Source organism: Furfurilactobacillus curtus (genome assembly GCF_045862785.1).
In the GTDB taxonomy this organism is placed as follows: domain Bacteria; phylum Bacillota; class Bacilli; order Lactobacillales; family Lactobacillaceae; genus Furfurilactobacillus; species Furfurilactobacillus curtus.
This window is the reverse complement of record NZ_BQXO01000003.1, coordinates 1-57,671: the sequence shown is the minus strand read 5'-3', so window position 1 is coordinate 57,671 and position 57,671 is coordinate 1. Positions and strand designations below refer to the sequence as shown.

The 57,671-nt window shown below is 42.1% G+C and carries 57 protein-coding genes and 1 rRNA gene (1 of these 58 running past the window's edge); 49 read left to right on the top strand and 9 right to left on the bottom strand.

Translation table 11 applies throughout. From position 1 onward, the window contains the following. The 6 genes from trxA to dltD form a co-directional block, all read left to right on the top strand. Positions 1-198: the 3' portion of a thioredoxin gene (gene trxA / locus ACKTR2_RS06100; protein ID WP_407883576.1), read on the top strand. It extends 120 nt beyond the left edge of the window; the window shows 198 of its 318 coding nt (coding positions 121-318); the start codon falls outside the window, past its left edge; it ends in the stop codon at positions 196-198. A gap of 191 nt (positions 199-389) precedes the next feature. Then, positions 390-536: a teichoic acid D-Ala incorporation-associated protein DltX gene (locus ACKTR2_RS06095; RefSeq protein ID WP_407883574.1), complete on the top strand. Its 147-nt coding sequence runs from the start codon at positions 390-392 to the stop codon at positions 534-536. A gap of 24 nt (positions 537-560) precedes the next feature. Further along, positions 561-2,090 (top strand): D-alanine--poly(phosphoribitol) ligase subunit DltA, encoded by a 1,530-nt coding sequence (dltA, locus tag ACKTR2_RS06090; protein WP_407883572.1) that lies wholly within the window; start codon positions 561-563, stop codon positions 2,088-2,090. Beyond that, positions 2,087-3,289 carry a D-alanyl-lipoteichoic acid biosynthesis protein DltB gene (dltB, locus tag ACKTR2_RS06085; protein ID WP_407883570.1) on the top strand — a complete coding sequence of 401 codons (1,203 nt, stop codon included), beginning with the start codon at positions 2,087-2,089 and terminating at the stop codon, positions 3,287-3,289. The genes dltA and dltB overlap by 4 nt, the downstream gene beginning before the upstream one ends. Before the next feature lie 34 nt (positions 3,290-3,323). After that, positions 3,324-3,560 carry a D-alanine--poly(phosphoribitol) ligase subunit DltC gene (gene dltC / locus ACKTR2_RS06080; RefSeq protein ID WP_407883568.1) on the top strand — a complete coding sequence of 79 codons (237 nt, stop codon included), beginning with the start codon at positions 3,324-3,326 and terminating at the stop codon, positions 3,558-3,560. Between the two features lie 2 nt (positions 3,561-3,562). After that, positions 3,563-4,837, top strand: coding sequence for a D-alanyl-lipoteichoic acid biosynthesis protein DltD (gene dltD, locus ACKTR2_RS06075; RefSeq protein WP_407883566.1), 1,275 nt, complete (start codon positions 3,563-3,565; stop codon positions 4,835-4,837). A gap of 62 nt (positions 4,838-4,899) precedes the next feature. Here the strand turns inward: dltD and ACKTR2_RS06070 are convergent, their stop codons facing one another. Then, positions 4,900-5,412, bottom strand: coding sequence for a DUF2507 domain-containing protein (locus ACKTR2_RS06070; protein ID WP_407883564.1), 513 nt, complete (start codon positions 5,410-5,412; stop codon positions 4,900-4,902). 215 nt (positions 5,413-5,627) lie between these two features. Here ACKTR2_RS06070 and racE point away from each other — a divergent pair, with 215 nt between their 5' ends. The 6 genes from racE (at position 5,628) to ACKTR2_RS06040 (ending at position 9,635) form a co-directional block, all read left to right on the top strand. Beyond that, positions 5,628-6,452 carry a glutamate racemase gene (gene racE / locus ACKTR2_RS06065; RefSeq protein ID WP_407883562.1) on the top strand — a complete coding sequence of 275 codons (825 nt, stop codon included), beginning with the start codon at positions 5,628-5,630 and terminating at the stop codon, positions 6,450-6,452. 93 nt (positions 6,453-6,545) lie between these two features. Then, positions 6,546-7,148 carry an XTP/dITP diphosphatase gene (locus ACKTR2_RS06060; RefSeq protein WP_407883560.1) on the top strand — a complete coding sequence of 201 codons (603 nt, stop codon included), beginning with the start codon at positions 6,546-6,548 and terminating at the stop codon, positions 7,146-7,148. After that, the gene (locus ACKTR2_RS06055) at positions 7,148-7,678 is read left to right on the top strand and encodes a metallophosphoesterase (RefSeq protein ID WP_407883558.1); all 531 of its coding nucleotides are present in this window, start codon (positions 7,148-7,150) and stop codon (positions 7,676-7,678) included. The genes ACKTR2_RS06060 and ACKTR2_RS06055 overlap by 1 nt, the downstream gene beginning before the upstream one ends. After that, the gene (locus ACKTR2_RS06050; protein WP_407883556.1) at positions 7,675-8,526 is read left to right on the top strand and encodes an aldo/keto reductase; all 852 of its coding nucleotides are present in this window, start codon (positions 7,675-7,677) and stop codon (positions 8,524-8,526) included. Before ACKTR2_RS06055 ends, ACKTR2_RS06050 begins: the two co-directional genes overlap by 4 nt. 103 nt (positions 8,527-8,629) lie before the next feature. Continuing rightward, a complete protein-coding gene (locus tag ACKTR2_RS06045) occupies positions 8,630-9,052 on the top strand; it encodes a DUF948 domain-containing protein (protein WP_407883555.1) in 423 nt (140 codons plus the stop codon). A 61-nt stretch (positions 9,053-9,113) separates the two neighbouring features. Then, positions 9,114-9,635, top strand: coding sequence for a hypothetical protein (locus ACKTR2_RS06040; RefSeq protein ID WP_407883553.1), 522 nt, complete (start codon positions 9,114-9,116; stop codon positions 9,633-9,635). 122 nt (positions 9,636-9,757) lie between these two features. On the opposite strand, the gene ACKTR2_RS06035 is transcribed toward ACKTR2_RS06040, so the two are convergent. Beyond that, positions 9,758-10,864 (bottom strand): M24 family metallopeptidase, encoded by a 1,107-nt coding sequence (locus ACKTR2_RS06035; protein WP_407883551.1) that lies wholly within the window; start codon positions 10,862-10,864, stop codon positions 9,758-9,760. 201 nt (positions 10,865-11,065) lie between these two features. Between ACKTR2_RS06035 and ccpA the strand changes: the two genes are divergently transcribed. Further along, entirely contained in the window at positions 11,066-12,067 is a 1,002-nt protein-coding gene (gene ccpA / locus ACKTR2_RS06030; protein WP_407883549.1) for a catabolite control protein A, read from the top strand. An 85-nt stretch (positions 12,068-12,152) separates the two neighbouring features. On the opposite strand, the gene ACKTR2_RS06025 is transcribed toward ccpA, so the two are convergent. Next, complete coding sequence (locus tag ACKTR2_RS06025) at positions 12,153-13,061, bottom strand: LysR family transcriptional regulator (protein WP_407883547.1); 909 nt, start codon at positions 13,059-13,061, stop codon at positions 12,153-12,155. Between the two features lie 216 nt (positions 13,062-13,277). Between ACKTR2_RS06025 and ACKTR2_RS06020 the strand changes: the two genes are divergently transcribed. Then, positions 13,278-13,868, top strand: a complete 591-nt coding sequence (locus ACKTR2_RS06020) for a hypothetical protein (protein ID WP_407883545.1) — start codon at positions 13,278-13,280, stop codon at positions 13,866-13,868. A 163-nt stretch (positions 13,869-14,031) separates the two neighbouring features. After that, positions 14,032-16,611 carry a KxYKxGKxW signal peptide domain-containing protein gene (locus tag ACKTR2_RS06015; RefSeq protein WP_407883543.1) on the top strand — a complete coding sequence of 860 codons (2,580 nt, stop codon included), beginning with the start codon at positions 14,032-14,034 and terminating at the stop codon, positions 16,609-16,611. A 1,100-nt stretch (positions 16,612-17,711) separates the two neighbouring features. Here ACKTR2_RS06015 and ACKTR2_RS06010 read toward each other — a convergent pair. Further along, the gene (locus ACKTR2_RS06010) at positions 17,712-18,479 is read right to left on the bottom strand and encodes a CPBP family glutamic-type intramembrane protease (protein WP_407883541.1); all 768 of its coding nucleotides are present in this window, start codon (positions 18,477-18,479) and stop codon (positions 17,712-17,714) included. Positions 18,480-18,733: 254 nt separating this feature from the next. After that, positions 18,734-21,007, bottom strand: coding sequence for an ATP-binding cassette domain-containing protein (locus ACKTR2_RS06005; RefSeq protein WP_407883539.1), 2,274 nt, complete (start codon positions 21,005-21,007; stop codon positions 18,734-18,736). An 865-nt stretch (positions 21,008-21,872) separates the two neighbouring features. Here ACKTR2_RS06005 and ACKTR2_RS06000 point away from each other — a divergent pair. The 12 genes from ACKTR2_RS06000 (at position 21,873) to ACKTR2_RS05945 (ending at position 36,234) form a co-directional block, all read left to right on the top strand. Next, entirely contained in the window at positions 21,873-23,375 is a 1,503-nt protein-coding gene (locus tag ACKTR2_RS06000; RefSeq protein ID WP_407883537.1) for a nicotinate phosphoribosyltransferase, read from the top strand. 2,315 nt (positions 23,376-25,690) lie between these two features. Beyond that, positions 25,691-25,897, top strand: a complete 207-nt coding sequence (locus ACKTR2_RS05995) for a hypothetical protein (RefSeq protein WP_407883535.1) — start codon at positions 25,691-25,693, stop codon at positions 25,895-25,897. 2 nt (positions 25,898-25,899) lie between these two features. Continuing rightward, positions 25,900-26,238: an acetyl-CoA carboxylase gene (locus tag ACKTR2_RS05990; protein WP_407883533.1), complete on the top strand. Its 339-nt coding sequence runs from the start codon at positions 25,900-25,902 to the stop codon at positions 26,236-26,238. A gap of 1,749 nt (positions 26,239-27,987) precedes the next feature. Then, positions 27,988-28,584: a recombinase family protein gene (locus tag ACKTR2_RS05985; protein WP_407883531.1), complete on the top strand. Its 597-nt coding sequence runs from the start codon at positions 27,988-27,990 to the stop codon at positions 28,582-28,584. Positions 28,585-28,789: 205 nt separating this feature from the next. Next, complete coding sequence (locus ACKTR2_RS05980) at positions 28,790-31,576, top strand: MucBP domain-containing protein (protein ID WP_407883529.1); 2,787 nt, start codon at positions 28,790-28,792, stop codon at positions 31,574-31,576. Between the two features lie 159 nt (positions 31,577-31,735). Further along, positions 31,736-32,437 carry a hypothetical protein gene (locus ACKTR2_RS05975; RefSeq protein WP_407883527.1) on the top strand — a complete coding sequence of 234 codons (702 nt, stop codon included), beginning with the start codon at positions 31,736-31,738 and terminating at the stop codon, positions 32,435-32,437. Positions 32,438-32,440: 3 nt separating this feature from the next. Next, positions 32,441-33,478, top strand: coding sequence for a hypothetical protein (locus tag ACKTR2_RS05970; protein ID WP_407883525.1), 1,038 nt, complete (start codon positions 32,441-32,443; stop codon positions 33,476-33,478). A 278-nt stretch (positions 33,479-33,756) separates the two neighbouring features. Then, positions 33,757-33,930, top strand: a complete 174-nt coding sequence (locus ACKTR2_RS05965) for a hypothetical protein (RefSeq protein WP_407883523.1) — start codon at positions 33,757-33,759, stop codon at positions 33,928-33,930. A gap of 122 nt (positions 33,931-34,052) precedes the next feature. Beyond that, the gene (locus tag ACKTR2_RS05960; RefSeq protein ID WP_407883521.1) at positions 34,053-34,559 is read left to right on the top strand and encodes a hypothetical protein; all 507 of its coding nucleotides are present in this window, start codon (positions 34,053-34,055) and stop codon (positions 34,557-34,559) included. Positions 34,560-34,570: 11 nt separating this feature from the next. Continuing rightward, positions 34,571-35,068 carry a hypothetical protein gene (locus ACKTR2_RS05955; protein ID WP_407883519.1) on the top strand — a complete coding sequence of 166 codons (498 nt, stop codon included), beginning with the start codon at positions 34,571-34,573 and terminating at the stop codon, positions 35,066-35,068. Positions 35,069-35,077: 9 nt separating this feature from the next. Then, complete coding sequence (locus ACKTR2_RS05950; RefSeq protein ID WP_407883517.1) at positions 35,078-35,554, top strand: hypothetical protein; 477 nt, start codon at positions 35,078-35,080, stop codon at positions 35,552-35,554. 125 nt (positions 35,555-35,679) lie between these two features. Next, positions 35,680-36,234, top strand: coding sequence for a tyrosine-type recombinase/integrase (locus ACKTR2_RS05945; protein WP_407883515.1), 555 nt, complete (start codon positions 35,680-35,682; stop codon positions 36,232-36,234). 41 nt (positions 36,235-36,275) lie between these two features. Here the strand turns inward: ACKTR2_RS05945 and ACKTR2_RS05940 are convergent, their stop codons facing one another. Further along, positions 36,276-36,788 (bottom strand): hypothetical protein, encoded by a 513-nt coding sequence (locus tag ACKTR2_RS05940; RefSeq protein ID WP_407883513.1) that lies wholly within the window; start codon positions 36,786-36,788, stop codon positions 36,276-36,278. Positions 36,789-36,832: 44 nt separating this feature from the next. Continuing rightward, the gene (locus tag ACKTR2_RS05935; protein WP_407883511.1) at positions 36,833-37,282 is read right to left on the bottom strand and encodes a hypothetical protein; all 450 of its coding nucleotides are present in this window, start codon (positions 37,280-37,282) and stop codon (positions 36,833-36,835) included. A 317-nt stretch (positions 37,283-37,599) separates the two neighbouring features. On the opposite strand from ACKTR2_RS05935, the gene ACKTR2_RS05930 reads away from it, so the two are divergent. After that, positions 37,600-38,022, top strand: a complete 423-nt coding sequence (locus ACKTR2_RS05930; protein WP_407883509.1) for a helix-turn-helix domain-containing protein — start codon at positions 37,600-37,602, stop codon at positions 38,020-38,022. 45 nt (positions 38,023-38,067) lie between these two features. Here the strand turns inward: ACKTR2_RS05930 and ACKTR2_RS05925 are convergent, their stop codons facing one another. Next, entirely contained in the window at positions 38,068-38,952 is an 885-nt protein-coding gene (locus ACKTR2_RS05925) for a DNA-methyltransferase (RefSeq protein ID WP_407883507.1), read from the bottom strand. 57 nt (positions 38,953-39,009) lie between these two features. Between ACKTR2_RS05925 and ACKTR2_RS05920 the strand changes: the two genes are divergently transcribed. The 17 genes from ACKTR2_RS05920 (at position 39,010) to ACKTR2_RS05840 (ending at position 54,482) form a co-directional block, all read left to right on the top strand. Then, positions 39,010-40,725: a hypothetical protein gene (locus ACKTR2_RS05920; protein ID WP_407883505.1), complete on the top strand. Its 1,716-nt coding sequence runs from the start codon at positions 39,010-39,012 to the stop codon at positions 40,723-40,725. Between the two features lie 132 nt (positions 40,726-40,857). Beyond that, positions 40,858-41,283, top strand: a complete 426-nt coding sequence (locus ACKTR2_RS05915) for a hypothetical protein (RefSeq protein WP_407883503.1) — start codon at positions 40,858-40,860, stop codon at positions 41,281-41,283. Between the two features lie 362 nt (positions 41,284-41,645). Continuing rightward, positions 41,646-42,932, top strand: coding sequence for a tyrosine-type recombinase/integrase (locus ACKTR2_RS05910; RefSeq protein ID WP_407883501.1), 1,287 nt, complete (start codon positions 41,646-41,648; stop codon positions 42,930-42,932). Positions 42,933-43,201: 269 nt separating this feature from the next. Continuing rightward, a complete protein-coding gene (locus ACKTR2_RS05905) occupies positions 43,202-43,939 on the top strand; it encodes a YebC/PmpR family DNA-binding transcriptional regulator (RefSeq protein ID WP_407883499.1) in 738 nt (245 codons plus the stop codon). A 112-nt stretch (positions 43,940-44,051) separates the two neighbouring features. Further along, positions 44,052-45,041 carry a competence type IV pilus ATPase ComGA gene (comGA, locus tag ACKTR2_RS05900; protein ID WP_407883497.1) on the top strand — a complete coding sequence of 330 codons (990 nt, stop codon included), beginning with the start codon at positions 44,052-44,054 and terminating at the stop codon, positions 45,039-45,041. After that, positions 44,968-46,038 (top strand): type II secretion system F family protein, encoded by a 1,071-nt coding sequence (locus ACKTR2_RS05895; RefSeq protein ID WP_407883495.1) that lies wholly within the window; start codon positions 44,968-44,970, stop codon positions 46,036-46,038. The genes comGA and ACKTR2_RS05895 overlap by 74 nt, the downstream gene beginning before the upstream one ends. Further along, a complete protein-coding gene (gene comGC / locus ACKTR2_RS05890; RefSeq protein ID WP_407883493.1) occupies positions 46,038-46,376 on the top strand; it encodes a competence type IV pilus major pilin ComGC in 339 nt (112 codons plus the stop codon). Before ACKTR2_RS05895 ends, comGC begins: the two co-directional genes overlap by 1 nt. 13 nt (positions 46,377-46,389) lie before the next feature. Next, a complete protein-coding gene (locus tag ACKTR2_RS05885) occupies positions 46,390-46,794 on the top strand; it encodes a hypothetical protein (RefSeq protein WP_407883491.1) in 405 nt (134 codons plus the stop codon). 179 nt (positions 46,795-46,973) lie between these two features. Further along, positions 46,974-47,447, top strand: a complete 474-nt coding sequence (locus ACKTR2_RS05880) for a hypothetical protein (protein ID WP_407883489.1) — start codon at positions 46,974-46,976, stop codon at positions 47,445-47,447. Continuing rightward, positions 47,437-47,751 carry a hypothetical protein gene (locus tag ACKTR2_RS05875; RefSeq protein WP_407883487.1) on the top strand — a complete coding sequence of 105 codons (315 nt, stop codon included), beginning with the start codon at positions 47,437-47,439 and terminating at the stop codon, positions 47,749-47,751. Before ACKTR2_RS05880 ends, ACKTR2_RS05875 begins: the two co-directional genes overlap by 11 nt. Positions 47,752-47,821: 70 nt before the next feature. Beyond that, positions 47,822-48,832, top strand: coding sequence for a class I SAM-dependent methyltransferase (locus ACKTR2_RS05870; RefSeq protein ID WP_407884019.1), 1,011 nt, complete (start codon positions 47,822-47,824; stop codon positions 48,830-48,832). 37 nt (positions 48,833-48,869) lie between these two features. Further along, positions 48,870-50,054: an acetate/propionate family kinase gene (locus ACKTR2_RS05865; protein WP_407883485.1), complete on the top strand. Its 1,185-nt coding sequence runs from the start codon at positions 48,870-48,872 to the stop codon at positions 50,052-50,054. Positions 50,055-50,208: 154 nt separating this feature from the next. Next, positions 50,209-51,603, top strand: a complete 1,395-nt coding sequence (locus tag ACKTR2_RS05860) for an amino acid permease (protein WP_407883483.1) — start codon at positions 50,209-50,211, stop codon at positions 51,601-51,603. A gap of 117 nt (positions 51,604-51,720) precedes the next feature. Further along, entirely contained in the window at positions 51,721-52,332 is a 612-nt protein-coding gene (locus tag ACKTR2_RS05855) for a metallophosphatase (protein WP_407883482.1), read from the top strand. 91 nt (positions 52,333-52,423) lie between these two features. Then, the gene (locus ACKTR2_RS05850; RefSeq protein ID WP_407883480.1) at positions 52,424-53,065 is read left to right on the top strand and encodes a YutD family protein; all 642 of its coding nucleotides are present in this window, start codon (positions 52,424-52,426) and stop codon (positions 53,063-53,065) included. Next, positions 53,062-53,850 (top strand): TIGR01457 family HAD-type hydrolase, encoded by a 789-nt coding sequence (locus ACKTR2_RS05845; protein WP_407883478.1) that lies wholly within the window; start codon positions 53,062-53,064, stop codon positions 53,848-53,850. Before ACKTR2_RS05850 ends, ACKTR2_RS05845 begins: the two co-directional genes overlap by 4 nt. Further along, complete coding sequence (locus tag ACKTR2_RS05840; protein ID WP_407883476.1) at positions 53,832-54,482, top strand: TIGR01906 family membrane protein; 651 nt, start codon at positions 53,832-53,834, stop codon at positions 54,480-54,482. The genes ACKTR2_RS05845 and ACKTR2_RS05840 overlap by 19 nt, the downstream gene beginning before the upstream one ends. Positions 54,483-54,549: 67 nt before the next feature. Here ACKTR2_RS05840 and ACKTR2_RS05835 read toward each other — a convergent pair whose 3' ends face one another. Continuing rightward, the gene (locus tag ACKTR2_RS05835; protein WP_407883474.1) at positions 54,550-55,194 is read right to left on the bottom strand and encodes a VTT domain-containing protein; all 645 of its coding nucleotides are present in this window, start codon (positions 55,192-55,194) and stop codon (positions 54,550-54,552) included. Positions 55,195-55,496: 302 nt separating this feature from the next. Here ACKTR2_RS05835 and ACKTR2_RS05830 point away from each other — a divergent pair, with 302 nt between their 5' ends. The 4 genes from ACKTR2_RS05830 to ACKTR2_RS05815 form a co-directional block, all read left to right on the top strand. Then, positions 55,497-56,078, top strand: a complete 582-nt coding sequence (locus tag ACKTR2_RS05830; protein WP_407883472.1) for a peptidylprolyl isomerase — start codon at positions 55,497-55,499, stop codon at positions 56,076-56,078. 18 nt (positions 56,079-56,096) lie between these two features. Next, a complete protein-coding gene (locus ACKTR2_RS05825) occupies positions 56,097-56,465 on the top strand; it encodes a CvfD/Ygs/GSP13 family RNA-binding post-transcriptional regulator (protein WP_407883470.1) in 369 nt (122 codons plus the stop codon). A 53-nt stretch (positions 56,466-56,518) separates the two neighbouring features. After that, complete coding sequence (locus ACKTR2_RS05820; protein ID WP_407883468.1) at positions 56,519-56,890, top strand: hypothetical protein; 372 nt, start codon at positions 56,519-56,521, stop codon at positions 56,888-56,890. 325 nt (positions 56,891-57,215) lie between these two features. Beyond that, positions 57,216-57,671, top strand: a 16S ribosomal RNA gene (locus ACKTR2_RS05815); the annotation flags it as partial.

Sequence of the window (57,671 nt, the reverse complement as noted above, 5' to 3'; positions counted from 1 at the left end):
CAATTAGCTGATGAAATGGGTGAGAAGGTCTCGTTTAGTAAGATGGATGTGGATGAGAATCAAGACACTCCGGCTAAATTTGGTATCATGGGCATTCCGACCTTGATTGTGAAAAAAGACGGCGCTGTGGTAGATACCTTAGTGGGTTATCACAGTAAAGAACAAATTGAAAAAACTTTGGCGCAGTATACGGCCTAGCCAGCTGTTACCCCGCGGCCGGGTACTCCTAATCCTTCTCAGTAAGGGTTAGGGGTTTTTTTGTGGACTTTCTGGTATGCTATTAGAGAGCCTTTGATTGATATCAATCAACTCTTAAGGTTTTTTTTACCAATCCTTTCGGAAAAAGCTTCTATACTGACTGTATTGGCATAAGTGGAGGCGTATATTGCATGGCAAAGATTAAACTGTGGTTAGCACAACCATGGGTGACGTTTATCTTACGAACCGCATTTTACTTTGTAGTCTTTTTTCTGCTGTTATATCTGTACAGTTATTCGGGAGTTAATCAAAGTAAATTTATCTACAACGAATTTTAGTGTTTGATAAACGGAGGATTTCTTATGATCGATAATATGATTACCACCATCGACAACTGGGCCGCCACCAGTCCAGATGCAGTGGTTTATAACGAGTTGGGGACGACTCATACTTATTTGGAATTAAAACAGGCTTCAGACACGATTGCCCAAACATTGGATGACATGCAACTGCCTGATGGCGCGCCCATCATTGTTTTTGGTGGACAACAGTTTGCCATGATCGCCAGTTTCTTAGGCGCGGTTAAGGCAGGACACGCTTATATTCCAGTTGATACGCATTCACCTAATGATCGACTGACCATGATTAATGAGATTGCTAAGCCAGCAGCGGTTATCGCCGTTGATGCTTTACCCGTTGAATTAGATAATGTGCCGATTTTAACTGGAGCACGTTTAGATCAACTGTTGGCGACGACCGATGTTGCCTATGAATTAACGCATGCGGTGAGTGGTGACGACAACTATTACATTATTTTTACGTCCGGCACGACAGGCATGCCAAAAGGGGTTCAAGTCAGCCATAATAATTTATTGAGTTTTGTCAATTGGATGATCGACGATGACTTCAGACTGCCGGTTAACCCAGTCACAATGGCCCAACCGCCTTTTTCGTTTGATTTATCAGTGATGGATTGGGCTCCCACGTTAGCATTAGGTGGCACACTGGCTGCATTACCAAAACGAATTACTGATGATTTTCGTCAGTTATTTGCGACATTACCTAAATTGGCGATGAATGTATTTGTTGCCACCCCATCGTTTGCTGATATTTGTTTATTAGAACCAACCTTTGATGAGGCGCATCTACCGGATTTAACGCACTTCCTGTTTTGTGGTGAAGAATTAACGACTTCAACAGCTACAAATTTGCGGCAACGGTTCCCACATGCGCATATTTTTAACACGTATGGCCCGACAGAAACGACGGTTGCGGTCACCGGTGTAGAGATTACCGATGCTTTGATTCAAAAAGGGCGGCTCCCAATTGGGACGGTTAAAGGTGATACTCAGATTCGCATTATTGACGAAGATGGGCAACAACTTCCAGATGGGCAACAAGGTGAGATTGTCATCAGCGGGCCGAGTGTCTCCAAAGGTTATTTAAATAATCCAGCTAAAACGCAACGGGCGTTCTTCAAAGAAGATGGGCGGCCAGCCTATCATTCTGGTGATCTGGGTTTTCTGGATGAAGCTGGGATGTTGCATTATCTAGGCCGTATCGATTTTCAAATTAAGTTGCACGGTTATCGAATTGAACTCGAAGAGGTTAACCATTACTTGGACGCGAACCGTTGGATTAAACAAGCGGTAGCAGTGCCAAAGTACGATGCTAATCATAAGGTTAATCAACTGTGGGCTTACGTGGTTCCAGAACCATCCGACGAATTTGCTAGCGATTTGCAACGAACAACTGCCATCAAACGGGAACTTAAGGACGTCATGATGGAATATATGATTCCAAACCGCTTTATTTATCAGGAGAGTTTGCCATTAACAGCTAACGGCAAAGTTGATATTAAGTCCATTATTGCTGAGGTGAACCCAGCATGATTAATTTAGAACCATATGGGAATCCCCAATACTTTGTTTACTTGATTATTGGATTAATCCCGCTCATGATCGGCTTGTATCATGGGCATCGCTGGCGTTGGTATCAAAGTCTCGTGTCCTTGGTCTTCATCTTTTTGATGTTTGACGGGGCTAAATGGCAGCAAGGTATCGCACTGATTGGCTTCGTGCTTTGGGAATGGTTGATGGTTGGCGGTTACATGGCCTATCGAAAACGATTTAACCAAGGTTGGGTCTTTTATTTGGCAGTTGTGTTAAGCATCATCCCGTTATCTTTTGTCAAGATTACGCCGGCCGTAGCAGCTGGTCAGTCATCGTTGTTTGGGTTTTTAGGTATTAGCTATCTAACCTTTAAAACCGTCGGCATGATTATGGAGATGCGCGATGGATTGATTAAGGATTTCCATCCACTGCTATTTATTGAATTTCTGCTTTTTATGCCAACAATTTCATCTGGGCCGATTGATCGTTATCGGCGGTGGTTAGATGATTATCAGGTTGTCCCAGATCGTCAGAAATATCTAGGCATGATCGAAAAAGCTGTGCATTACCTATTCTTAGGTTTCTTATACAAGTTCTTACTAGCCTATCTGTTTGGCAGTGTTCTGTTGCCGCGAATGGATTTAATGACCATGCGTTATGGGGGTCATGGCTTCTCTTGGCCACTGGTCGGGTATATGTATACGTACTCGATGGATCTGTTCTTTGACTTTGCCGGTTATTCGCTCTTCGCCGTTGGGATATCCTACCTGATGGGGATTGAAACGCCAATGAACTTTAACCAGCCGTTCCGGTCTAAGAACTTGAAGGATTTCTGGAATCGTTGGCATATGACGTTATCTTTTTGGTTCCGAGATTTTATCTTTATGCGACTAGTCTTCATGATGATGAAGAAAAAAATCTTTAAGAGCCGTGTCACAACCAGTAATGTGGCCTATGTTTTAAACATGTTGATCATGGGATTTTGGCATGGGGTCACTTGGTATTATATTGCTTATGGGATCTACCAAGGATCAGGTTTAGTGATCAATGACTGGTGGTTAAGATTTAAGAAGAAACATCAAGCGGCGATTCCACACAATAAACTGACGGAAGCCTTCGCAATTTTTCTAACGTTTAATACAGTTTGTGTCAGTTTCTTATTATTCTCAGGTTTTCTCAACAAACTTTGGTTTAAATAAAATTGCATAAGAGCAAATAAAGGAGCGCTTTATCATGGATGTAAAAGCAACAGTGATTGATATTTTAAACGATTTAACAGGGAGTGATGTGTCTGACGCAATGGACACCAACTTATTCGATGAAGGGCTTTTAGACTCAATGGGTTCAGTTCAATTACTGCTAGAATTGCAAAACCAACTAGGGATCAACGTTCCGGTCTCCGAATTTGAACGGACAGAATGGGATACCCCAGCTAAAATTGTGACCAAGGTGGAAGGACTTGTCGGATAATTATGAATTCGTCTAAACGACTGTGGCTGATTATTGGGCCGGTGATTGTTGCATTTGTCATCCTCGTGGCGCTACTGTTATCGCCACTTAACTCTAGTAAGCCTTCGTCAGCAATTCAGCGACGGGCAGCAGTTTCACTGTCCCCTCAGGTTTTTAAGGGACGACAGATTAAAAAAACTGCCTTGTCTGGTCATTACGTGCCGTTTTTTGGTTCAAGTGAATTAGCACGAATGGATCCATTACATCCATCTGTGTTAGCGGAAAAGTATCATCGGAATTATCGTCCGTTTTTACTAGGTGCGGCGGGGACGCAATCCTTAACGCAGTACTATATGATGCAAACCATTAGTACCCAAATGCAGCATAAAAAAGCTGTCTTTATTATCTCGCCACAGTGGTTCGTTAAAAAGGGTGCTCGTCCGGATGCGTTTGCCTTTTACTACTCAAAATTGCAAACCGTCGATTGGTTGCAACAAGAGCAGAATAATTCGATGGATCGTTATGCGGCTAAACGACTGTTAGCGATGCCTTCTGGGCGTTCCGATCGGGCAATCACGCGCATGTTGAAAAAGGTCGGCAGTGGGCATGCATTGTCTAATTATGACCGGCTGCAATTATCCATTCAAGCACTCATGTTGACCCATGAAGACCAGTTGTTCTCTGACATTGGATTGGATAATAATATTGCTAAAATTGATCGGGGAATGAAGCAATTGCCCGATTCTCAAAGCACTAGCGCCTTGGAACAAACAGCCGATCGCTTAGGCCAAGCTGGCACAACTAATAATGATTTGGGGATCAGTAATCATTTTTATTCGACGCGATTGCGAGGACACATCAAGCAATTAAAGGGTGCCCAGCGTCACTTGAATTATCGACAATCACCAGAATATAGCGACTTTGAGTTGGTCTTGAATCAATTTGCTAAAACCCATACTGAAGTGTTGTTTGTTTTACCACCTATTAATCAAAAGTGGGCTGACTACACAGGACTTAACATGAATATGATTGATCAAACTAATGCAAAAATTAAACATCAGTTGGCGACTCAAGGCTTTAATCATGTGTTGGATCTGAGTCATGATGGTGGCGAACCATACTTTATGGAGGATACGATTCACTTAGGTTGGCGCGGTTGGTTGGCCGTCGATCAGGGTGTTCGACCATTCTTAGCAAATCAACGTGCCACGACAAAGTACCATATCAATTCACGGTATTATTCGACGGACTGGCAACAGTTAGACCCGACTACCACTAATATTGAACAATTCAAATAATGGCAAGCGGATACTTTATAACGAAAAAAATCGTCGGATTTTCCGACGATTTTTTTATATTTTTAAATATTATTTTCGGCCGTGGGGGGAGTTGATTTGGGTTTAATTGATAGGGTCGGAACATTGGCGGCCCTATCACCAATTAAGTCTTTCGGATCTGTTTGAATCATCAATGAGACCCCATCATGTTGAATTTCGTTGACGGTTCCTTCAGTTGCTGCGCCAGTGATGAGCTCAAACTGTTGCGCCAAAAAGCCGGCTTCTAAATCAAAATCAGCATCAGGATTGGCAGCTAAACGGCCCGTAACAGTAGCGCCGGTTAAGGTGAACTGCTGTTGTCGCCGGTTTTGTTTGGTACGCGTTAGAGTACCAAAGCCGACCTGGTCAAAAAAATTTATGATGGCTACTTCGTCGGCCAATGGATTTTGACGGGCAACTTGGCGCCCAATCCAGTAGAGAATATTCATTTGGTCGGTGCCGAGAATGGTTGGCAGCACTTCATCTCGCATAAAAGCAGCCCCTAGCGCGGAAACGTCAGGTTGCTGGCGCAATTTTTCATAGGTTGATTGATCCATCTTAATCTTCACCTCAGCGAATGTCTTACTCTCAGTATAGCGTTCTAATCTGGAACTTTCATCTGCTTTGCTTGGTAAATTAATTAATTTAAAAGTTGTTTGTCTTCATACAAAATCAGGAAGCTTGTTAAGAGGTTCAAACTTGAAATTGATCCGTAAAAGGCTCATGATTTAGTTTCAAGAATTTTAGTGTAACGTAAGAAGGAGTAAGCACAATGGTAGAAATTGATCGCTCACGGTTAGACCCGCAGTTGCCAATCGGGTTGATGGATTCAGGTGTCGGTGGCTTGACAGTCGTTAAACAAGCGTTAAGACAATTACCCAACGAGACGATTCGTTTTATCGGTGATCAGGCGCGGCTCCCTTATGGACCGCGACCAGCCAGTCAAGTGCGAGCCTTTACGTGGCAGATGGTCCATTTCTTGGAAGCTCAACCAATCAAGTTGTTAGTCATTGCCTGTAATACGGCGACGGCCGCGGCCTTACCAGATTTACAGGCGGCCTTAACGATTCCAGTAATTGGGGTGATTAAGCCAGGGGCTAAAGCAGCTATTCAGGCGACCAAGACCGGCCATATTGGCGTGATTGCCACAGAAGGTACCGTTCGAGCAGATAGTTATGCCAAGACGATTCACGCACAAAATAAGCATCTCAAGGTAACCAGCCTGGCTTGTCCTAAGTTTGTGCCACTGGTCGAAAGTAATGAGTATCAGGCTCCAATTGCTAAGAAGATCGTTGCTGAAACGCTCCAACCACTGTTAAATCAGCGGATCGACACGTTGGTTTTGGGTTGTACCCATTACCCCTTGTTGGCTCCATTTATTCAAAATGTAATGGGAGATCAGGTTACGCTAATTAATTCTGGTGCGGAGACGATTAATGGGGTGGCCCAACTTCTCGATGTTTATCAGATGGCCGCGCCACAAAAAGTGGGCGAAGATCGGTATTTTACGACCGGGTCACCGGTAATGTTTAAGACCATCGCGCAATCATGGCTGGAATTAGCTGGAATGGATGTATCAAAAGTCGTGATTGATTGAATTTTACGGGTAAAATAGTCATTATTAATGTAACGAACATCACCTTGAGAGATGTTATAAATCACTATCACTGGTCAATTTTGGAGGTTAATCATGGCGGACACAATTGTAATTGCGACAGAAAATGCGGGTAAGGCAGCAGAGTATAAAGCTCGTTTAGAACCATTAGGGATTCAGGTTTTAACATTGGCCGACTTTCCTGGTGTCACTGTACCTCCTGAGGATGGGAGTTCATTTGCCGAAAACGCGCAAATTAAAGCAGATGCTTTATCTAAGAGCGTGGAGATGGCTATTATTGCTGATGATTCTGGCTTACAAGTTGACACCTTAAATGGGGCGCCTGGGATTCACTCCGCTCGTTATGCGGGCAACCATGATGATGCGGCTAATAATGAAAAGCTACTAAAGGCGTTAGCTAATGTTCCTGATGATGAACGGACCGCCAATTTTCACACCACGATTGTGGCCGTCAAACCGAATGGAAAGCGTTTGGTTGTCAGTGGCGATGTCCGCGGTCAGATTCTGCGGGAAGCTCATGGCAGTGATGGCTTTGGCTATGATCCACTGTTTTACGTACCGTCCATGAAGAAGACATTCGCTGAAATGTCGACGGCCGAAAAAAACGAGGTTAGTCATCGTGGTCAAGCAATGGCAGCTCTTTTAGAACAATTTCCAACATGGTGGGCGGAAGATTAATGAAACTACTCATTGTTAGTGATAGCCACGGTGATCGAGCCATTCTTGAGCAACTAGTTGCTCAGTTTTCCGGTCAGATTGATGGCTGGTTTCATTGTGGCGATTCAGAGTTGCCCGCCGATGACCCACTATGGCAAACTTTTCATGTGGTTGGTGGAAATATGGATTTTGATCCGCAGTATCCTAAAAAATTGTTGATACCGATGGGAAATCAGCGGATCTTCTTGACACACGGACATCGCTATCAGATCAAATTAGATCTCACAGCCTTAGCACTAGCTGCCAAGCAAGAAAAGGCGACCATGGTCTTTTTCGGTCACTCGCATGAGTTAGGATTAGCACAAAATGATGGCACGCTTTTTTTGAACCCAGGAAGTGTCAGTCAGCCACGTGGTGAATTTGCTAAACTAGGTGGCACATTCGCAATTGTTTCCGTCAGTGGGCAACAGTGTCAAGTAGACTTTCATACGCGCGATGGTCAAATTGTATCTGAGTTAACAACAACCTTTACAATGGGGGACATAAAATGACGAAGAAAGTATTTGAATTTGATGATGACTTAGTGGTTAACCGATTGGGTTATGGGACGATGCAGCTTCCCGGTAAGGGGGTCTGGGGTCCAAATTCAGATCCAAAAAATGCCGTTGCTGTCGTGGATGCGGTATTAAATAGTGATGTGAATTTCATCGACACAGCGGATGCTTACGGTCCTTGGTTTGCTAACTTGTATTTAAAACAAGCGTTGCAGAATTACCAAGGTGCGCACAAGATGATTGCCACTAAAGTTGGTTTTACTAGACAAGGACCCAATCAGTGGACAGTTCTAGGTAATCCGGCTTATCTTCGACAACAAGTGGAATTGAACCTGTTTTCTCTTGGGTTAGAACAGTTAGATCTGGTGCAGTTACATCGCATTGACCCTGATTATCCATTAGCTGACCAATTAGGTGTTCTAGCAGATTTGCAACATGAAGGGAAAATTAAGCATATTGGCCTCAGTCAAGTCAGTGTAGCTCAATTAGAGGCCGCCAGACAGATTGTCCCGATCGTATCCGTTCAGAATCGATATAATTTGATTGACCGCAGTGATGAGGACGTGTTAGCTTATGCCCAAGAAAATCATTTAGCGTTCATTCCTTGGTTCCCATTAGCTACTGGTGAATTAGCTGAGGCTGGTGGGGTGTTGGCCAACATTGCAGCGATCCATCATGCAACGCCAGCTCAGATTTCATTAGCTTGGTTATTGCAACGTGCTGATGTCATTTTGCCAATCCCTGGTACTGCAAATGCGGCTCATTTCTTTAGCAACGCTGCCGCAGCTAACATTACGCTTAGTGAGGCAGAAATGACGGCATTGACCGACCTTTCTGACGAGTAATCACTTATTGAAAACGGTTTTTCCGGCAGCCACTTTTATGGTATGCTGGTGAAAAGTAACAAGTGACAGGCTTCATTAAATTAAACGTAGGTGGAGGCAAAATATGACAGGTGGACAAGTAGCTGGTTTAATTGCGGCGATCGCCTTTTTACTGTTGGTTTGTTTTATCGGTATCTTTCTCATGCGATTGACCAAAACATTTGGTGAAATTAACCGAAGTATGGTTGTGATTACCAGTGATGTGGATGTTTTATCGAAACAAGTTGAAGATATTATGGGTAATGCCAATGAATTATTGGACGATGTGAATCATAAAGTTGCCACGATTGATCCGGTTTTCAAGGCCGCAGGTGATCTTGGTGAGAGTGTTTCAGATTTAAACCAAGCGACACGTGACTTAACGCAACGGGTGACTAACTCTGGTCAGCGGGCGGGACGATTTGGTTCGCTAGCAAGAACAGCAACCTCGGTTTACCACATGGTCTCTAAACATAATGCTAAACGGACGGATACCAACGAAAGTTAGTTTTAAAAATTAGTTTTGGTGTAAAGTCGGCAGTTTGATTCGATGAAAGTGGGGAAATCTTATGGCAAAAGGATTTTGGTTAGGTTTAGTATTAGGCGGTGCTGCGGCATATGCCGGTTATCGATCATTGACGAGTGAACAGCGGGAACATTTGCGTGAAGAAGGGTTAGAACGTTATCAAGCATTACGGGATCGGGCAGTTGACTATGCCTTTTACGCAGCCGATGCTGTGGATGACATGAAGGATTCGCTGCGAGATTATTCTGATTCGGCTACGGCATCCGCCCGTGATTTTGCGGACAATCTTGGTGATCACCGGGCTTCATTGCGGGATCGATTTGCTGCGGATCATGATGACTTTGACGCGGAAACTGAATCTTTGCGCGCACAGTTAAATGCTGATGACGATGATGAGGATGATATCGTACTGACAGCCAGTGATTCAGTTGACTCAGCCGCGGGAAGTATGGCTGATGAAGACACAAGTAGTGCAGCTGCCTCAGCGAATGATGATAGTGCCACTTCAGACGCTGGCGATAACGATTCTTCAACAACGGAAAGCAATTCAAATACGCAGGCTTAATGAGGCCGTTGGTGAGCTGGTTAATTGATAGAAGAATAGGGGCTTGTTACTAAAATGACCCCACGCAAAAAGGAACTCACTGGAAAGGTGAGTTCCTTTTTGCGTGGGGCGACTACTGAAGATTAACCGACATAAGTCAATTCTTTACTGGTATGGGTAAAAGGCTCACAACCATCTGCCGTGATGTGAACACAATCTTCGATCCGAACACCAGCGACGTCAGGGATATAAATGCCAGGTTCAATCGAGAAGCACATTCCTTCAGTTAAGACAAGGTCGTTGCCTTCCATAATGCTTGGGTATTCATGTTCTGACTGACCCATCCCGTGTCCAAGACGGTGAATAAAGTACTCGCCATAACCAGCGTGATCAATAATATCGCGAGCGACTTTGTCGAGCTCAGCAGCGGTGATGCCTGGTTTAGCAGCGTCCATCGCAGCTAACTGAGCTTCTAAACAAACTTTATAAATGTCAGCTTGCTTTTCATTTAACGTGCCCAGTGCAACCGTCCGCGAGGCATCAGAAATGTAGCCGTCGTGAACGGTACCTAAGTCGAATAAGACGAGCTCGTTATTTTCAATTTTGTGGTCGCTGGTTGCACCATGTGGCTCTGCTGCATGGGCGCCAGCCTGAATCAGCGTTTCAAAGCTCATGTTCATGACACCACGCTTCATCAGTGCATACTGCAATTCAGCGGCCACTCGTTGTTCAGGAACACCGGCTGCGACAGCTTTGAAGCCAATTTCGAAAGCATAGTCCGCTTCTGCACCGGCTGCGTTAAGTAACTCAATTTCGTGCGGTGTTTTGATGACTCGTAACGAGGCGATAAAGTCGGTGGCATCTGTATCAAACATGGATGTCGGAAATTGTTCATGTAATTGATTGAAGCGCTCAATGGTCAAATTGCCCATTTCGATTGCCCATTTGGTCGTTTTATCGGTTCGATGTTTGATTTGGTCAGCGATCATGGCATAAGCGTTTTCGTGATCCAAGTAGCCGTACACTCCAAATGGCCAACCGGTGTCTTTCACGGCTTCAACTTCTAATGCCGGACAAAATAAGAAAGGATCTTGGTCAGGGAAGACCACTAAAGCCAATACTCGTTCAATGGGGTCTGACCCAAAACCAGTTAAGTACTGAATCGTCTGAAAGTTGCTAAAGTACGCGACGTTAACGCCTTGATCATTGGTCCATTGGCGTACGCGGTTAAGCTGTGTATAATCTGCCATCATGCGCTCCTTAATAATAAAATTTACGATAAACAAATTTAGTATAGCACAACAGGCGTGGCTTCTTGCAGAAGAACAAGGTTTGCATTATATTTAAAGAAAGCGGTTACAGAATTGCTTTCATATGTATATTTTGTTATATTTGAGTGGCTGTGAAAACGAATGAAAACAAATAAAATCAATGATGAAAGGGTATAACATATGGATAAACAAACCGTTACAATTTATGATGTCGCTCGTGAAGCGGCAGTTTCTATGGCGACCGTTTCACGAGTCGTTAATGGAAACCCAAACGTTAAACCTGCTACCCGGCAAAAGGTGCTCGATGTGATCGACCAGCTGGACTACCGACCAAATGCAGTGGCTCGCGGATTAGCCTCAAAGAAAACAACAACCATCGGTGTTGTGATTCCAGATTTAACCAACTCCTATTTTTCTGAATTAGCGCGGGGCATTGACGATGTGGCGTTGATGTACAAGTACAACATTATTTTGGCCTCCTCAGATGAAAATCATGACAAAGAATTGCAGGTGGTTGATAACCTAACCGCTAAGCAAGTTGACGGCATCATTTTTATGGGCAATCAGATTAGTGATGAATTGCGTGAAAGCTTGGATCGGGCTCATGCACCGATTGTATTAGCCGGATCTGTCGATGAGCAACGGCAATTACCATCGGTGAATATTGATTACGTTGCTGCGGTGACAGATGCGATGAATCGCTTAATTCAACGAGGAAATAAACGAATTGCGTTTGTGACTGGATCAATGGATGAAAGTATCAACCATGACTATCGCTTGAAGGGATATCAACAGGCTTTGAGCAGCGCTCGATTAAATTATGATGCGGGACTCGTCTTCCAAACCGACTATTCGTATCGTGCCGGTTATGCACTCGCGCAAGCGTTACAGGATGTGAAAGCGACCGCAGCCTATGTCGGTGATGACGAATTGGCTGCTGGCGTATTGAATGGTTTAACCGATGCAGGGGTTGATGTACCTGCTGATTTTGAGGTCATCACTAGTAATGACACTCGGTTTACGGAAATTACCCGTCCGCGGATGAGCTCCATTACTCAACCACTGTATGACATTGGTGCTGTATCCATGCGGTTGCTGACGAAACTTATGAACAATGAAGAGATTGGTGAACGGACCGTTGTCTTACCATACGGGCTCAAAAAACGTCAATCGACCAAATAGATACGACACGGCAAATAAGCATGTAAAGAAACGATGTCCTTAATGTTGATTAGGGGACATCGTTTTTTGCTCTAATAAAAATAGATTAAATATCGAATAGTTCCTTCGCTGAGGATTGGGTGGCAGGTAGGAGTGGTTTGGTTCGCTCCATCGCCCTAGGTAAGCAAGAAATCCCAACTTGGAATGAAAGCTCTTTGAGAGGAATGGGTAGTGTGATGGCATTGATATGCTTGAACTGACGTTTGATGAGGATGTCTGGCGCAACCGTTACGCCAACTCCGTTAACTGCTAAGTTAATCGCGCTTTCAAAAGTTGGTAATTTAATTGCATCTGACATGTGGGTGCCATGTTTGGTTAACCAAGCCATAATTAAACCATTGCTGAATGATTGGTCTGCAGTTGAAATGAGCCGCAGTCCATCTAAGTGACCAAACTCTAATTGGGACAAGTCTGATGGTTGATCAGAAGCATGAATTGGTTCAGGCATGATAAGTGTCGCTGGTTGATTGGTAATTAAGGTAAATTGTGTTTCACTATTCGTCAACGGTGAACCAAGTAGGGCATCGATGTTACCGTTGAGCAAACTATTTTCTGCCGCCTTACCGGCTAAAGCAGTCACACTAATGTGCAAGTCTGGATTTTGTCTAATTAAGTCTTGAACGATCAAGCTGAGCCAATGATGTGCGATCGACGGATCAACTGCGAGCTTTAATTGTTGGCCTTGTGCCTGCTGGTGAGCAAAATGGCTCATTTCAGAATCCATTTCTTGGGCCAATTGTTGTGATCTTTGTAGGTAGTTTAACAAGCGAGTACCTGCCAAAGTAAGGGTGATTGGTCGATTTTTATGATTAATTAATTGAACATGGAAGCGATCTTCGGCTTGTCGGATAATGCGACTCACGTAAGGCTGTGTAACAAATAGTTTTCTAGCCGCGCTTGAGATGCTGCCGGCTTCTTCAATTGCTTGAAGAAATGTTAATAAAGTATTATCCATGGCACTTGCTCCTTGCTGGAAAGAGTTAGTTGTATGCCATAAGTTTAGAACACTCTCAAAGCAGAAAGTACAAAACTCTTATGCTATAATAATTATTCTCGTATAACTAAACAGTTATAAAAGGAGTATTGTTTGATTCTACAAGCAAGCTGTAAGATGTAAACTAATCAAAATCATGATTAAAAATTTATTGATATTGTCATGTGGGGGAGCTATATGTCACAAGCAGAAGAGACTTTTTTTAAGACCATGTCACCGGTTGACAAACGATTATTTGCCGATGGTGCTAGCCTAGAGGAGGCCGTTACTAGTCGGCTTGATCGCCATCTTCAGCAAGTTCTGCAAGAGCCCAAAATGCTGAAAGCCTTTCGCGCTGATTTAGTGATGGGATTAACGATTTTTGATGAACATCATCAAATTGACCAAGCAATTGGGTGTGCGGCCAGGATTCAGTTTATTGATAGCTGTGGAGTTGTTTTAGAAGCACTTGAACGAGGGGAACATGCTTTTTATATACCGAACCATTACGTGATCTTGGATTTAGGCTTTGAGTATATCCAGAAACATCAAGATCTGGATCAAGAGATGTTGACTTATCTTTTGATGCAAAGTTATGTTGCAATTCGGCCAGTTTTGTCTTACGTGTATGAAGATCTAGATGGTTTTTTAAGCATGTTAAAGGTATATTCAAGGAATCTTGAACGAAAAGAACCGCATTCTAAACTACATGTTCTGACAGATTACTTTCCGATGCGTAAAAATTGGGACCTAGACTTTCTACAACAGCAGGGGTACATGCTGATATAATTATAACGTCAGTATTATATTATTATGGAAACCTTTGCAAATACCATTGGTTATGAAATAGAAATATCGTAAACTTACGGTAGTTGTTATTAAGATATTCTTACGATTCAATAATCGCGAGTCTGTCTTAAATTTCTTTTTTTACTTTTGGAGGTAGGAAAATATGTCACGAGACACAAAGAAACGTTTCAAGATGGTCAAGGCCGGTAAACAATGGTTGATCGTGCCGATCACTTTCTTGTCGTTAGGTGCATTTGCCGGTGGTGTTCATGCCGATAGTAGTAATGAACAAGGCGCTGCTGGTCAAACAAGCACTGAAGTTGTTAATCAGATGAAGAATAACCAGCCTGGTACAGCGACTCAGCCAGCACCTGGCGTTCAAGCCGGACAATCCGCTCAGGATCAAAATGCGACTAACATTGCTAATGGTCAAGGTAATGCTGGTACACCTTCAGCATCTACGATTGCTGATCAATCAGCTAAGGACCAAAGCAATACGAACATGGCTAAGGGCCAAGGGTCTGCAGGTCAAGGTAACGTCGCTGAAAACGACAGTAACCAAACTGTTAATCAGGCTGTAATTGCAGCTAAAGCCGCATTAGCACAAGCTCAACAGGGAGCCACTACTCTAAAAGCTAACGCTTTGGCAAGCTATAAAGCATCTATGGCGCCATACTTAGCAGCTGTCAACACTGCCATGCAACAATTGATGACAGACACACCAGCTAATGATGCGCAAACTATTGCTAAGGATAAGGCAGCGCTTGCGACAGCTACTCAAACTGCAAACACGCAATCAGCTAGTTTCCAAAAATTACTTAACAGTAATAACGCCACAGCTGATAAGGGTGTGGCTGATGCGCAAACAACCTTGACGAACGCTTCCAACGACGTCCAAGGTGCTGCAGATGGTCAGGCGGCCGGAATTGACGCTGTTTTAAACGGCAACCAATTAGGCAGCAACGTATTGACTGGTAAATCAGACAAGTTTGTCTTGGCTTACAATGAAGCCGTTGCTGGCGCCAATGCTGGTGTACAGGCTGCTAAGACAAATACTGCTGCTTCAGATGCAACAATTATGGCTGGCGGTCCTGCATTCAAGCCTGCTTATCAAGCAGCCTTAGAAAAGACTTACGCTGATATGGGTAAGGCTGACGGTACTTTGGCCGCTGAAAAGGGCGTTTCACCATTAACTACTCAGGAGTTGGCAACTAAAGCACCATCTTATCGGACTGCTTACCAAGATGCTTTCCGTCAAACGAGTACAGCCATTTTGGCGCAAACTGCTGAAGGGATTCAACAGGCCTCTAGCGATATCACTGCTGGAATCGCACCAATGACCGATGCCCAGTTAGCTGCTAAGACACCTGGTTTCCGTGATGGGTACAATAAGATCATGAAGCCACACTTGGCTGAAGTAGCTCAGGCTGATCAACTTGCATCAAAGGGCCAAGGCCAAGCAACACAAAGTAGTCAAGCTACGATTGATCGCGACGCAGCAACTGATGAAGCTACTAGTGATGCGTTAAATAACACTCATCTTGGTGGAGATGTCCTTTCAGGTAAGAGTGAAGCCTTTGTTAGTGCTTACAACGATGCTTACAAAGGTGCTCAAGATGGCATTGCTGCCGCTGAAGCAAACAAAGTTCTGTCAGAAGCAGAATTAGCTGCTAAAACGCCTGCATACCGGACAGCTTACAAGACTGCTTTTGCTAAAACTAGTTCAAATATCTTAGCATCTAGTGCTAAGGGTATTGATCAAGCTACGAAAGATTTCGCTGCTGGTAAACAAGCAAGCGAACAAGAGTTAGCTACTCAAGACCCAGCTTATCGCGCTGCTTACAACAAGCAGTATGGTAAGTTGACTGCTGAAAAGTTAGCAAATGCTGGCCAAGGCCAAGCAACGCAAAACAGTCAAGCTACGATTGATCGCGATGCAGCAACTGACGAAGCTACGTCTGATGCATTGAACCACACACATCTTGGCAGTGATGTTCTTTCAGGCAAGAGTGAAGCGTTCGTCAATGCATACAATGATGCTTATAAAGGCGCTACTGATGGGATTCTTGCTGCTGAAAAGAACCAAGTTTTATCTGAACAAGAGCTGGCAAGTAAGAGTCCTGCATACCGCACCGCTTACAAGAATGCTTTCACTAAGACTAGTCAAAACATCTTGAAGTCAACTGCTGCAGGTATCGATCAAGCTACTAAAGACTTCGCGGCTGGTAAACAAATGAGCGAACAAGAATTAGCTGCTCAAGACCCAGCCTTCCGTGATGCTTACAACAAGCAATACGGTCATTTGACTGCTGAAAAGTTGGCTGAAGCTGGTCAGGGTAAGGCAACTGAACCTGATCAATCACAACTTGATGCTGACCGTCAAAAAGCTAAAGATGATGCTGCCGCTAAGGGTAATGGCGGGGATACCAACACCAACAAGCCTAGTGACAACAATGAAAGCAAGGGCGAAGACAACGGCTCGACGACTGATGCCAAGAGTGGTGAAACAGCTGGTAACAAGACCACAAATGGGGCTGAAGTCACTGGTCAAAACGGTGCCAAGGTAATGCCAACTGCTGTTTCTGGTCACAAAGCTGCGACTAAGTCGGCTACTACTAACAACAAAGCTGCATTACCAGCAACTGCTGCTAATGAAAATGCTAGTGCTGTTCTTGGTTTAACTTTGATTGCTACTTTGGGTGCAGGTTTACTGAGCTTCGGTCTTAAGCGCAAACATGCTTAATCCAGCAATGTAGCTGTGATGATTAACTTCCAAAAGTAAATGATTACCATTTGCTCAGGTAGATGAAGCATTTCAAAGTATGCACGAAGGTTTTAAAAAGATCGTGTCTCTTTTAGAGGCACGATATTTTTGTAACCAAATTTATCGGAAAGTTTTAATGAGTGATCGTCCCGTAAAAATTTACCATCATTTCCTCATGGTATGTATCTAAAAGGGGCGACTAACCTTAGCAAAGGGGTTTGTGTTGATCTTTAAAGTCATCTGAACTTTGAAGATTAAGCGGTAGCTATACCGTATTTATGGTGGAATTTTTATTTCAAAGCTGAATATTGTTACTCGTTTTAGCGATATACCAGATAATTCCAAAGTATCCAGTACTAGAGGCTGCCAAGTCTTTAATTGTGTCTACGAAAATGAAGTTGAATGGTACTTTGGTATGTTCTCAGTGTTAGGCAAACAACTTAATTAATAGGTACCATATCTTGCTTGTCAATTAAGATAAACCTGAAGAAGAAATTCGCTAATTATATAATGGTTGAACACAAAGTGGCGAGGTTAAGATACTATTGGTGTCACAATTCTGGGTTGAGATTTATGTTCACTGTAACTGATAGATTTGGAATTGAACAGCAAACTTATTATGACCAGTGGGGAGGCTAAACCAACTAAAACGCTTCAAAAAGCGAATGAGAAATCGTCGGTTTTTTATGACAATCAATTGATAACTTTTACCCTAATAAGTGATCAAGTAATGTTTAATGACAGGCTTCTCGATGAGGATTCGACCGTGGCATAGCACTGCGGTTGGAGCTTATTAAATATTTATGTTCAAGTTTTTGTATGCGCGTTAATAGCGGCCTTGCGTGTTCTTATGAGTGCAGAGTGATCAGTTTTTGGTTCAATAAAGGGGGGCCTGCACACTTATATTTGAAAAAATGAGTCTAGCGTATTTAAAAACGTTGGGAATTTACGCGACGGGGCAAGCTAAATCATATTATGGGATTGAATTTATAGTTTGCTTTGTTAAATGTGTTTTGTCATCCTGACTGACGAACCAGGCTGGAAAATGCGCTTTTAGTCTTTTAGCATATTATGGAAATCTAATGTAAGTGAGGTATAAACGAGCTAAACATCGTTACTATTAGGTACCCAGAGGTATCAAATAAATAGTGCATAACAAAAGCAGTCCAAATACTCTTTGAATGTAAATAGGAGCCAGTCATAAAGATTCGGGCAACCCCGATCACAAGTAACATTTGTGGTAGGTTCCAATTATAAACTGCAAAATGGGCCAAGCCAAAAGCGATCATTGAGATAAATAATGACCCCCAAATTGCTGTGTTTCTAGAGAGATGGAATTGTTGGATTAAAATTGCCGTCATTGCTAAAAAGATAAAAATCCCCAGAAACTCTTCATCCATTAATTGAAAAAGATTATTAAAAGCTTGGATAAAAAAAATTGGCCACTTATGGGAGCCTAAAAGTGCTGTGGCATTTGGATTACCTACAGTTTTATCCCCAAACACCAATAGTATTTTTGGCGTAATAATTGAATAAATGATTTGAGCAATGAACAATAGGCCAGTATATCCCCACTCTTTCAATGAAACATGCTGAAAAAGTTTCCATGGTGATTGGCCACTGATTAGCCAATACCCACCAAGAAACAAGCAGGTAGGAATCAATGATAGTATAAAAAAGATTAACCAATCGTGTCCGGCTGATAATCGTTCTGAAATGAGGACCACACTTATTATTAGAACGATTGGATAAATGAATAGCAGCCAGAGGCGACCATTGTTAATGTGATCATCCACTATTGGTAAAGGGCGAGAATCATCGCGACGTTCAAAAAAACTATTTCTCATCTTCACATCCTCCTATGCGATTTACTTTAGTCAACTTTATCGGTAAATACCAAATAAATTAATTGTGGATTTTGGAATTTTATAGCCTCTAACAATATGTATTGATGGATATTACTATATGAGTAAATGATCGGGCCGAGACAAAAATAAAAATTTTGCCTCGGCCCGATTTGTTATCTAGCGATTACTACCATAGAGGCTAAGTCAAAAGCCTCACATTTCCGATTGTCCGGTTAAAAAGTCCAGCTGATGCATCAATGTTGTCGTGAATTCAATAATTCTCTTAGAGCCATGCCGGTTCTTGAATCGTTGTGGCTTACGGCATCTTTTGGTCGACCGCTAAACATCAATCGGCCTCCATAGCGGCCAGCGTCGGGGCCAATATCAATGAGCCAATCGGCCTGGCTGATAACAGCCAGGTTATGTTCAATGAGAATTAATGAATTACCTTGATCGACTAATTTGTTGAACAACATCATCAGCCGATCGGTGTCTTTCAAATGAAGACCGGCCGTGGGCTCATCTAGTAAATAGATCTCACCAGAGTGACTGAGTTCTAACGCCAATTTGAGTCTTTGTCGTTCACCGCCTGATAAGGTGGTGAGGGGCTGGTCCAATGTGAGGTAACCAAGACCCACTTGATCTAAATGGCCTAACTTTTCTGCAATCTTGGGTTGATCAGAAAAAAAAGCCAGTGCATCTATCACTGTCATCGCTAGAACATCAGCGATGGTTTGCCTGTGATACTGGTAGTTTAATGCTTCTTTATTATAGCGTTTGCCGCCACACAGTTCACAGACTTGAATTACCGGATCCATGAATGCCATGTTGGTGATCGTCACGCCTTTGCCATGACAACGTGGGCAGCCGCCTTTACCGTTATAACTGAATAGTTGTGTTGACACGTTATTTGTTTTGCCAAATAATTTTCTGACCGAATCCAGAATTTCTAAGTACGTGATCGGTGTCGACCGAATTGTAATGCCAACCGGGTCTTGGCTTAAATCGACATAGTCATCTGTCAGTTGTTGTTTGAGTGCTGATACCAAGGAGCTCTTTCCAGATCCTGCAACTCCGGAGATCACCGTGAGGACGCCCAATGGGATGTCGACTGAAACCTGTTTTAAGTTATGGCTCGAAATGTCACGTAACGCTAAGAAACCCGTCATTGTCCGATTTTTGCCAAACGAAACAGGACGTCGTAGCCAGTCAGCGGTCATCGCTTTTGATTTTAGAAGTTCAGGGTAGCTACCGGTAAAAGTTACTTTTCCACCAGCTTGACCCGCTTGCGGCCCAATTTCAACTACGTAGTCAGCGAAGTCGATCATACTAGGATTATGCTCCACGATCAAAATGGTATTGCCTTTTTCTTTAAGCTTTGTCAGCGCCCGTTTGATTAATTGAATATCATGGGGATGCAGACCTACGCTAGGTTCATCCAGGATATAAACCATATCGGATAACGCGCTGGTCAAGAATTTAGCGATCTTAATTCGTTGGGCCTCACCACCTGAAAGTGTATTTGTACTCCGATTTAAGGTGAGATAGCCTAACCCGATATCGATCAAGGATTGGATCTTTGTCTTTAATTCTCGAATGACATCAGTGGCAAGGGGCACCTCGATTGCGTTCAGAAAACGGATCACATGGATTAAATCAAGTTCGCTGACCTCTGCAATATTCATATCGTTAATATGATTAGTCAGGACTTTTGGGTTTAACCGCGCGCCATGACAAACAGGGCAAGGTTGTCGGGTGACAATGGCAGCAATCGCGGCTTGATGATGTTTGGCTTCAGCCTTACCCAAGATTGAGCGGCGAATCCGTGGAACTAAACCTTCATAAAGGGCAGATTTGTACCAATTAGCCGGTGGGTTCTGTAATTTTTGTTGTGGTGCGTGCATGAGTAGCTCGAATTCCTTAGGTGTGTAGTCTTTCAATGGTTTGTCGTTGTCGAATAATCCTGTATTGACATATCGTTTCCAGCGCCACGTATTGACGCCAAAGCTTACAAATGTCAGCGCACCTTGATTCAATGATTTCTCTGGATCAATCAGCTTTGATTCGTCGATATCGTCCACATACCCTAATCCCTGACAGTGTGGACACATCCCTTGGGGGAGGTTGAATGAAAATGAGTCCGAATAACCAACAAAGGGTTTTCCAATTCGTGAAAAAAGCAGTCGGAGCAATGAATAAATGCCTGTATAGGTTGCCAGTGTCGATCGGGCATTTTTTCCAATTCGTTGTTGTTCAATTACAATGGCAACCGGTAGATGGTCAATGCTACCGACGTGAGGTTGACCGAACTTGGGTAAATATTGTTGTGTAAAACTTGGAAATGTTTCATTGAGCTCTCGTCTTGAGGCGGCTGCAATGGTATCAAAAACCAACGAAGATTTACCAGATCCAGATAAACCGACGAATACGGTGGTTTGATATTTTGGAATCTTCAAACTTACGTGCTTTAAATTATTTTGCGTGGCGTCGGTCACGTCAATCGATCCCCGGGCAAATAAATCTTTCATTTGTCGATCCCTCCTTTACATCTTTTTCAGCATAGCACGAAGAAAATTTTTCCGGAAGTTTTTGGGTTAAATCAAAGTAATGAGAAAGGGGCTTATTGTTGTTGGCAGCCTTCTTTTACTTTAAAACTTAAATAAATGACCATAAATTCAGATTTGTGAATGTCGAAAAATAAAAGGGCTGGGATTAGACTTCTTATAAACATTGGCATTCTATTTAGCATGTTTATTTTTAGATTTGAACATAGTTAGTTTAACTAAGATAAATTAAAAGTACCCGTGGCGGGAGAGTAACTAATAAAAGTCAGATGTATCAGAAAGATAATGTGTGGAAAAAAGTTTAATTATTCTTTAAATGGAGATAGATATCCAACATAATAATTCGCTCTGCAGCGATTACGCACAAGATTTTGAATGTATTCTGAGATTAGAGCAATGCTTACCATCTGGATGATTGGGTAAATTAAACAATAGCTATTGATAATAGATGAGAATCCTTAGTAATGCAGCCATTTCGAATACAGAGTTAATTAATGATAAGGTGGCGTATTGTTGTAGTAAGCATTTAGAAAATAGAGCTAGTTTAAAAATCAATAATTTAGGAAGACCTAGGAGATTAACCTGGATTTTACTTGCCATAGTATTTGTATACACTCTGAGATTGTTGAAAAAAGTGATTTGTTAGGCGATTTTGACAGCCCATCATCGTTATTTGTGATATGAATTTCATCTGTTTATTTAATAAATTTATGATGATAATCATGCGAAAAAAATTATAAATATTTCTGGAACAAATCACTCAAATAAGTGGGGCTATGATAGAATGTTGGCGCCAAATAAAATTCAATCGGGAAGGATCGTGATTCTGATGGCAACACGTTACCTTGATGATAGTTTGACGCTTCACACTGATACTTATGAGATTAGTATGTTACAGACCTATTTTGAGGAAGGGGTGGCTGATCGGCACGCTGTCTTTGAGCTGTACTTTCGTGATTTACCTTTTCACAATGGCTACGCGGTGTTTGCAGGTGTAGAACGTTTGATCGGTTACATTAACCAACTTCGTTTTAGTGAAGCAGATCTTGAGTATCTAGCGAGTTTAAATCAGTATTCAGTCGGGTTTTTAGAATATTTACGTAACTTCCGGTTTACTGGAACCATACGTGCTGCCCGCGAAGGCGACCTGGTTTTTAATAATGAACCTGTTGTTCAGGTTGAAGGTATGCTTGCGGACTGTCAACTAGTTGAAACCGCGTTGCTCAACATCGTTAACTATCAAACACTGGTTGCTACGAAAGCGGCTCGCATTCGTTCCGCCGTTGGTAGTGATGGCATAATGGAATCCGGTAGCAGACGTGCGCAAGAAATGGACGCAGCTATTTGGGGAACGCGCGCTGCATACATCGGTGGTTTTGATTCAACGAGTAATATGCGAGCTGGAAAAATTTTCGGTATTCCTGTGAGTGGCACGCATGCTCATAGTTTGGTACAAACGTATCGGAATGATTACGATGCCTTTATGGCCTATGCGCGTTCCCATAAAGATTGCATTTTTCTAGTTGATACGTATGATACGCTCCAATCTGGAGTTCCAAGCGCAATTCGCGTTGCTCGTGAAATGGGCGACCAAATTAACTTTTTTGGTGTGCGGATTGATTCAGGAGATATGGCGTATATCTCTAAGCAAGTCCGGAAACAATTAGATGAGGCTGGTTTCTCAAATGCGAAGATTTACGCCTCTAATGACCTTGATGAACAGACAATTACTAACTTAAAGATGCAACACGCAAAAATCGATGTCTGGGGCGTGGGGACAAAATTGATCACGGCATATGATCAACCCGCTTTAGGTGTTGTATACAAATTAGTTTCGATCGAAGATGAACAAGGTAAGATGGTAGACACCATTAAATTGTCAAGCAACGCCGAAAAAGTAACCACCCCTGGGAAAAAGCAAATTTGGCGGATTACTAAGCGGGTTGATGGAAAATCGGAAGGTGATTACGTGGCTTTAGCGGATGAACGACCTGACCAAGTCGATAAGTTGCACATGTTTCATCCAACCTATACCTACATTAATAAAAATGTATCCGATTTTAATGCTCGCCCTGTCTTGATTGATATATTTAATCAGGGACAGCAGGTTTATGAAATACCTACGTTGATGGAAATAAAAAAATTTGCAGCTGAGCAATTAGCATCGTTATGGAGCGAATATAAACGAGTTTTAAATCCGCAAATTTATCCAGTGGATTTATCACAGAAGTTATGGGATCACAAACAACATGTCATTGATGAAGTGCATGCTTATGTAAGCTCCTTAAAGTTTAACGTCGAATACACTCCATCTAACAAAAGCGTGAAATAACTGTGTTAATTACAGTGATGACATTGGTTTTAGAGAGTGTCAAAGTGGGATTGACTGATCTAGGAACGGTTAACTTAGTAAAGGTCGCTTTATGAATCAAAGTAGCTTTTTTAAATGCTTGAATATAATAGTTTAACTAATGTAGATACAGTATAAATGTGCTCGTGAATGTCACCAGTAAAAGGCCCAATTTATCCAACAGTTAATACATGGCGAAAGAAGCCCGAATGCTCTTTGAGTGAAGATGGGCGCCAGTCACAAGAATTCTTTTGACACCAGTTATGAATAACATTTGTGGCAGATCTCAATTGTAGTCAGCAAAATGAACCAAACCAAACAAAACAAGCCTATTAAGTTAAACAAGCACGTATACGAGGAACTAATTGATGATTTTTCTGACAAACTGACGCTAACAGTTATCGAAGAACACAATTAAGTTGTGGACTGCTGGGGCTATTTTGGATGGGCAGTGTTAACCGAAATATTTAATCAAGCGGATATGCAGCTAGTTTTTAAAACCTAAGTGAAACAATTGAAGCACGGGGCTGCTGGTGGTATAGTTGTAAAGGTTATTTTGACCAAAATAATAATTACCTCAAAGGAGTTGCTGAATATGTCAGGACATTCCAAGAGTGGCTCCGGGGTAAATTGACTCCATTAAAAATCGTGAAAAGTGCTGCTACCATTAAGTTGGTGGCAGTTTTTGTTTTTGGACTAAAAATTAGAATTCTCGGGATTTTTGTACTGTGGTTAGCGAAGAGAGACCAAATTGAGCACACAGGAAAAGTTTGGTACTTTTTGAGACAGTAGGCGAGTTGATTGACCGAAACTTCAAACTGGTAAAAGTGAGAGACCCAAAAGAGACCACGTGCTTAAGAATCCAGTAACTGTGCTGGCTTAGAAATCTTTACAGATAAGCCATTGCTTTAAAGATAATTGAGTAATGCTAAGCTATCTCATAAGGTTAAGTCATCCGAGACCAAATCGAGCTATTCAAAATGAACCAAGTAATCGACCAAGCGTGTTCTAGTGTGTTTCAAAAACTATGTGAAACAATTGAAGCACGGGGCTGCTGGTGGTATAGTTGGTAAGGTTATTTTGACCAATAAAAAACTAATTAATCAAAGGAGCATGCCAATATGTCAGGACACAGTAAATGGATTCCTGAGGCAAATTTGCTCCATTAAAAATCGCGAAAAGTACTGCTACCATTGACTTGGTGGCAGTTTTTTTATTTTTACCCAAAAAAGTGAAATGTAAGGACTTTTCCCTGTTTTTGGCAAAAGAGAGAGCAAAATGAGCACACAGTTTTGTAGGGCAAGGTTTTTGGGACACTAAGACAGTTGATTGTGTGAAACATCGTTACGAGTTAAAACAGAGACCAAAACGAGACCAACAGCCTGAGCTAGCCGGTTATGAACGTTCCGAAAGATAATTGGATATTCTATGCCAAGGTAAGCCATTTTTAGGCCACTGATTAACCGGTGGTATAGCTACTTCATAAGGATTAAGAAGAAAAAAGTAGGCATGTTTTGAAGCAAAGTGCCTGTGGCTGTTGGACTAAGGCGCCATCGCCAAATCGGGTTTTCACGGGCGCACACAGGGCGTCTATATGAATAATATGTATTTATACCAATCGTCGAATCAAATTGGACACACGGCCTCACGTTTCCCAAGGAACTCGAAATAGGGGTGAGGAGGAGGTGTAATCTGACAGCTAGATCGGAAATTAGGAGGCTTATTCGGTGCGTTGATTAATCGAAAAGAAGTGATTTTTAGATTTCTGAGAAGATAAATTAGAGAAAAAATCTTAAAAACGTCTGTATTCCTGAACTGAAATTTTGCGGCTAAATTCTTAAAAACGTCTGTATTGCTGACCTAAAATTCATGTGGATTATGGTCAAACTTTAGAACGGATTACTGATTAACCACTAGCCAACGAGAAGCATAATATAGAGTGGATTAACGGTTCTACTAGGCGGTCAGAATACCTGACCTGCCAGCACTTTTAAAAAGTTGCACGAAGAGATAACCTCCACCAACAACTGGCTTGAACAGATCGTACACTAATTTCTGTTAAGCAATGCTTGAAAGCTAAAACTAATGTTGTTGTTTAAAGCCAAAGCAAAAAAATCTGTATTGATTCAATTAAAACAAGTGTGAACTACTCATCACTTACAGTAAGCATATTAATACTCAGGAAGCATTGAATCGAAATAATCATGATTACAATTTTTAACAAGGAGAGTTGAAAAAGGGACTTGTTATTATGCGAACGTATGTTCTATAATCTACCTTGTTAGGGAGGCAATATTATGAGCATTACAGATCAAAGATGGCAAGTTCAATTAATGAATATTCCCCATGGCGCTAGGTTTCATCTGTCTGATTTACCAATCTATCCGGTGTTTAAGGATGACCCACGAAAGTTAGTTGAATTTCAACGTGAATTCGAGGATTGGATTAAATCAACTGATGAACGGTATGTTAGCCGTGGCGCTAGTGATTACTTAAAGGTTTAGCCGTGAAATCAGATGCTGCAATCATCACCGAACGTATAGAGAAACTTTTTAAACGGGCGCCAAAGACGATTTACAAAATTGAATGTGTGAATGACCGTTTCGATCGAACGTATAATTTCTTTTTTGAGGAACACCCCAAGGGGAAGAGACCGCATTCCACGCCACTACATACAGTTGAAAGGTATGAGATTGCTTATTTAGAACAGCTGATTAAACAAATCAGACAGAAGACTCAATTAACAATTTACTTCGCTGGCTTTACTGGTCAGCATTGGCCTTATGCCCAGACCATGATCCAAAAGAAACCAATACCCAATGAGTACAAATTGGACGAGGATTAATCACACAAAGACCGGCGGCTAGCCGGTTTTTACATCATCTATATGTATTTACTCTGATGAAGAGTGGAGAATGGGTAAGTGGATTACTTTGATTAACGATCCCAAGCTTCGGCGAAATTGCCTTAATCACTATCGCCAAAACTGCTGAAACGTCTGCATTAGTGATCCAAAACTTGCATTAATTTGATTAAGTTAAGCGCGAATCGCCAAAGAGGATTAAGCTTCACAAAGTAGATTAAAGCATACTGATTATGGCATGATCATGAAGACCACTATAGGCCATATTGCTTGTTAGGTCGGCATTTTAAAACGATCTGAATGAAGAGATAACGTTGGTCAGATTAATCACTTTACAAAAGTTACAATGATTTTGTTGAAAAGATGCTTAACCATGCAAAGCAAAAACAGCCGCCGAACTTTTTCTTTTAATCCAACTATGAACATAATCATGAAGATGACTCATCAAGTGATCAACCATGGAAGAAGATATTAATACAGCAACAGTGAAGACCATGTTAAGTTGATTCAAATCAGCAGAATTAAGTGATTATTCTAAATTGAATTAGCATTTTGTTAAGGCAAATTAGAACAAGACGACCTCAATAGTTGATGGCCACTGATCAAGTTAAAAGCTATGAATCAAAGAATGAGCCTTGGTGCCAAATTGATCTAACAGCCAAGTATTTAATCGCCAGCGAGGCAATCTTATCGCACAAATCGCCACACAGCCATCCAAGGTTGAAGACCAATATTCATACCAAACAGCAATCAAGATGGTACACAAGCTCACACGTTGGCACACAAGGGTTGATTATAGGAGATGAAGACTCCTGATGACGATCTAAAACTGGTTAAGTTGATTCGAAATGGCAAGTTGGTTAACTTGATTAACTTGATTCAATCGATAAGATCAGTTGATTCGGTGCGATGGGTATCTTTTTTAAAAGGGTTTCTTCATATTATTGTGTAAGTATTGATGATCGGCTCAGCCGGTCTTTTCTTTTGCCCAAATTATAAACTTGATCCAAATGGCAATCTTTAATTTGAGGCGATTTACCAAAGAGTATTTCACGACGGAATTTTATCCATTGGGTTAAGTTAGCAACCTGCCAGAGACGACCAATCCTGTGCTGAGAGACGATCCGTTCAAGAATACTTCATTGCTGCGTTCCAGCTCAAAACTAAGATTTAAGCACACTTCAGAGACGATCCACCACAGGTCGGTGAGCCGATTGCTGAAACAATACTTCAATTCTATGTTTTGTAATCAGGCACCAATTATCAGCATGAGAAAGTGCGAGAGAACTTTGCGACGAATGGCTCAAGAATACAGTATGACCATTCTTTGGCTAATCACTCTGAGCTTTTTTAATTTACTGACAATCAACTCAACAATACTTCATGACCGTATTTCAGCCAATGAAGGCAGCAGTTTCGAACAAGCGAATGCTATTTCATCACTGAGACGATTGGTTAAGGAATACCACTGCTGTGAATTTTATCGATTTTGCAAAGAGGACTATGGCACAGAGACGACAATCTCATATTTTGAGACGATCGTGGCAAGAATACCTTATGACTGTTTTCTAGCCAATTTATTAACTTGGAGTTGATATTTGAGACGACTGACCTAATCTTGGTTCGAAAATGGGACGAATGTTGATTTACTACCAAGAAGTAACCACTGAAATAAAACCGTACGTGAAACTTACATAAACTCTTATACATCAAGCATAGGAGTGATTGAAGATGACAAAAACGGTGGCATATATAAGGACTAGTACTAATCGACAAGATTTAGGGTTAGAGTTCCAGCTTGGCGAAGTTAGGAAATATGAACCAGATAGAATCTATAAGGAACAGATATCAGGTAGAAAGGAAGATCGGCCGGAGTTGTCAAAAGCACTTAAGAGTTTGAAAGCTGGCGATACTTTATTAGTTTACAAACTAGATCGATTAGGGCGTTCGGTTAAACAATTGGTTAATATAATCGCTGAACTCGACGCGATGGGAGCTCATTTCAAATCCATTCATGATCAGATCGACACATCAACGACGAATGGTAAGTTCATGTTCACAATCTTATCAGCGGTTGCAGAACTGGAGGCTAATATGATCTCGGAACGAACCAAGGATGCCTTAAAGGCAACTAATAAAAGGTTAGGACGGCCAAAAACGGTAAGTGAATTAACTAAGAAAAAAATTTTAACTGCATACCAATCGCATGATTTAACTGTTCAAGAACTCGCCAAACGTTATCACGTTAGTACTACTTACGTTTACAAACTAGCCAAAAAAGCCGGTCTATCAAGGTCTAGCAATAAAATGAACGTTGCACATACGTAACGCTTTTGGTACGATAAGCCTGTTAATAAGAGTAGCCCTCTTATTAATTAATCGAACGTTTAGTTTAGTTTCCAAAATTCCAAATACTACATATCTTGAAGTGTTGATATCACTGACATTGATCAGTTATATCAGCGCTTTTTTTAGTTCTTCAATAAACGTTCGTTTTGTTGAGTCTATTTACGTAGGAAAGTAGGGGTTATTTATGATGAGCAGAGCTCAGTACAGATCATTACATACAGACGAGAAACGCCACGTTAAGTTATATAAATCAGGCAAATTATGGTTAGCAGCCGGTATCAGTTTGCTTGCGCTGACCGGAGTTGCCACATCGGCGAATGCATCAGTAGCACCACAATGGCATGCAAATAGTGTTGCTACGGTTAAGGCAGAATTAGCTAAGTTAGGCACCGATCCATATACCATTCAAAATGGTGATACCCTTTGGGCAATCAGCCAAGCAACCGGCGTTAGCGTTAACGATTTGGCGAACCAAAACAAGATCGCTAATGTTGATTTAATTTATGTCGGCAACCACCTGTTTGTGCATACAAACGTTGATGGCTCAAAGCAGGTTACGGTAACTGACGCCAACGGTGCGACGATCGGTCGGTTTAATACACCGACTCAAGCGCCAGCTGCCAACGTTCAAACACCATCAACTATGCCAAGTGCCTCAACTCAGCCAAGTGTTGGTACTACTCAACAACCAGAAGCAATCACGGACGCCAACCATTCCGGCGAGATGGGCGCATCTTACTTCAAGCCAGGAACTCCAGACAATTCACAAGCCGCTTCTGACGCCGGCAGCGTAACAAGCCAAGCACCGAGTGACGCTGGTTCTGTGACAAGCCAAGCACCAAGCGATGCCAGCCAAACGCCATCACAAGCGCCAAGTGACGCCAGCCAAACGCCATCACAAGCGGCAAGTGACGCCAGTCAGACGCCATCACAGGCACCAAGTGACACTAGTCAGACGCCATCACAGGCACCAAGTGACACTAGTCAGACGCCATCACAAGCCCCATCTGACGCCAGCCAAGCTCCATCGCAAGCACCAAGCGATGCTAGTCAGACTCCATCACAAGCACCAAGCGATGCCAGCCAAACGCCATCTCAAGCACCTAGTGATGCCTCGACAGCTCCATCTCAGGCGCCTAGTGATGCTTCACAAACGCCAAGTCAGGCACCAAGTGGCGCTTCACAGACCCCAAGTCAGGCGCCTAGTGATGCTTCACAAACGCCAAGTCAGGCTCCAAGTGATGCCTCAACAGCTCCATCTCAGGCACCATCAGATGCAAGTCAGACGCCGAGCCAATCCCCATCCAACGCTTCAACCGCGCCATCGAACGCAGGTTCAACTAGCAGCGAGGCCGGTTCCAGCACGAGCCAAGCCCCTGCTGAGCAGTATGCAGACGTTACGGTAAGTTACACCGATATGGACGGCAACACGATTGCCCCAAGTACCACACTTGCACACCAATTAGTCGGTTCCACAGTTAGCGCATCTGCACAAGTGATTAATGGTTATGATTACTACGGCTCAACCAAATATCTAACTGTTGCGGAATCGGGCAACTCCATCGTGTTCCACTATTCGAAGCAAGCACCCGTAGCCCAATATGACGATGTTATTGTGGAATACCTGGACGCCGATGGTAATTTATTGACCCAGCCAACCACGATGGCACACCAGCAGGTAGGTTCCACACTTACGGTAAGTCCAATCACTATCGACGGTTACACCCCACGTGATCAGAGCAAGAGCTGGACGGTCAAGTCAGCAGGAAACATCATTGATTTCTACTACGACCGTGCCGAACAGCACGCCAACGTGACCATCAATTATGTGGACGCCGCAGGCAACCAACTTTCGCCAAGTGACACGCTCTCCGATCAGGTAGTAGGCACCATGGCCAGCGCAACGGCCAAGAACATCGATGGTTACACGGTTGATCAAGCTACCAAGACGGCGAACGTGACCGACTCTGGCGCAACGATCACCTTTGTTTACACGAAGAATGCTCCTGCCCAATCCACGGTTACGATCCACTTTGTTGACGAGAATGGTAACAAACTAGACAACGATCTGACTCTGACCGGCACCACAGGTGACAATTTCAGCTTTGCCGCTCCATCCGAAATCAATGGTTATGACTTGGTAGGTGACTCATCAATCAACGGTATGTACACTGCCGGAGGTTCTGACATCACGGTTAAGTACGCTAAACACGTATACGCCAACCAAGATATGGCTACTGTAGCCAACGATATCCTACAAATGGTGAACGATCTCCGTGCCCAACACGGCCTATCCGCAGTAACGATGGACAATGCAACCTTACAGGCAATTGCCCAGACTCGAGCTAACGAGACTTTCACTGAAGGCAAAGAGGATATCTCCGCAGCGAGCCACACTCGTCCGGACGGCACGCAATGGTACACGGCTTACACTGAGGCCGGTTACCAAGGTTCGGCCATTGCAGAGAACTTGAACATCGATAAGATCGGCGCCACTGAAGCCGAGACTGCAAGCATCATCTTCAACGACTGGAAGAACAGCGCCGGCCACTTGGCCAACATGTTAGATGCTTCGGCCAACCAAATCGGCATTGCGATCGTAGAGAACCCCGACAATGGATACACATATGCAATCCAAGATTTTGGTTACGTTAAGCCGGAAGTAACCAAGAACCCAGATGGTTCAGTGAATTACTCTGAGTACGGCCTAACCGAAGCCGACATTGATGCCCAAGTAGAAGCACGGTTAAAGGGTATGGGCTGGAGTTACCAACCGGGTTCCGTGAAAATTCAACCAAAGATTTGGAACGGCATGGAAGCAGCGAACGACTCAGCATACTTTGATCCAGACTTTGTAAACTATTACTACAACGCTGGTGTAAGTGGTTCTGACTATGGCCAAGGTGAAGTAGCCATCACAGACAAGAACGGCAACATGCTCGGATTTATGGAAGTCCAGTGGTTGAAGTAATCATCCAGATATTCAACCCTGTTAAGTGAATTCCTCCACCCAGCTTCAGCACCACGAAAGAGCCTTTCCCATACGGGAGGGGCTTTGAGGAAGACGAATTGAAGATAGAGAAGACCGTTGTAAACTCAGCGGTCTTTTTCATGAAAGGAAATCTAAGTTATGAAGCCACGGCACATAATCGACACCATTGTTGCGGTTGTGATGATCCTTATGGCAGTATTTATCGGATTCTTGTTAGGTGATCATAAGCCAGCAACGAAAACGGTAACAAAGGTTGAAAGTGTAAGTACTAGTTCTTCAAACTCCTCGCAAAATAGTAAGTCCAGTGAGAGGAGTTCTTCCACCACATCATCACAGACTTCTTCGACTAAACAGGTTAAGCCCTATCAAAATGTGGTTTATTCATTTCATAAGACCAATTCTGCAGGAACCGTTGACGTTGATTACAGTATCATCTTACGTTCTGATGGTACGGCTACCCAACAATTGATCAATCGTGCGCAGACTTCTCCTAACATTCAAATCGAAACTATCACTTACGCCGTTAATGATGACGGTCAAGTACGATTCCTTAAGCCAGTAACTGCGGTTGATGCTGAATATGCCGCCCCAGGCGATATTCTAAAATTGCCACCAAAGTCAGTAAGCTGGACGGGGAAGGGATCAGACACCCCCAATCAGGCTGGTACGGTAATTAATAATAGTTACCAGATACGTTTTAAAGGTGACGATTATTCCAAGTTGTTGACTAATGAAGTTGGTCTATATGCAACACAATCAGGCGCCCCAGAGCCAAATGATCCGGTTAAATTGGGGCAACAGTTACAAGATCAGTATACTCAAGATCAAAGTGGTGACTAAAACATGAAGACAAGAAGAATAATAAAAGCGACCATCAGCTTGTTGGCATTGATGACTTTAGGAATCACATTATCAGGTTGTCAATCTGGAACTGCTAGCAAGCAAAGCAGTAAAGATAACGCGTCGAGCAATAAGCCCTCCGTTAAGGCATTGAATAAATTTAGTGCCACTGATCGTTATGCTTTGATTTATTATGGCGGCGTTAAAGCAGTTGACCAAATCAAGGCCGATGACGAAACAAAAACTTTTAAGAATGCGATAATGGCATCTGATCGCAGTAAGGATACAGCGCTGAATGTTACGCCAATGAAAATCAGTAAGGACTTCGTATCCAACCCCGGAACGGGCTATTTAATGGCAATAGCACCAGCTGACGTAACAATTATTGGATATGTTGGTTATACTCGTGAGGCGGATAATATCTATTACTACGCTTTGATTGGGAACGACCCTAATCGTGCGGCTTTTTCAACGGTTTCCTTAAAGAGCCTTTATCGTCAATACTATTTACCCGAGAAACAGCGGTTGCAAGTTGAGAATCTGAAAGCTCGGTTAAATATTAAAAAGGTCAACACTACTTTTGCCTCCGACTCATCAAGTAGCGCTTCTGAGAGTGAGTCAACTTCAACAGCAGATTCATCAAGTGGTGAAACTAATAACGATTCCTCTGGATCTGGTATTAGAACATCGCTCGGCCAATCTATTTTTGACGAGGGTGCACAACCAACTGCTAAACGATTATTTAAGTACATTCGTGGAACTGAAGACCCTAATGCAAAATTGGTATCATCTAATGCGCCCGATCCTGATCCATTGCAGAATGGTATGGACGATTATTTGTTAAGCATAAGCGTGATTAAAGATCAAACGGCTACAAATGCCAAGCCGGTTACCTACGCAGTTGCTAAAAACGGACAAATTTATTTTCAAGTAGAAGGTGGTCAAACCGAAAATGGAGTAGATAATTATTTTACGGATGTTGATGGTCGATATGGCTACTATTTCTCCAAAGATGACGTAAGGAAGCAATTGGGTCAATAAATACATGTAGTGAAGACGCCGAATAGGCGTTTTTATTTTGGTCAAAATTAGTAATTTCAAACCGCCAGATAAACTGAGCCACATGGGCAAACTAACAAGAGGTAATCTTTGATCAGTGCTCGAGAGAAATGTTCCTCAACCATCGCATTTTGAAGACCTGTTAATTTATCGAACGAATCCTTGGTTGAGGCATTCTTTCAGATCAGGTACGAGAATTTATCGAAACTTATATCGTATTGAAACAAATCAATACTTACACGTCAGGAGGTGATGACGAGGTGAAAAAGCAACTAAAAATATTGATCGATTTGGCTCCCAATTTGAAACCAGATCGATTTGCTAAGTTGAACAAGCAATCGCAAAGTGATTTGCTCTGGTTTGTTGCAACCACGTTACCAAAGTTAGCCGACCAAGATGACCTATCCCAAGTTGGACAGGAGACCGCCTTGTAGGTTTTGACAAACCGAAAAGCATGGTCAAAATCGAGGTGAAATTGCTGAATCTGGGGTTAACGGATCACCATCTGAATGGTTTCGGACAGAAATCTAACTTAAAGAGAGGAGTAAGAGAAGACATGTTAGAAAATACAATAAAAGTTGAATGTATTGAAGAGCCGGGATTTTCTGAGGAGACCTTAGTGATGACCGCCTATGCACGGCCAGACATCATTATCGCTAAGGAAGTTCACCACTCGATCAACGCCGGTATAATCACCGAACAAGCAACCGATGAGCAGGTTAAACACTATAACTTAATTATAATTGGCCAAGCTTTATCGTTCGCCGAGCGATTAAACCTACAAATCTATCCAACTGTTTTTAGTTGGAAGGATGGCCTTTCGGACTATGCTGGTTCGCTGTTTGAAAAGGTCCGACAAGACAAACCGATTAACTATCACCAACAAGCGCTTTGGCCAAAAAATGAGACCTATCAGGAATACTTAAAGGATTTGGTAGAAGAGATCAAACTGCTATGGGGTAAGCCGAGCGAAGCTAGAATCTTGAGAATGCAATACGGCGGTCACTTATCCGATTTAACCAAACAAATTCAAGAAATGGATATCGCAAATAATATTAAGTGAGGAGAAAAAATATGAATGAAAGGACAGTACGGCTACAGGTCAACAGTATTAAGATTCAGGATCATCTTGTGATCCAGTTAGACGGAAAAATCAATGGTATCACGGCTTATTATGACAAGTTGGATAATGTTAAGCTTTGTAACCCGATCATTGAAGCGGCTATGGAAAACAAGGATGAATACTCACAAAACCTTGCATTACTTGAGCTGAGCTTAGTTTTAAAAGCAATCGAGAACTTCCCTGGTTATGACATTGAGGTTGAGAACCTGCAATTCGGCTCAGGTAATGAACGTGCCATGGACGCCTTAGACCAGATGATCAATGACATTAAGGGGTACACGTTAATGGCCAACTACGTTCCGCAGACCAAATTTGAAACAATCACTTCACAGCGTGCCTTCGATAAAATTCGTGATGGGGTTGATGACTTGCATCGTGTGGAACTAATTCGACCAAAAGAAATCAATGACTTGGAATTGAACTTTGATGATTCAGATCTGCCGTATTGAGGTACTAATATGAAATTTGATGAACTAACTGTAGAAATCAATAATCACGATCATGGTAATGGAACAATCTCTGTTGATGTGACAGCCAAAATTGACACATTGCCAATTTATCACCAGCGGTATGACAATATTAGCGTTGCTGATCCATTTTACGTTAATTTAAACGGCACAGGAAGCGGTTATCACGAGGGAAACGCCGTATTTAATCTTCACGTTTTGCTTCATGCAATCGAAGAGTTAGGCGTTGATCAAACAGATCTAGAAACACTAAACCTCCGATTTGAAGATGAAGACGGAGATACGGTTAAATGTTTACAAAAGTTGGTAAAAGACTGGAATAGCCATACCTATTTTGTGAACCTAAATGAACCATACGAGTTTAAACGTCCTTGGAATAAGGAGCACTATTATGAGTTGATTAAACGGTTTCTGGCGTTTCCAATCAATATGTTGCCAACGGATCGGGGTAAGGAACAGAACGAGTAACAATTTGTATATTTAGTTACATACATAATGCCTGGATAATGGGCTTTAAAAATAAGAGCACAAAAACAGGTAATGTTTTTCCGAAAATATGGGGAAACATTACCTGATTTTGGAAGGAAGGGAGCATGAAAAATCATAAAATCGAACCGATCAGAGATAAAGCACTGTTACAAGAATTTATTGGCCAATTAAGGCAAGGACGCAATGGGAAAAGAAATGCACTTTTATTTAAGTTAGGCATCACTACTGGGTTACGGGTATCTGACCTGATTAAAATTAAGGTGAGCGACGTTGTAGGAAAGAACTCGTTTACTTTAGTTGAACAGAAAACGCATAAATCACGAGTTGTGGACTTAAAAGAAGTACTGAGTGACTTAATTGAGTATTTACCTACGGTTAAGTCAGAATGGTTGTTTCCATCCAGCGTCAATCCCACGAATCACATAGGCACCCATCAGGTCTATGTTTTTATCACGAAAACTGCCGATAACTTAGGCTTAAAGAATATCGCTACACATACCATGAGGAAGACATTTGGCTACTTCTTCTATCGTGACACTAAGGATATTGCAACCCTCATGCGGATCTTAAACCACTCTAGTCAGGCCATCACGCTCCGGTACATTGGGGTTGAGGAAGAGCAGGTTAAGGAGAGTATGGCCAGTTTTCGAATTTTTTAAATAAAAAAGACAGCCAATTTTGACTGTCTGAAGTGGTGAATTTATTTAGTAAACTGATGAATGATTGAGGCATACTTTTTGGCACGTTTAGCGCATGTTGGGGACATTTCCTTAATAGATACGGCAAAAAAGTCTGAGGCTTTTACGCCTGTGTATCCGTCATCCTTAGTTGCTTGGATGATATCTATCAGCAGTTGGATCAAAGTATTGCCAGTAATACCAGTTAACAACTTAAAGTAACTGTGAAGCCAGTCTGAAGCTACTGGATCTAAGATTAAAACATCCATATTTAGACTACCATCTTGAATGGTCTTAAAATAGTCTTGAGAGGTTAATAAATGACAAATGTAGTCTAGTTGAATTGCTGGATTAAAACACTGATCAATATCATCGTCGAATTGATATATTCCAAGGCGGTCAATTCTTTTAATGGTTAGAGAAAACTCGTCAACAAGCGCAATATAATCACTAAATTTGAAAGGTGCTAACCAGGTTGAATCGTTTTCTACAGATGCGAAATTAACTGAATTAAATTGATTTTTTTTAATATTCATAGTTGTTTATCTCCTAAACTAATAATTTGTTATCTACGGTATTTTTATTGAATCTGTTGAATGGCAGTTTCGACTGCGTTAGCGAAGGGTTTAAAGCTGGAAGACATTTGACGATAAGTGACGTTTAAAAAGTCCTTTTGCATATTTTGAATTGTTGGATGAAGGTTATTGTCTTGTAGTATCTGAGCGAGTGATGTAAAAAAAACCTGTGCAGGAAATTCTCGCTTTTTCGGGTAGTTGAAAAGATATTGGAAATAATCTCGTAAATGCTTGAAAGTTTCATAGTCACCAGATTTATCGATGCTTGAGATATCTAGATATTCTGATATCAGCAAAATCTGTGCAACTGGATTATAGATATCTGAAGTCAATTTGAATCCGGCAGCGGTTTTATCAGGTAGTTTGAAAAATGTGTAGAACATGTCACTGAGGTGAATGTAATCGTAGAAGCTGAAGTTAAGGTCCCAAGTAGTAGCATTTTCGTTTGTTGTCATGAGTGTATCTCCATTTCTGTTTAATTTAGCTGCGTACAGCATTAATGTGATAAAAGTTATGAACCGAATAAAGCTAGAATATTTAGTTGTCAATGTACGTGGCAAAGCAACCTTACAAACGGATAATGAATGTTTTGCTAGATGTTAAATCCTTGCTGATGACTATATAATACATCTAGCTTTATTAATTTCAAGCCTTTTTGAATAAAAAGTTTTATTTTTTATTCTAAGTTAAATCATTTTAGAATGTTAAGTCGAATGTTTACACGCCGATATGATTGATAGTACAATGTTTGTAACAGAAAGGAATGTATTCAATGGCAAAAAAAGGAAGCCGATTAAATGAAAAAGAAGCGGCATTTTTTGATGAGCATTTTCGTCCTTCGATGAAGAATCAGCATGTCACGCAGGCCAATTTAGCCGATCAAATTGGAACAACCCGGCCAACAGTGGCTATGTGGATGCAAAATAGATCACGACCATTGAGACCTGCTTTTTTGAAGATCGCCGAAGTACTTGACTGGGATTTATCAGGTGTGTCTAGACAAGAAGACGATCCAGCCCCAGTTGAAGAGCTGCCAGAAAGCAAAACATCTGAGCCAGCACCAGCCTCGGTACCCGAAAAACCAACGATTGTGGACTTGAGACTTAGCTTGATCAGGCAACAAGTTGCCGAGATGGACGAACTACAATTCTTACAACTTCAAGAACACATTGCTGATATTCTGGCTGGTAAGTAAGAAACCCCCAAGTCACAAGCGTGACCTGAGGGTTTTACTGATTGATTAGCTGTGAAGACCTAAGAAGATGGACTTACCACGATTTTTCTTGAACTCGTCCAAGCGTTTTGAACTAGCCTTAAATTGTTTTTCATCCAATTCAAACGCATAGAAATTTCGTCCCAAATCGGTTGCTGTTATTGCCGTAGTACCGGAACCTGAGAATGGATCAAGTAATAAATCTTCTGGGTTCGAGAATCTACGAATAAGGTAAGACCACAAATCAAATGGTTTAGGTGTGGCATGTTTAGCACCGTTATCACCATAAACATATGATTTGTTCTTCGGTCTGGTGGTAACGAACGTGTTATCGATCGTTGTGTTATCAACATAGTTTTCTGCAAGGTTAGCAATCGTTCGTTGGGTTGTGGCAAAAGAGTTCGTGGCGATTAGCGCATACTCTGACCAATATTTTGGATCTAAAGTTGGTTGTGGGTTCGTTTTTGCCCACTCGAAAGTGCTATCGACGATCCATTTATCCTTAATTTTTGGCGATTTTTTGAGCCAGTTGCGCATGATTTGGACATTGGCATACCGATTGAAGACGATCATGGCGCTATCATCTGCCATCTTTGGTTCGATTACTTCCAAGAAGTGTTCGAAGAACTTTTGCTTAAGGATTGAGAGAATGGTTAAGCGCCGGTCAGTTGTGGTGGATTCGTCAGCATATTCAGCTTTGAGGGCAGGATCTGTTTCTAGCAAAATACGTGCGTCATCCCAAGTTTCACCGTTAATACCAGCCGATACATCTTTTTTAGTGGCGGTGTTCAAAAAGTAGGGTGGATCTGTTATCAGCAGATTTACACTCTTGTCGGGAACTTGTTGAATGAGTTTGAATGAATCACCCTCGATAATTCGATTTAGGGCGACTTGTTGAGGCATTTCTGACATTAGGTTACTTCCTTAAGGGACATATTAATTAGGCATAATTTTAACAGGAGTTTGATGATGACGGAAGATTTAAAAAAACGAGCGCACGAAATTTCGGTAAAAATTGAGGCAGATTGGAAAGCTCATTCTCGGCGATTTGACTACCTGTTTGAGTGTGCGGTTCATCGATATCTCGGCTTGAACGCGCAAGAAGCTATGGAATTAACAAAAATATGGCTCGAACATCCCGAACGAAATATTGACGTTGCGATAATGATATCTGACTATGCTGGAACACAAGGTGATCAGCCATTGCGAACATTTGCTCGAGAAAGCTTCGGATGGAATTTATCAGATAAAGATGAACAATTTGAACTATTTGGTGAAGTAGCCGTACGACGAGCAATTTTTGTTAGCCAAAAGCAAAACTTGATTTATCAGCGTAATCTAGCTAATAAATTGGACCTTTCAAATAATTACAGCAGTAATCGATATTTTCGGAAGTTTTCTAATCTTGTTGATAGGCCCATATATGGTCGTTTACTTCTGGCCGATCTTTCAAAATTAGAACCTAAGTATCGAGAGGCCTTAAGCAGCAGAAATTCAGTGGACGAAGAACATTACAAATATTTTTGCAAATTAAGTTATTCCGCGCTTATTTTAAGTGACGACGAGGATGGTAGAGAAACCATCTTACCGTTGCTTAAGCATTTGTTTTTCGATAACGGTAATGAGAAATTTTGGGATTCCTTTAATTGCTCAGATATTGAAGCCTATGCTAAATATTCAATTACAACGGAAAGCTCAATTAAGCAGCTTTTAATTGAAAATTCAATTGAGGACGAGCGTTTACAACTTCCAATAGCTATGTTGTCAGCACAACAAGTGTTGGACAATGATAAAGAAAGACTGAACGCTTATAACAGATCGCTTTGGTACACAACTAGTTTGACGGATCTGGTATCGACTAACTCAATGGTGTTAAATCATGAGCAGCATTTACAACTCCAAGCAATTAACCAGGCTACAACGGAGGCAATACAGTATCTGAATAAGCGAGAGAAGACTAGAGATGATCGAACTGTCAGCGATCTTCCATTTGCTGAGGTTCTTCAACCAGACGTGATGGCAGAGAAGCTAGGCATCACCGCTGGTGACGTGAGAAAGTACAACCTAGTTTTGTTTTATCACTCTGGCATTCAAAACCTCGGGTTAAGTGAGAGCACGATCAAAAGGTTACTGAATGAAAACGGTGAATTAACGCAGACTAAGCAAGCGCAGGTTAAGAAGCGTGATCTGCATAATGGCAAGCTCATCTGGTTAATGTTGCATCCCGAGGAGGGGAAGACTAAATTGGCCAGAGAATTAACTGCGGTAAGAAAATCACTCACTAGCTTTGAATACCTTGACGCGATGAATGAGTATCAGCGTGGTACCTATAAAGTTCAGCAATTGTTTGTGGACTATATGGAATCAGGTGATCGACTGAGTTACAAGATCGAATACCTAAGTCAACTGGACGGCTGGTCAAAAAACTTCATCTACCGGAGCCTCTACCAGTACTGGTTCTATCTATATAAGGAAGCTAAGAATAGCCGATTGAAGTATCTTCGCCAACATGATGACGAAGCAGGGAACTTGTTAGTGGTTAAGCAGGGTAAGCAGGTATTTTCTGATGACGCAGAGGTGGCGTTACGTGAACAAATCGCTAAAGAGGTTTGCCTGATCAAACCGACCTTACTTGATAAAGTGATCGATAATAGTGGGGAGTATAATTCTGGGCGGAAAAAATGAATTAAGTGGCAAAAAGAACTCAATTCGTCTGTAGTTGTGAACTGAAAATGGGCGGTTTTTTACAAGATTTGACTTAAATCTACAACAGAGTTCCAATCACATTACCTATAAATATTAAGGAGTGTGATTGTTATGTCGACCACGAGTGAAATGTTAACTAGAGTTCAAAATATTCTACACGATCCTAAAAATCAGAAAGGCTTAACTCGTCAGGAATTGTGGCAGAAACTGGCCGAAGATAAGGACTTTGTCAAAGTTATGTACAACGCCGAGGGCGATCCACGAGGTGGCTTGTTGTTAGGTATCATTCATCGTGTTAAGGATGGCAAGATCCCAGGCCTAGTGCAGGTTAAGTCAGCTGACGGCCGTAGCTTGATTATGGCTGACGATCGGCCAATGGCGCCATTGGTAAGGCAGTTAGAGGATTTTTTGAAGGCAGCCAGAAACCTTGCTAAACCTCAAAAGATGACGAGCAGCATGGTTAAGTGGTACGAGCAGTATACAGAAGAGATCGGCAGATTACGGAAGCTAGCTGACGAGACGGTTGGTTTTAAGTAATACCAAACGCTATTAATATAGAAGAAAGCGATGACTGCTCATTTTTTGAGCGGTTTTTTTGTGCTCAAATTTGATCAGATGACTGGGATTTGACCGTTTAAAGAGTTACAACACATCAAAATGTGTTGATGGATAAGAACTTCCTGTGCACGAAGAGAAAAGTGTGTAGGCTTAATGTATCGATTAAGGAAAGGGCAGAATCATGGCGAATAAGTAGTGTGGTTAAGGCTTTTAAATGACGAGAAATTATTGAAATAAGAGGTCTGCTTATCTAAAAGCGCTGATAGATAAGAATGACCGGCCAAAGAACTTAAAACTAAGTACGCTAAACATATCAAACGTTAGAAAGGTAGATTGGAATTATGACAAAGCAAAATGCGACAGGTAAGGTAGTAAAGGGAAAAGGCAAGGTTTGGATTGGTAAAACAACTTCGGGCGTATTGAAGCGGGAAGACGGAAGCTTGTTGTTCCGTGTGAAATTTAATGTAAACGGTAAAGCCACTCAATTTGAAGAGGCTGTGTACAATAAGTTGGATAAACGAACAGCTGAGAAAATGTGGAATGACTGGGCTATGCAAGAAAAGGCTAAGGCACAAGAGAATCCCTTTATGGATGAAACCCCAACATTTGCCGAAGTGGTTAAAAATGAGGCAGGGTGGACGAGCTGGCTAGAGGAGGTCTCACGAAGCGAAGATAGCATTAGCCACGTCCGTTCTAAAGCTAAAATGTTGTTGGAAAATGATGACCTTGCAGGATTTGTAAATAAAAAAATCAGCAAGATTTCGCGAGGCGATTGCCAACAAGTGATTAACACGTTAAAAAAATCAGGGCAAACTTATTGGCAATGTCATGCTGTTAGGCAAACGTTATCTTCAATTTTTAGATATGCTGAAGAGCAAGACTTCGTTGAAAATATTCCAAGTAGTCATGTGCGCTTAGAAACCGCAAAGCAAGCCCAAACGAGGAAAAATGATCAGGCAAAGGACTGCTTTTTTGAGGGAGAGCGCGAAAATATTGTCAATTACCTCTTGTCGGATGAAGTAAAGCCAGCTCAGCGGATACTAATTTTAATTGCATTGGCGACGGGGCTACGTCAAGGTGAGTTATTAGGGTTAACTTGGGATGACTTTCATAAGTCGGAAAACGATTATTATCTGACCGTAAAACGGGAGGTGACTATTTCGAAAATGAAGACCAACGCCATTGATGCTAGAGTTAGTATCAATAAATTTACCAAGGCAGGTGATTTACGGTCGGTGCCTCTGTTAGCAGAAGTCGGGAAAATATTAGAGGAGTATCAAAAGACTGCTGATCATACTAAGTGGACGATAAAGGGAGAAGAATATGATTTCATTACGTGTCATGACGGCCGTCCCTATGTCGGAAAGACAGCACATGAATGGTGGCAAGTCATTAATCGGAAATTGATTGAGAAGGGGTTACTAAATCGTGTTCTTACATTTCATAAATTAAGAGCCACTGCCATTACAATGTTGGCTAATGAAACTGAGTTATCTATTTTTGAGGTTTCGGTTATTGCTGGCCATCATAGTGTACAGGTGACTCAAGGTTACTATCTATCTCACGAAGAGGAGCACATGCAAAAGCTGAGTCAAAAGATGAACGGTGTTTTACACAAGGCGTCATAAGGGGAACTTGACCTTTGTAATCAAATGTTTCGTTAAGCGCTGGAATGAAGACTGTCACTATTAAGTTGGTGGCAGTTTTTAGTTTACCGGTTTTGAATAAGCTATTCGAGATCAAATCGAGCTGTTCAAAATGAATCGAGTAATCGATCAATCATGTTTTAGTGTGTTTTAAAACCTAAGTGAAACAATTGAAGCACGGGGCTGCTGGTGGTATAGTTGTAAAGGTTATTTTGACCAAAATAATAATTACCTCAAAGGAGTTGCTGAATATGTCAGGACATTCCAAGTGGCATAACATCCAAGGACGTAAAAACGCCCAGGATGCTAAGCGTGGAAAAATTTTCCAAAAAATCTCACGTGACTTATACCAAGCCGCAAAAGCTGGTGGTGCCGACCCTGACGGCAACGCCCAGTTACGGTTAGTTATGGATAAAGCCAAAGCAGCCAACATGCCAAAAGATGTTGTTAAACGCGCTTTGGATAAAGCCACAGGCGCTGGTGGTCAGAAGTTTGAAGAGATTACCTATGAAGGTTATGGCCCTGGTGGAACAGCAATCATGGTTTCAGCCTTGACCGATAACAAGAACCGGACTGCTTCCGCCATCCGGTCGGCTTTCACTCATCATGGTGGTGCGCTTGGGGCATCTGGCTCTGTAGCATACATGTTCAATCGTCGCGGATACATTGTCATTTTGCGTGATGAATTAGATATCGATGAAGATACTATGTTAATGAGTGTGTTAGATGCTGGTGCTGATGATATGACAACCACTGATGAAGCTTTTGAAATCTATACAGACCCAAGTCAATTGGCTGCAGTTCGTGATGCTTTACAGGAACAGAACTTTGATTTAGATACAGCGGAAATCACGATGATTCCGGAAAACGTCACGACAGTTCCTGCGGACAAAGCCAAACAGTATGAAAACTTAATTGATGAACTTAGTGATAACGATGATGTTGCTGATGTTTACGAAGCAGCGGAAGTCGCTGAACCAGCTGAATAATCGTCATCATTGATAAATTGAGGACGCCAACTTGAAAAAGTTGGTGTTTTTTTTTTTCAAAAAAATATTAACAAGCAATTTGCGTATGTAGTGGTTGAAGGGAGTGAGGAAGATGCAACCAGCAGATCATTTAAACCAAGTCGTGGCGCAGGCAGTTGCCAAAGCCGCAAGTGATATCTATTTATTTCCCAAGGTTGTTGGATATGAATTAATTATTCACACAGCTTCAGGAATTGTGAAGTTAACTGATTTGTCTACAGAACGAGCCCAGCAATTGATTGCTTACATTAAATATGAAGCAAACATGGTGATTAGCGATCATCGACGCCCACAGTTAGGCGCCCTGACTTATCGAGTCGGACAACGGGAGTTACATTTGCGGTTGTCAACAGTTGGTGACTTTCAAGATCATGAGTCAATGGTTATCCGGATTATCTACCCATTAGCAAGCTTCCAGAAGCACGTGACAACGACCGATCAGTGGCGATTCCTAACTAATTTGGCAACCCGGCGTGGTCTGATGGTATTTAGTGGACCGACCGGCTCGGGTAAAACAACATCACTTTACCGGTTAGCTCGTCAGTTCAGCGAAGAGTCGGTGATTTTATCCATTGAAGATCCGGTGGAAATTCATGAATCATCCTTTTTACAATTACAGATTAATGAGTTAGCTGGCATGGATTACAACGCTTTATTGAAATTAGCCCTTCGCCATCGACCGGATGTCCTACTTATTGGCGAAATTCGCGATGAACAAACAGCCAAAGTTGCTTTACAGGCGGCGCTCAGTGGGCATCTCGTGCTCTCAACGGTTCACGCGCAAAATGTTTTGGGTGTTGTAAGTCGCTTAGAACAGTTGGGCGTGAGCAATCAGGATCTAGAACAGGCGCTAACAGCGGTGTGCTATCAGCGATTAGTACCTGGTATTCAACAACCATTGGTAATTTATGACTGGTTAAGTAATGATGAATTATTTGGTGAACAACGATCTAAAATTCGCTGGCATCAACAAATGACCGGGAGGTGGCATGATGCGCTCAATCAATCAGTCTTTAATGGTCAAGTTGCACCTAACGTGGCCGAAGCATTTCGAGCAGGTTGATCAGAAAAAAATCAGCCGATTGCATACTGCTCAGGCTGCTCAATTCTTTAGCTTGATGGCAGACGTGTTAGCTGTGGGATTCTCATTACGAGAAGGGCTAAACTTTGCACGGATCATGCTCCCTAGATTAGGTAAGCAACTAACGTGGTTACAAAAGCGACTTAGTTCGGGGGAAGCCTTCGCGGCGGCCATCAAACCATTGGTTGACGTAGATGTTTATTATCAAATTAAAATTGCGGAGGAAAATGGGGCGTTAACAGAAGTAATGACTAATCTAGGCAATTACCTGGCTTTACGATCTCAGCAACAGCAAAAGATTCGGTTAGCGCTTCGTTATCCGCTATTTATTTTATTGGGATTAGGAATTTTGCTGATTGGCGTTAAAGAAGCGTTGTTACCGGAACTACAGGCTTTAAATCCACAATTGGTGCTCCGCTCACCATGGATGATGCCAATGTTATGGCTACTGATTGCCTTAATTATTGGATTGATTTTAGTTAGTGTTTGGGTATTGCGCCAACCCCGATTACGACGTTTGGAGATAGGGGCACATGTGCCAGTGATCGGTCCTGTCTTACAGTTGTATTGGCATTATTATCTTTCAATGAATCTAGGTCTGTTAATGGGAAGCGGTTTACAAACACGGGATGTTTTGCAGCTTCTGCTATCTTACCAACAACAATCAGTCTTACAACAATTGGCGGCGAAGCTAGATAAGCACCTTCGCACGGGGGCGGAACTTAATCGATTTGTGGATCAGCACCACTTCTTGCCTAATTCTTTCAAAATATTTTTCAGTAAAGGGTTGACCAGCGCACAGTTAGCTAAGGATTTACAAGCGGATGCTATGCTAACCTATCAGCGTTTATTTCGGAAAATTGAAAGTATGATTGGATTAATTCAACCCATTTTGTTTGCCGTTATTGGGTTAGCCATTGTCGGATTGTATTTAAGTTTGCTTTTGCCGATGTATCAAACAATTGGAGGACTATCATAATGAAATTCTTTTTTAAAGCGCCGAGTCACTTGCACTTTAATCGGGCACGGTCAGGCTTCACCTTGATTGAAATGGCCGTAGTCTTATTTATTATCTCGCTGTTAATTCTAATTATTTTGCCCAATATCACTGATTCACGACGAAGCGCGACAAAAACTCATGGGCAGGCATTAACTCAAGTGGTTCAAACACAAGTTGATCTCTATCAAAACGATCATGGAGATCAAACAGTGACCTTTGATGAACTACAAACCGGTAAATACTTAACTGGAAGGCAAATTGATAAGGCGAAGGCTGAAGGAATTGAAATTAAAGATAATGTCGTGGGACAAAAATAGAAGCGGTTTTACCTTGGTTGAAACGCTAGTTGTCTTATCAGTGACGCTTTTAATTGTGGGCTTTGGCATGCTGAAGTTTCACACAAGCCGACAAATTCAAACGGAACGCACGTTTATTAGTGCGACTTTAGCACTAGTTGAGCGAGCAAAATCCCAAGCAACTCGGCGTGAAGTCACGGTTATAATATCTTTTGATAAGCACTTTGTTTGGTACAGAGAAGGTGCTAAAACACCTGTAGCCAAGCTAGTTATCCCGCAAACATTACAATTAATTCAGGGGCGGCGAATTGTTTTGGCCGGATCAAGAATGGTTACACCGACGTCGTTAATTTTTCTGTCAACACGCCGGATTGAGTATACATTAAAACCACAGTTAGGGTGGGGAGTTATTCATGTTACAGAAACGGCAGTCTCATAGAACTGGTTTTATGCTGATGGATTCGTTATGTGCGCTAACGATTGCAACTTTGTGTTGCTTATTCGTTGCTGAAACAAATTATATGATGAGCCAACGATTACGCGAATTGGAGCGTGAGGAGCAGACAACTAAATCAGATTACGAAAAAAGTAGTCATCGATGGGGGATGATTTTGAGTCATGAGACGACATCTGCAAGGCTTTACTTTGATCGAAACACTGTGGGCACTGGCGATCGGAATTTTGGTCTTCTTCACCGTCGCGCTCACTGCCCAACAGCTGACACGTGATTTTGAGCGGCCCTTACAAGTTCGTGAACAATTGGACAACGCTTTGATCCATTTAACCAGTCCGACTAGCCAATTTAAATATCTCAGCGGGGACAAACACACAGTTGAACTAGCCGGCAATGATCGTTCTGGCCGCCGTCATGAATATGTATTGGCAGAAAAGCATGGCCAATTATTGCTGACAACATTGAATGGTGGTTATATGCCATTGGCAGAGCTGGTTTCTCAAGTGAAATTTAATTATGAAAAAAACAGTCAGTGTTTATCCCTTCTGGTGACATTTGCCAGAGGACCAAAACACCCACAAGGACAGCAAGTGACCGGAGTGATTTCTTTACCGATGGAAGATACGCATGGAAAATAAATCTCGATCCGGGTTCATTTTGCCCTCTTCAATTTTTTTAATGGTACTAGCGGTGGGATTGATACTGCTACATATTCACGCCTACGAGGCTTCAGCCCAAGCGTTGCGTAGTAATATTTATTATTGGCAAATTCAGACAATCACAAATGAAGTAAACGAGGTACATTACTATCGACCAGAGCAAAAGACTTTTGTGTTTAAAAACGGTCGAGCAACGTTAACTAATTCACAAATAAGCATCGTTTTAAATGGGGGTCAAACCGCGTCACGCCAAGTTTGGCAGCGCAAACAAGCCTTGAAATAATGCTCAATAATCGGTATCCTTAGTAAGGACAAGAATAATTAGTGAGCGGTATAGAAAGCAGGTGGTTGCACTGGCACAAACAGATGTAGAAACGCTGTTTCATCGGCTTGATCAAGCAACGTTGCTGCTTCAACAACAGTTATCAACCAGTTATTTAGATGCATTGATTGAAGTTGGTGACGATTTAATCGATGGTGGCCAAGTTCGTGTGGAAGAGGGCCGGCCTGACGTCACTGCGACGGCGGAATTGACGAAGCTTTATCAGGGAATTCAACCTCTGTTGGTAGACGCTGAGACGACGCGACGTGGCTTGCAGTTGGCTTTGCTGAAGGATATTGAAACAGACGCGATTGATGCGAATCATCAACTCACACCTGATAGTATTGGTTTCTTAGTGACCTATCTAGCTAACCAATTAATGCGACAAACGCAAATGTCGGTGTTAGACCCAGCGGTTGGAACTGGCAATCTTTTAACAACGGTGATCAACCAGTTGAGTCAAGTGGACGACGTTCAGATTCAGGGTTTTGGTGTAGACAATGATGACTCGATGCTAGCTATGGCAAACGTCATGAGCACTTTACAACATCGTGATATCCAATTATTCCATCAAGATGCATTGGATCCCTTGGTCATGCCAAAGATGGATTTAGTCGTCAGTGATTTACCAGTTGGCTATTATCCACGTGATGACCAGGCCACTCATTTTAAGACAGCAGCTCAACAAGGACACTCATATGTCCATCATTTATTGCTGGAACAGTCGATTAATCAATTAGTTGCCGGTGGATGGGGAATCTTCTTAGTGCCGAGTCAGTTGTTTACTTCAAATGAAGCACCTAGTTTGGTGAGTTGGATACAAAGTCAGGCTCATTTGCAAGGAATTTTAAATTTACCAAGTGAACTTTTTCAAAATAAACAAGCGCAAAAGGCCATTTTGCTGTTGCAAAAACATGGTGGTTCGGCCAAACAGGCGGGCCAGGTGCTGCTTGGTGAATTTCCTTCATTGAAAGATGCTCAAGCCGTGGCAGATTTTACTAATCAAATTGATGAGTGGGTCGTCACTAACGTTTCACAGTAGCCGACACGAATGTTTGAATTTAAAGGAGAATGTATTTATGGCAAAGACAATCGCAGTTAACGCAGGAAGTTCGACCTTAAAGTTTCAGCTCTTTGATATGCCTTCAGAGAAAGTGATTGCTAAAGGGTTAGTAGATCGAATTGGTTTAGCCGAAGGTTCTTTCACAATTTCGTATGGAGATGGGGAACACTTTAAGCTAGAACAGCCATTTAAGGATCACAAGGTAGCAATTAGTATTCTGCTGAAGGAGCTCATCGATCTAAAGATTATTGATAGCTTTGATGAGATTACGGGGGTTGGTCACCGAGTTGTTGCTGGGGGTGAGTTCTTTAAGGACTCTGTCGTTATCAACGATGATGTTTTAGCTAAAATCGACTCATTAGCAGAATATGCCCCGTTGCATAACCCAGCCAATGCAACGGGAATTCGGGCGTTTAGAGAAGTCCTACCTGACGCAACGGCTGTTGCAGTCTTTGATACTTCCTTCCATACGACCATGCCAGAAGAAAACTATCTGTATTCAATTCCTTATGAATACTATGAAAAATTTGGTGCTCGCCGTTATGGTGCTCACGGAACCAGTCACCGGTATGTTTCGCATCGTGCTGCGGAAATTCTGGGTCAACCATTAGATCAAATGAAAATCATTACGTTACATTTGGGAGCAGGGGCTTCAATTGCAGCTATTGAAAACGGTAAATCGATTGATACGTCAATGGGCTTTACGCCATTGGCTGGGATCACGATGGCAACTCGTTCTGGGGACATCGATGTCTCACTTGTCACGTTCCTCCAACAAAAGCTTGGTGTAACAAATCCAGAAGCAATGATAGATATGTTAAACAAGAAGTCGGGTCTCTTAGGGATTTCCGGTATCTCAGGTGACATGCGGGATCTAGAAAATAGTGATGAGCATCGAGCAAAGTTGGCGATTGAAATCTTTATTAACCGTATCGTTAAGTACGTAGGCTCGTACATCGCAGAAATGGGCGGGGTAGACGCTTTAGTCTTTACCGCTGGAATTGGTGAAAACGCACCAGAAATTCGGGCTGCTATCACAGATGCCTTTAACTTCATGGGCATTAAGATTGATGCTGAGCGTAATAATGTTCGTGGCAAAGAAACCGTTATTTCAACGGATGATTCAACTGCCAAGGTCGTATTGGTACCAACAGATGAAGAATTGATGATTGCGCGTGATGTAGAGCGATTGTCCAAATAGTGGCTACGCAAAAGGCTGATCATAAGTGATCAGCCTTTTTTGAGCCTTAGAGTGAATTTATTTCATCGATGTCGTGAAATGTTTTCGTTTGTTCATCTAAACTGATACCGTTATAATTAATTTCATTAGTTAAATGGAGAAAGTAGGTACATGAATGGCAGAAAATCAGGAGACAACCCAACAATTGTCACGAGCGTTAAAGAGTCGCCACGTACAATTGATCGCAATTGGAGGGACGATCGGAACCGGACTTTTCTTGGGGGCCGGCGAATCAATTCATCTCGCGGGGCCAGCCATCCTTCTGGTTTACACTTTGACCGGACTAATGTGTTTTTTCTTGATGCGGGCATTGGGTGAATTACTCATGTCGGACCTTTCGCAACATTCATTTATTGATTTTATTGATCGGTACATTGGTGAACGAATGGGATTTGTAGTGGGATGGACGTATTGGGTTTCATGGATCACGATTGCCATGGCTGAAATCACCGCAGCTGGCTTATATTTTAAATTCTGGTTTCCTAGTGTGCCTCAATGGGTTCCGGGATTTGTGATACTGATCGTTTTACTGGGATTAAATTTAATTACTGTTGAGGCCTTTGGAGAGACTGAATTTTGGTTTGCAATCATCAAGATTGCGGCCATTGTGGCATTAATCGGTATTGGATTAGTCATGGTATTCTTATCGGTTAAGACGCCAGCTGGACACGCTTCATTTGCAAATTTGGTTCGTAACGGTGGTTTCTTTGCCAAAGGAGCCAAGGGATTTATGTTGTCGTTTCAAATGGTGGTTTTTGCGTTCGTGGGAATTGAAATGGTTGGGTTGACGGCCTCAGAGACGGCCAACCCACGTGAAGTGATTCCAAAGGCCATTAATGATATTCCAATGCGAATTATTATTTTTTACGTGGGCGCGTTATTAGTGATTATGAGTATCTATCCTTGGTCGGCTGTTTCACCTGACAGTAGTCCCTTTGTACAGGTTTTTCAAAATGTGGGGATTAAAGCAGCTGCCGGGATTATCAATTTTGTGGTCCTCACTGCGGCAGCGTCTGCTTGTAATAGTTCGTTGTTTACAACTGGACGAATGCTTTACTCATTAACCTTCGACGGAACCAGTCGCTTCTCAAAGCGGATGAGTCGTTTATCAAAGCACCAGGTTCCGGCAAATGCACTACGTTTCTCTACGTTAGTTATCGCGGCAGCTGTTGTGTTGAATTTACTATTTCCTGCCGGCGTCTTTACCTTAATTTCAAGTATTGCAACGACTTGTTTTTTGTTTATCTGGAGCATGATCATGGTCGCTCACTTGCGTTATCGTAAAGAACTTAAGCAACGCCAACAATCAGTTGCGGCATTTCACTTAATTGGTGCGCCGTTCACAGATTACTTAGTCATTGGTTTTCTCGTATTCGTTGCCATTGTGATGCTTTTTAAATTTGAGACACTGGTCGCTTTAGTTGGCGCCGGTATGTGGTTGATCGCTTTGTACATTTTTCACCGACTTTCAAGAAAGTCCACGACAGTCATTTCGTCAAAGAATGAGTAATGAAATTTTGAAACACATGAGTGAACGTCTGACTCCAACTGGGGGCAGACGTTTTTTACAGTAAGGTTTTTGGTGGATGTGGTACAATTGTTACCATTAATGATAGGGGGCATAGCTGTGCGTTATTTTACGTCAGATACGCATTTTTTTCATAAACAGTTATTGGGCCAAAATGATTTTGCACCCCGGCCATTCTTGACTGTCGAGCAGATGAATGAAACGATTATCGAAAATTGGAATTCGGTGGTCACTGATCGAGATACAGTTTATCATCTTGGCGATATTGCGATGTATTTTACACGACCAGCCAGTGTCTCTTGGAACGCCGTAAATGAAGTGTTGCACCGACTAAATGGTCATTTGGTTTTGATTAAAGGCAACCATGATAATCGAGATTTATTTAAGTATTTGGCTGCCCATAATGAACCGTTAGAAGATGGTGAGCCCAAATTTCAGTTTCATGATGTGGGTGTGTATTTAAAATACGATCATCGCCAGTATTATTTGACACATTATCCATTTTCATTAGGAATTGTTGGCAATATCATTAATCTGCATGGGCATATCCACCACTATGCGATGCCGGCCAAAGAGAATATTAATGTTGGAGTGGATACTCCTGAAACAGCCTATTTAGATCATGAAGTTCCATTTGGACGTCCTTTTTCTTTTGCAGAAATTGAGCAGATGATCAACGGTAAGGCTGATGACTATCACAAACGGCGCTGACAAAGCGCATTACTAACAAAGAAGGTGTTTTATTATCGATCGCGAGCACATTGCCCAATTAGCCCAAGAGGCCGCAGTTAAACGCGCGGCAATGTTTAATGTCGTGCGAGAAAATGATGCGCAGTTTTTCATTAATGGGCATCCATACGAATTAGTTTACGATTTTCACCAAGCGTTCGATGTTCATCAATTTGCTGATCGGTACAGTACTGTGCTCAGCAAATATGATTTTATCGTTGGCGATATTGGTTTTGAACAGTTACGACTGAAAGGGTTCTACGCTGCTGATGCACCGCAAGTTCCTGTCAGTCAGACCATCACTGCATTGAATGATTACTTATATGAATATTGCAATTTTGGTTGTGCATATTTTGTTTTGCATAATTTAGATGTTGAAATTGATCAACAAGATCAACCACAAAAGGTTGATCGTCATCGTTCTCGGCACGCTTCTCGTCAGCGACGGCGCGAGGCTAGTTCAAACCAGCAGGTGGAGACTAACAATGGTAATCACCGGTCAACGCATTCTCAATCGGGAAATCAAGCAGTGTCGCATCATTCAAAAAATAACCGACCTCAATCGACGTTGGGGAATGATCGAACCACAGCGGCGGATAAACGGTCGTCGGTTAGGTCTGGATCAGAACAGCCACAGCGAACCGCTCATCGTAAAACACGGCGCCACTTTACTATCCGTCAAAAGGGTACGTCAGAATCAGGTACGTCCTCATGAGCGTTTATGACGGCTATTTAATTGATTTAGATGGCACAATTTATCAAGGTTCGCGTGAAATTCCTTCTGCGCAAAAATTTATGGCTCAGTTAATTGAAAGTGGGCGACCATACTTATTCGTGACGAATAATTCCACGCGTAGTCCTGAAGCAGTTGCTAGCAATTTGCGACAACATCACCATATTAAAACGACGGCTGACCATGTTTACACAACAGCACTGGCAACTGCTGATTACCTTCATGAGCAAGCAAACGGTCAAAAACGATCAGTGTACATGATTGGTGAGGCAGGATTAGCTAGTGCATTGCGGGATGCTGGCTTCGTGATCGTGACCGATGCTGCGTCACATCCAGATTTTGTGGTCGTGGGCTTAGATCGGGAAGTTACTTATGAGAAATTTGTACAGGCAGTTTTGGCCATTCAAAATGGTGCCACTTTCATCGCCACTAATCTAGATACAAATATTCCGAATCAACGAGGGATGTTACCGGGAGCTGGAGCAGTCGTTGATTTTGTGCGATATGCGACGGGGATTACCCCCATCTCCATTGGAAAACCGGCTGAAATTATCATGTTGTCAGCTCTGCGGCGCCTGCAATTAGGCACTGACCAAGTGGTCATGGTCGGTGACAACCTGCACACAGATATTTTGGCTGCTCAACAAGCTCATATGGCATCAATTTTAACGTTGACGGGGCTATCACAACGTTCAGATGTCAAGGAAAGTGGTATTATGCCGACGCATATTGTGGAGGACTTAACTAAATGGCGGATCGAAGGGTGATTTTGGCTAGGCTAACGCATTTTGGTCGTTACCTTGCCGGGTGGTTGTTTATTCTAACCAGTGCTATTTGGCTGACAGTGCATGCCGTGTGGCTATACCAGTTGACATTGAGAACGACAAATGTGCTGCAACAGGTCAATTTAAGTCGAGCAACGATGATGCATAATTATCGATATTTATTGGCTTACCTTGATTTTCCGTGGGTGACCAAGTTAGCATTGCCGAATTTTTCTGATTCTAAGGCAGGGCTTCAACACTTTGCTGATGTAAAGCATTTATTGATGTTGAACAATGTTGTGTTGATTATCACTTTGTTTATTACTGTCTGGGGATTGTGGCGCTTGCTCAAGCAACATCGATTGTGGGAATTGCAATTACCAATGCAAATTGCATTGCCAATTGCGCCAATTCTGGCATTAATCATGAGTATGAATTTCAATCAATTTTTTATTACGTTTCATGAAGTCCTATTTCGTAATGATGATTGGTTATTTGACCCTAACCGCGATCCAATTATTGATGCATTGCCGAGCAGTTTTTTCCTTAACTGTTTTGTTCTTTTTTTCATTATTTTTGAAGGTTGGTTAATCCTCGGCTGGTTAGTGGGACGTCAGGCAGTAAAGGCTATTTAAAAAACGTTTGTCCATTTTGTGGGCAAACGTTTTTTATGACTGAAGATTCAATTGGTGATGATGTTACTTACGATGCTTTGGTAAATTTACCATGCAAGTAGCCGATAATTGCGGGAATTAAAGAAATGCCGATGATACCAAGGACGACGATTGAAAAGTGTTCTTTGACAAACGGAATGTTGCCAAAGAAGTAGCCACCAGCACAGCATAAGGCGACCCACGCGAAACAACCAATTAGAGAATAACGAATGAATCGGCGATAAGGCATGCGGCTACCGGCTGCAACAAAGGGCGCAAAGGTACGAATGATCGGCATAAAACGGGCTAAAATGATGGCCATCGCACCATGCTTATTAAAGAAAACTTCGGATCGTTCAAGTGAGTCCTTTTGAATTAATTTGCCGAATAGTGAATGATTAGTCAAGGCTTGACCAACAGTGCGGCCAATTAAAAAATTGAGTGAGTCACCACCGATACAGGCGACTAAGAACAAGATAACAAAGGTCCAGATGTTCAGATGATACAAGGGATTAGCAGTTAAAGCGCTAGCAGCGAAAAGTAATGAGTCACCTGGCAGGAATGGAAAGATGACCGGACCGGTCTCAACAAAGATGATGGCGAATAAAATGAGGTAAGTCCAGTCACCGAAGTTGTTGACCAAGCTGACTAAATGCGCATCGATATGTAGGACAAAGTCAATGAGCGTTGACATAATGTTTCCTTTCAAAATGAAGTAGTCTAATTAATTTGGTGCCCTGATCAGTCAAGGCGATGGTGATACTATAGCAGAGATCGGCAGGTCACAAAATAGTGGGTGCAGGTTTAGTGGTAAATTTAATTAATTTCTTGAGAATTTGTTGTTGCCCCAGCGATTGACGAGTTTGATTGCATCATGGCGATGGGTTGTTTACAATAAGACAGACTTATAAATCATAGTTGATCAACTAAGTGGCTAAACGATTTTTGGCTGATAATAAACGTTAAAACTAGAATAAATAAAGGATGGCATAAGCGATGTATCCACAAATTGAAATTGGATTGGCAAGTGGTCCACAGGTGAATTTGACAACAACAATGGGAGAAATTAGTGTACAACTGTTTGAGGACTTAGCTCCGAAGACAGTTGCGAATTTTATCGGTTTGGCAGAATCTGGCTATTATGATGGCGTCAGTTTTCATCGCGTAATCGCTGATTTCATGGTTCAAGGTGGCGACCCGACAGGTAGTGGGGCTGGCGGTGAAAGTATTTACGGTGAGTCATTCGAAGATGAATTCTCGGATCGGTTGTTTAATTTTCGTGGTGCACTGTCGATGGCAAACGCCGGGCCAAATACGAACGGTAGTCAATTCTTCTTTGTCCAAGCGACAAGGGTTCCAGAAGATATGTTGGCTGATTTGAGTGAATCCGGTGTGGATCAAGCAGTTATTGATAAATATCGTCAAGGCGGTACGCCGTGGTTAGATGGACACCATACTGTTTTCGGGCAAATCACAGCAGGCATGAATGTATTGGATGAAATTGCAGCAGTACCAACAAACTATGAGGATCGTCCAGAAACGCCAATTCTGATCGACCACATCACAGTCACCAAGTGAGTTGAGGGGGCGGATGATGTGGATTATCGAATTGGCCAGATTGTTGATGGTGTTGTGACTGGCATCCAGCCTTATGGTGCTTTTGTCAGTCTTGATAATGAGCACCAAGGTTTGATTCATATTTCAGAGACACATTTTGGCTATGTGAAGGATTTGCATGATTACCTCACAGTTGGTCAAACTGTTAGAACTAAAATTCTTGACATCGATGAATATTCTCATAAAATCAGTTTGTCGCTTCGCTGTCTGGCGAAAACTGGGGAACCACATCAATCCGGTGGTTCAATCCATAAGCATTATTGGACAGATCGAAGTGTTCAAACGGGTTTTTCACCGATTGCCAGTGCAATGGGCGAGTGGTTGGATGAGGCTAACCGACGCTTTTGAAATTTCTTCTTAAATTAACTACTAAATGTACACCAATCCAGCGAGGAATTATGATGAAACAAGTTGCAGGAACAATTTTAATGACTGATGGAGAAAACACACAGTTTTTAGTTACTAGGGATGATAAGACTGGCACGTATCAATTTTTTAAAACACCAGTGGTGGCGGATAAAACGGCATTAGCCAGTATTCTAGAGCAAATGAGAGATCTCTTATCTATCGAGTTGAATGACTTAAGACTAAGCGAGCTGACGACTTGTGAAGTTAACCATGAAGATATTTCACTGTTTGTTTTTGATCACTTAGTCATCTCGCCTGAATTGCAAGATCGAGTGACTAAAGCCGGTTTATCATTTGTTGATGGTAGTCAGCTGCATGACTTATTTCATGATGTTAAGATTGATGCGGCCCCAGTTTTTGACTAATTTGCAACTTTTTTCAATTTGGGGCTTGACCGTTTTTACGGAGATTGATATAGTATTACTTGCTTTTACGAATGTTGATGCAGCAGCCATTTGAACGATTTAGTCAATTAAAAAGTTCCTCAAATTCTAATTGACATGATATTGCTTAAATGATATTATCTAATAGTTGTCTTGCGACAGCAAAGTAGATCTTTGAAAACTGAACAACGTTTCGACGAATCAAATGTGTAGGGTCTTTGAACTTCGGTTCAAAGCAATACAAATTGTGAAGTCAATTCACTTTATAACCAAGTAACAAAAACAAGAGCTATTTCAAATAACTCATTAATTTGAGAGTTTGATCCTGGCTCAGGATGAACGCTGGCGGCGTGCCTAATACATGCAAGTCGAACGCGCTTTGGTTCTAGATTGACGGTGCTTGCACTAGATTGAAAGAACAATGAAGCGAGTGGCGAACGGGTGAGTAACACGTGGGTAACTTGCCCTGAAGTGGGGGATAACATTTGGAAACAGATGCTAATACCGCATAACAACGAAAACCACATGGTTTTCGCTTGAAAGATGGTTTCGGCTATCACTTCAGGCTGGACCCGCGNTGCATTAGCTAGTTGGTAAGGTAACGGCTTACCAAGGCGATGATGCATAGCCGAGCTGAGAGGCTGATCGCCCACATTGGGACTGAGACACGGCCCAGACTCCTACGGGAGGCAGCAGTAGGGAATCTTCCACAATGGGCGAAAGCCTGATGGAGCAACGCCGCGTGAGTGAAGAAGGGTTTCGG

Coding starts and splice junctions, on each gene's coding strand:
- ACKTR2_RS06095 (WP_407883574.1), top strand. CDS start 390: ATGGCAAAGATTAAACTGTGGTTAGCACAACCATGGGTGACGTTTATC.
- dltA (WP_407883572.1), top strand. CDS start 561: ATGATCGATAATATGATTACCACCATCGACAACTGGGCCGCCACCAGT.
- dltB (WP_407883570.1), top strand. CDS start 2,087: ATGATTAATTTAGAACCATATGGGAATCCCCAATACTTTGTTTACTTG.
- dltC (WP_407883568.1), top strand. CDS start 3,324: ATGGATGTAAAAGCAACAGTGATTGATATTTTAAACGATTTAACAGGG.
- dltD (WP_407883566.1), top strand. CDS start 3,563: ATGAATTCGTCTAAACGACTGTGGCTGATTATTGGGCCGGTGATTGTT.
- ACKTR2_RS06070 (WP_407883564.1), bottom strand. CDS start 5,412: ATGGATCAATCAACCTATGAAAAATTGCGCCAGCAACCTGACGTTTCC.
- racE (WP_407883562.1), top strand. CDS start 5,628: ATGGTAGAAATTGATCGCTCACGGTTAGACCCGCAGTTGCCAATCGGG.
- ACKTR2_RS06060 (WP_407883560.1), top strand. CDS start 6,546: ATGGCGGACACAATTGTAATTGCGACAGAAAATGCGGGTAAGGCAGCA.
- ACKTR2_RS06055 (WP_407883558.1), top strand. CDS start 7,148: ATGAAACTACTCATTGTTAGTGATAGCCACGGTGATCGAGCCATTCTT.
- ACKTR2_RS06050 (WP_407883556.1), top strand. CDS start 7,675: ATGACGAAGAAAGTATTTGAATTTGATGATGACTTAGTGGTTAACCGA.
- ACKTR2_RS06045 (WP_407883555.1), top strand. CDS start 8,630: ATGACAGGTGGACAAGTAGCTGGTTTAATTGCGGCGATCGCCTTTTTA.
- ACKTR2_RS06040 (WP_407883553.1), top strand. CDS start 9,114: ATGGCAAAAGGATTTTGGTTAGGTTTAGTATTAGGCGGTGCTGCGGCA.
- ACKTR2_RS06035 (WP_407883551.1), bottom strand. CDS start 10,864: ATGGCAGATTATACACAGCTTAACCGCGTACGCCAATGGACCAATGAT.
- ccpA (WP_407883549.1), top strand. CDS start 11,066: ATGGATAAACAAACCGTTACAATTTATGATGTCGCTCGTGAAGCGGCA.
- ACKTR2_RS06025 (WP_407883547.1), bottom strand. CDS start 13,061: ATGGATAATACTTTATTAACATTTCTTCAAGCAATTGAAGAAGCCGGC.
- ACKTR2_RS06020 (WP_407883545.1), top strand. CDS start 13,278: ATGTCACAAGCAGAAGAGACTTTTTTTAAGACCATGTCACCGGTTGAC.
- ACKTR2_RS06015 (WP_407883543.1), top strand. CDS start 14,032: ATGTCACGAGACACAAAGAAACGTTTCAAGATGGTCAAGGCCGGTAAA.
- ACKTR2_RS06010 (WP_407883541.1), bottom strand. CDS start 18,479: ATGAGAAATAGTTTTTTTGAACGTCGCGATGATTCTCGCCCTTTACCA.
- ACKTR2_RS06005 (WP_407883539.1), bottom strand. CDS start 21,007: ATGAAAGATTTATTTGCCCGGGGATCGATTGACGTGACCGACGCCACG.
- ACKTR2_RS06000 (WP_407883537.1), top strand. CDS start 21,873: ATGGCAACACGTTACCTTGATGATAGTTTGACGCTTCACACTGATACT.
- ACKTR2_RS05995 (WP_407883535.1), top strand. CDS start 25,691: ATGAGCATTACAGATCAAAGATGGCAAGTTCAATTAATGAATATTCCC.
- ACKTR2_RS05985 (WP_407883531.1), top strand. CDS start 27,988: ATGACAAAAACGGTGGCATATATAAGGACTAGTACTAATCGACAAGAT.
- ACKTR2_RS05980 (WP_407883529.1), top strand. CDS start 28,790: ATGATGAGCAGAGCTCAGTACAGATCATTACATACAGACGAGAAACGC.
- ACKTR2_RS05975 (WP_407883527.1), top strand. CDS start 31,736: ATGAAGCCACGGCACATAATCGACACCATTGTTGCGGTTGTGATGATC.
- ACKTR2_RS05970 (WP_407883525.1), top strand. CDS start 32,441: ATGAAGACAAGAAGAATAATAAAAGCGACCATCAGCTTGTTGGCATTG.
- ACKTR2_RS05960 (WP_407883521.1), top strand. CDS start 34,053: ATGTTAGAAAATACAATAAAAGTTGAATGTATTGAAGAGCCGGGATTT.
- ACKTR2_RS05955 (WP_407883519.1), top strand. CDS start 34,571: ATGAATGAAAGGACAGTACGGCTACAGGTCAACAGTATTAAGATTCAG.
- ACKTR2_RS05950 (WP_407883517.1), top strand. CDS start 35,078: ATGAAATTTGATGAACTAACTGTAGAAATCAATAATCACGATCATGGT.
- ACKTR2_RS05945 (WP_407883515.1), top strand. CDS start 35,680: ATGAAAAATCATAAAATCGAACCGATCAGAGATAAAGCACTGTTACAA.
- ACKTR2_RS05940 (WP_407883513.1), bottom strand. CDS start 36,788: ATGAATATTAAAAAAAATCAATTTAATTCAGTTAATTTCGCATCTGTA.
- ACKTR2_RS05935 (WP_407883511.1), bottom strand. CDS start 37,282: ATGACAACAAACGAAAATGCTACTACTTGGGACCTTAACTTCAGCTTC.
- ACKTR2_RS05930 (WP_407883509.1), top strand. CDS start 37,600: ATGGCAAAAAAAGGAAGCCGATTAAATGAAAAAGAAGCGGCATTTTTT.
- ACKTR2_RS05925 (WP_407883507.1), bottom strand. CDS start 38,952: ATGTCAGAAATGCCTCAACAAGTCGCCCTAAATCGAATTATCGAGGGT.
- ACKTR2_RS05920 (WP_407883505.1), top strand. CDS start 39,010: ATGACGGAAGATTTAAAAAAACGAGCGCACGAAATTTCGGTAAAAATT.
- ACKTR2_RS05915 (WP_407883503.1), top strand. CDS start 40,858: ATGTCGACCACGAGTGAAATGTTAACTAGAGTTCAAAATATTCTACAC.
- ACKTR2_RS05910 (WP_407883501.1), top strand. CDS start 41,646: ATGACAAAGCAAAATGCGACAGGTAAGGTAGTAAAGGGAAAAGGCAAG.
- ACKTR2_RS05905 (WP_407883499.1), top strand. CDS start 43,202: ATGTCAGGACATTCCAAGTGGCATAACATCCAAGGACGTAAAAACGCC.
- comGA (WP_407883497.1), top strand. CDS start 44,052: ATGCAACCAGCAGATCATTTAAACCAAGTCGTGGCGCAGGCAGTTGCC.
- ACKTR2_RS05895 (WP_407883495.1), top strand. CDS start 44,968: ATGATGCGCTCAATCAATCAGTCTTTAATGGTCAAGTTGCACCTAACG.
- comGC (WP_407883493.1), top strand. CDS start 46,038: ATGAAATTCTTTTTTAAAGCGCCGAGTCACTTGCACTTTAATCGGGCA.
- ACKTR2_RS05880 (WP_407883489.1), top strand. CDS start 46,974: ATGAGACGACATCTGCAAGGCTTTACTTTGATCGAAACACTGTGGGCA.
- ACKTR2_RS05875 (WP_407883487.1), top strand. CDS start 47,437: ATGGAAAATAAATCTCGATCCGGGTTCATTTTGCCCTCTTCAATTTTT.
- ACKTR2_RS05865 (WP_407883485.1), top strand. CDS start 48,870: ATGGCAAAGACAATCGCAGTTAACGCAGGAAGTTCGACCTTAAAGTTT.
- ACKTR2_RS05860 (WP_407883483.1), top strand. CDS start 50,209: ATGGCAGAAAATCAGGAGACAACCCAACAATTGTCACGAGCGTTAAAG.
- ACKTR2_RS05850 (WP_407883480.1), top strand. CDS start 52,424: ATGTTTAATGTCGTGCGAGAAAATGATGCGCAGTTTTTCATTAATGGG.
- ACKTR2_RS05845 (WP_407883478.1), top strand. CDS start 53,062: ATGAGCGTTTATGACGGCTATTTAATTGATTTAGATGGCACAATTTAT.
- ACKTR2_RS05840 (WP_407883476.1), top strand. CDS start 53,832: ATGGCGGATCGAAGGGTGATTTTGGCTAGGCTAACGCATTTTGGTCGT.
- ACKTR2_RS05835 (WP_407883474.1), bottom strand. CDS start 55,194: ATGTCAACGCTCATTGACTTTGTCCTACATATCGATGCGCATTTAGTC.
- ACKTR2_RS05830 (WP_407883472.1), top strand. CDS start 55,497: ATGTATCCACAAATTGAAATTGGATTGGCAAGTGGTCCACAGGTGAAT.
- ACKTR2_RS05820 (WP_407883468.1), top strand. CDS start 56,519: ATGAAACAAGTTGCAGGAACAATTTTAATGACTGATGGAGAAAACACA.